Raw genomic sequence first — 56028 nt, 5'->3', positions numbered from 1 at the left:
CGCTTCTGGCGTCGATTGCAAGTCATCATTGGGCAAGACAGTTTCGCTCACGTATCCATCCTTTGCATTGGCCTCGTCGCCAATCAGCTTAGCGCTTCAGAGGGCAGGTGCAGGCAATTGCCGCAGGGCTGCCAACAACGCCGCGGCGCTGGCACCGCGACAGTCCACTACATTCTGTGCCCCGGCTTCCCGGGCTTGCGCGGCAACTCGCGGGCTAGGCACGAACAGCGTCAGCTGCGCCAGCTGTGGCCATTGCTCCCCGGCCAGTTGCCGCAAGTGTTGAAAACCCTGGCCACTGCTGACCACCAGGCCGTTCAGGCGTTCCTCGGCAATTCGCGCGGATAATGCCCCGTCCGGGTAGGCCGGCAGGTAGCGGCGGTAGAGTTGCAGATAATCGACACTAGCACCTTGCTCGGTGAGACGCTCGGCGAGCAATTCACGCCCGCCTTCGCCGCGCATGATCAATACCCGCGGTGCCGGCCCGGCAATCGCCTGGTGCAATGCTGGCAGTTGCAGGAGTGCTTCGCTGTCGTCGCCGGCCGCTGGATAGCTGACCTGGCAGCCATGCTCCTGAAGAATCTGCGCAGACGCAGCCCCCACGGTAAACCAGGCTGAATGAGGCAGCTGCGGCCAATAGCGGGACAGTTCCGCTAGCCCCAGGCGCGCAGCCGGCTTGCTGACCACGATAATCGCAGCGTAGCGATCAAACGAACGCAGCAGGCCGCGCTGGGGCTCTTCCAGGCTCAATGCCTCGATTTCCAGCAACGGCAGGCTACTGCTGGCAACCTCGTGCTCAGTCAGCACCTGTGCCAGTGCGGTGCATTCATCCGCCGGCCGGGTCAGGAGCAGGCGCCAGTTGCTCACGGGTGACCGGCCTCGCCATACACGGCTTTGAGGATGTCTTCGGCGCCTTGCTTGAGCAGGTCTTCGGCAACCTGGACACCCAGAGCCTCAGCAGCGCGGCGCGGCGCACGGGCCTGAGCGGTCAGCAACTTGCCGCCGCTCGGTTCGCCGACCAGACCGCGCAGCCACAGCTGGTCGCCCTCCAGCACGGCGTAACAGGCGATCGGCACCTGGCAACCGCCATTGAGGTGCTTGTTCAGCGCTCGCTCGGCAGTCACGCGGTCAGCAGTGTCCTGATGGTGCAAAGGCGCCAGCAGCGCATGGATTTCGCTGTCGGCACTACGGCATTCGATACCCACCGCGCCCTGGCCACCGGCAGGCAGGCTGTCATCGACACTGATGCCGGAGGTAATGCGCGCTTCGAAACCGAGGCGGATCAGGCCAGCGGCGGCGAGGATGATCGCGTCGTACTCTCCGGCGTCGAGCTTGGCCAGGCGAGTGTTGACGTTACCGCGCAGGAAGCGGATTTCAAGGTCTGGGCGACGGCTCAGCAGCTGAGCCTGACGGCGCAGACTGGAGGTGCCGACAACACTGCCAGCTGGTAGCTCATCGAGGCTCTTGAAGGTGTTGGAAACAAAGGCATCACGCGGGTCTTCGCGCTCACAGATGCAATACAGGCCCAGGCCCTCGGGGAAGTCCATCGGCACGTCTTTCATCGAGTGCACGGCGATATCGGCCTGGTTTTCCAGCAGCGCGGTTTCCAGTTCCTTGACGAACAGGCCCTTGCCACCGATCTTCGACAATGGCGAGTCGAGCAGCTTGTCGCCGCGACTGACCATTGGCACCAAGGTTACCCGCAGATCAGGGTGGGCCTGCTCCAGACGGGCTTTGACGTATTCGGCCTGCCACAGGGCAAGGGCACTTTTGCGCGTGGCGATGCGGATTTCACGAGTGGACATGGATCGATCCGTACAAAGATTGATGTAACGGATGATAACAGTTCATTCCGACCCGCTTGCAGATCTATGTCATTGGATAAATTACCATCCCTGGTAGGAATATTCTCCAATCACGGTCTAAAGGTGCTGCATCATCTTGCGCACGCCCGCCACATGCCGACGGCTGACAATCAGTGCATCACCATTGAGTCCTTTGAGAAACAGCTGGAAATGCCCCAGCGGCGTGCGCTGCAAACGCTCGATGCGGTTGCGGGCCACCAGGGCATTGCGGTGAATACGCACGAAACGATCGCCAAACTCGTCTTCCAGTGCCTTGAGCGGCTCATCCAGGAGCACTTCGCCGGACTCATGGCGCAAGGTCACGTATTTGTGGTCGGCGATAAAGTAAATCACCTGATCCAGGGGAATCAGCTCGATGCCTTTGCGGGTCCGCGCACTGATATGGCTGCGGGGACCACTGCCGCTCTCGGCTGCCGGACGCGTCAGCGCCGCCAGTTGCACCCGGCTGGGGCGCTCGGCCTTGCGCAACGCTTCACGCAGGGCATCGGCCATTACCGGTTTGAGCACATAGCCCAGGGTGCTGTCCTTAAAGGACTGTACGGTGAATTCGTCATCACCGGTACAGAACACCACGGCAGGCGGGGCTTCGCGCTCGCACAGGCGAGCGGCGACCTGGAGACCATCCAGGCCCGGCATGCGGATGTCGAGCAGGACCACCTCGGGTTTGAGGCTGTCAATCAGAGCCAGAGCCTCTTCGCCATTGGTGGCGCTGGGCTCCAGCACTGTATAGCCCCCCAGTTCGCCAAGCAGTCGGCTCAGGCGTTCCCGGGCTTGGGATTCGTCATCAACGATCAGGACATTCATATTGCGCTGGATTCCTGCGTGAGTCTCGCACAAGGGTAGCGTAGACAGGTGAGGTGACGACCGTCACGGCGATCCACGCTCAGACTCGCACGATGGCTAAAGATTCACTGGTTCGGCAGGAAACATGCCGAGCCTCTGTCCAACTGTAGACGGTTGCCGGAACGCTGCCGTTCATTCGCTAAATATCCTGTTGCGCGCGTGCTGTCGCCTGCCTGCGCCGCGACATAATCACGCATTTACCCCGACCGCCGTCCTGCGGCACGCGCCTCAACCCTGCTATCATCGTCGCCACTTTTCCGTTCACGCCTTCAACGAGTGAATCCATGAGCACCGACAAGACCAATCAGTCCTGGGGCGGCCGCTTCAGTGAGCCCGTCGACGCCTTCGTCGCCCGCTTCACCGCCTCCGTCAATTTTGACCAGCGCCTGTACCGCCACGACATCATGGGTTCGATCGCCCACGCCACCATGCTGGCGAAGGTCGGCGTGCTCACCGATGCCGAGCGCGACACCATCATCGATGGCCTGAAAACCATCCAGGCTGAAATCGAGGCCGGTAACTTCGACTGGCGCGTCGACCTGGAAGACGTGCACATGAACATCGAAGCACGCCTGACCGATCGCATCGGCATCACCGGTAAAAAGCTGCACACCGGCCGTAGCCGCAACGACCAGGTCGCCACCGACATCCGCCTGTGGCTGCGTGACGAAATCGACCTGATCCTGGCCGAAATAACCCGCCTGCAGCAGGGCCTGCTGGAGCAGGCCGAGCGCGAAGCCGAGACCATCATGCCCGGTTTCACCCACCTGCAAACCGCCCAGCCTGTGACCTTCGGCCACCACCTGCTGGCCTGGTTCGAGATGCTCAGCCGTGACTACGAGCGTCTGGTCGACTGCCGCAAGCGCACCAACCGCATGCCCCTGGGCAGCGCCGCACTGGCAGGCACCACCTACCCGATCGATCGCGAGCTGACCTGCCAGCTGCTGGGCTTCGAAGCCGTAGGCGGCAACTCGCTGGACGGTGTCTCCGACCGCGACTTCGCGATTGAATTCTGCGCCGCTGCCAGCGTGGCGATGATGCACCTGTCGCGCTTCTCCGAAGAACTGGTGCTGTGGACCAGCGCCCAGTTCCAGTTCATCGACCTGCCTGATCGCTTCTGCACTGGCAGCTCGATCATGCCGCAGAAAAAGAACCCGGACGTCCCAGAGCTGGTTCGCGGCAAGACCGGCCGTGTGTTCGGCGCCCTCACCGGCCTGCTGACCCTGATGAAAGGCCAGCCGCTGGCCTACAACAAGGACAACCAGGAAGACAAAGAGCCGCTGTTCGACGCCGCCGATACCCTGCGCGACTCGCTGCGGGCCTTTGCCGACATGATCCCGGCAATCAAGCCGCGTCACGCAATCATGCGCGAAGCCGCCCTGCGTGGTTTCTCCACCGCCACTGACCTGGCCGACTACCTGGTACGTCGCGGCCTGCCATTCCGTGATTGCCACGAGATTGTCGGCCACGCGGTCAAGTACGGTGTCGATACCGGCAAGGATCTGGCCGAGATGACCTTGGAAGAACTGCGCCAGTTCAGCGACCAGATCGAGCAGGACGTGTTCGCCGTGCTGACCCTCGAAGGTTCGGTCAATGCCCGTAACCACATTGGCGGTACTGCGCCGGCTCAAGTTCGGGCAGCCGCTGCACGCGGCCAGGCCCTTCTGGCCAGCCGCTAATCCGTATATGTGCAGGCTCGTCGGCGTCCGGCCGCGAGCCTGCTGCTCTATTCGTTAGCGCTTGCCGCTACGCACCATCTCCAGGAACGCCGGCATCTGCACTTCCTTGTCAGCCGCGATCTTCTGCACATTCGGATTGTTCTTGAAGCGCTCAAGCAGCTCGCGCGCTTGCGGGAAGTCTTCCAGCACATCGATGCCCAATACCTTCTTGCCCACCGCATAAGCCAGGTCGACGCTGAAGCAGAACATCACATCGGCGATGGTCAGGCTGTCGCCAGCTACGTACGGGCTGAATTTGCCGTTGCGCTTGAGGGTTGAAATACCCGCCAGCAGTTCGGCCTTGGCCTTGTCCTTGATGGCCGGGTCGACCTGGGCACCGAAGAAGGCTTCGGGGTAGCAGGCGCGGGCAGGCAACTCGATGTACAGCTCGATTTCCTTGGCCAGTTCATGCACCTTGGCCTGGGCGAAAACCCCTTCAGGCAACAGCGCCTTACCCGCCTGGGTCTGTTCGATGTAATCGAGGATCAGGCTGGTTTCACTGAGAAAGCCGTGCTCGGTCTCCAGCACCGGCACCTTGCCGATCGGGCTGACCCTCAGCGCTTCGGGGCTCTGACCGCCGAAAAACGGCACCTCTTCAAACGGTACACCCTTTTCCAGCAGCGCCAGTTTGACCATGTTGTAGTAGTTACTGACTGAGAATCCATGAAGCTTGAGCATGAAAACAGCCTCCAGGCCGTAAAGGGGTTGGCCGGGCAGTTATAGCCCCATGACAGGTTACTGACCAGCATCATGGAGATTGTCGATAGCAAGGCATTGGCGCCTGGCTCGTGGCAAACTGAGCACCCCTTCAGAGGAGATCGCCCATGAGCGAGCCAACCGATATCGACAACGACGAAGAAGAGTTCGCCGAGTCGACCCTGATCGAAGCGATCGAGAACCAGATCGAAAGCGACAACCCGCCAGCGGCCAAAGCCACGTTCAACAAGCTGACCCTGGTGGGTTACGAGCGCGACGACATCCTCAATCTCATGGCTCATGTGCTGGCCTACGAAATTGACGCGATGCTCGAAGAAGACCGTGCGTTCAATACCCAATGGTACGAAACCGCCTTGCGCGCCCTGCCTGAGCTGCCGCCGGAAAAGGACTGAAGCAAAGCAGGATTTCCCTGACTACACTGCAAAACCAGGCACCGGCGACGGTGCTGCCCTCCTTGTCTGGAAGTCGGAGTCTCTATGTCGTTTACCCCCGAACTGATTGCCGAGCTGGAAGTCCTTGCCCTGTTCAACCTGGATAGCAGCCAGGAAGGTATCAAGGTCCATAACACTGCCTCTAAAGACCTCATCGCTGCAGCCCAACGCCTGTACGACAAACAACTGACCGACCAGCCTGATGGCGGCTACCTGACCAGCCTGGGACATGATGCTGCCGAGCACGCACAGCAGCTGCTGACCATCCTGAACGTCGCCCAGCCGGCCTGATACAAATTTGTGGGAGCGGATGAATCCGCTCCCACTGCGCTGGCAAAATGGCGTCAAAATTCAATTAGCGCTTAAACTCGCCATTGCTTCCCCCAAACGGCCGGTTTTAGCTCGCGATGAACCACCCCCACGAAATCCGCCCCGATCTTGATCAGGGCATTGACCGCAAGGTGCTCAGCCAGCTGCGCCAACGCTTCCTGGTGCTCAATCAGGGGCGCCTGAGGCGGGCCATGGACGGGCTGTCGAGCCGCCAGCAGCAAGCGCTGACCCTGCTGCCACTGCTCATGCACGTCAATCATCCCCTACTGCCTGGCTACGTCTCCGGAACCACACCCGCAGGTGTCGCGAATTTCGAGCCTGATGCCCCGTTGCTGGCTGAAGCCCAGCGCCTGACGCGCTCCTTCTCCTACAAGGCCCGTCGTGGCAACCCGTCTCAGCCGATCCATGGCCTGTTCCTGATGGGAAGCCTGGGTACCCTGGCCCAGGCCGAGCAGAGCGATATGGACGTCTGGGTCTGCCACGCCGCCGACCTCAGTGACAGTGAACTGGCTGAGCTGCGCAAAAAATGCCAGCTCCTGGAAAGCTGGGCCGCCGGCCAGGGTGCCGAAGCCCACCTGTTCCTGATCGAGCCAGAAAGTTTCGTCAAAGGCGAACGCGACGGCCAACTGAGCTCCGATGATTGCGGCACCACCCAGCACTACCTGCTGCTCGACGAGTTCTACCGCACCGCGATCTGGCTCGCTGGACGCACACCGTTATGGTGGCTGGTACCGGTCTATGAAGAGTCGCGCTATCACCACTACATCGAAACCCTGCTGTCCAAGCGCTTCGTGCGCGCCGGAGAGCACCTCGACCTCGGCCATCTGGCACATATCCCGCCCGGCGAGTTCGTCGGCGCCGGACTCTGGCAGCTGTTCAAAAGCATCGAGTCGCCTTACAAGTCGGTACTCAAGCTGCTGCTGAGCGAGGTGTATGCCAGTGAACACCCGCAGGTGCAGTGCCTGAGCCTGCAGTTCAAAAAGGCGGTGTTCGCCAATCGACTCGACCTCGACGAGCTCGACCCCTACATGATGGTCTACCGGCGCATCGAGCAGTACCTGCAAGGGCGCGGTGAACTGCAACGTCTGGAACTGGTGCGCCGCAGCCTGTACCTGAAGGTGAACAAGAAGCTCAGTGGCCTGACCCGTCAGCGTGGCGCAAGCTGGCAACGCGACCTGCTGCAGCGACTGAGCCAGGAATGGGGTTGGGGCGAGCGCCAACTGGCGTTACTTGACAGCCGTAGCCAGTGGAAAGTGCGCCAGGTAGCGGTTGAGCGCCGGGAGCTGGTGGCCGAGCTCAACTACAGCTACCGCTTCCTGTGCCAATTTGCCCGCGGCCAGAACGCCACCCGCCGTATCGAACAGCGAGACCTCAGCGTCCTCGGTCGACGCCTGTACGCGGCCTTCGAGCGCCGCGCCGGCAAGGTCGAATTCATCAACCCGGGAATCGCCCCGGACCTCGCCGAAGACACCCTGACCCTGGTCCAGTCCCCCAACCGCAAAGAGCCCGGGCAAACCCACTGGGGCCTGCACAATGGCAACCTGGGTGTGCACGAGTGGGAGCATTTCGCCCCGATCAAGCGCTGCCGCGAGCTGCTCGAACTACTGGCCTGGGCCCACCGCAACGGCGTGATCGACAGCAGCACGCGCCTGGCCCTGCATCCCGGTAGCAGCGACTTGACTGAGTACGAGCTGTTCAACCTGCTCGGCAGCCTGCAGCAGAGCGTCGCCCTGCCCTTGCCGATGGTCAGTGATCAGTGCCTGCTTCAGCCAAGCGTGGCTGACGAGATTCTCTTGCTGGTCAACGTCGGCGTCGACCCGTTGCGACACCACCGCGACCTGAACATCCTGATGACCACCGAGCGCACCGACTCGCTGAGCTACGCCGGGGTGCGCGAGAACCTGGTGCTGACCCTGGACCAGGTCACCCTCAACAGCTGGAACGAGGTCCAGGTACACCGCTACGACGGCGAGCATGCGTTGTTACGCTGCCTGCGTGATTATCTCGGCAACCTCGCAGCCCAGCACCTGCCCAGACTGCGGGTGCGCTGCTTTTGCCATAACCGGGCCCAGGCCATCGCCCTGCGGGTAGAGGAAGTTTTCACCACCGCCCAGGCACTGCTGGTGCAGAACCTCAACCACCGCTACTTGCTGCAGGTCCAGCAGCACACTCATGTGCTGGAGCTGCAGGCCGGCGCAGTAAACTTGATCACGCTTGATGATCAGGACGCCACCCTGCGATATCTCGGCGAAGAACGTAGCGACTACAGCCCCCTGCACCTGGACGCCAACGTCTTGCAGGAGCTGGACCTGGCTCAGGTCCTGCCCTTGGGGCAGCCGCACTGCATCCAGCTGTTCTATCGGCTGCAGGATGCCTGGGTGGATGTCTACGTACTGGATGAGCACAACGCGCTATGGCAACAACGCCTGCCCTACCACGACGAAAGTAGCCTGCTGCTGCCGTTGCAGCGCTTTTTGCAGTCGATCGTTTTCCGCCGTGAAGCACGCTTGCCACTGGACAGTCTGCACGCCCAGGGTTCATTGGATATTCTTTATTACCAGTTGTTGCCATCAGCCATTGGCAAGGTCCGTCAGGTGGAAGCGCGACAGGTCGCGATCACCGCCATCGACACGCCCTACTACGAAGTGCAGGCGATTCTGCAGGCAGGCGCCAGCGATGACGTGCAAGTCACGCTGTACTGCAATCAGCGGGAATTTTCCGAGCTCGAGCATGGCGACCAGCTGTATGCCGTGGTCGCCCGCGAAATCATCGGGCAGCGCCGCGAGGCCGAGCGCTACCGTTGCTACATCACCGACCTGGACCTGTCCGGCCTGCTCGCCGACGGCCTGGGGTCGAGCATTCTTTACCTGCGCTACAAAAGCGAGCTGGAACGGGCGCTCAACGAGGCCCTGGCGCAGGTATGAGGTTCAGAGGTCGAAGTCGCCAGCGGCTTCCGGCTGGTACTCGACTTCCAGCAGTTTGAGCTTGAGGGTCTTGCCGCCTGGTGCCGGCCAGTCAATCTGCTCGCCCACCGACAGGCCCAGCAGTGCGCTGCCGATCGGCGCGAGGATCGAGATCTTGCCCTCGTCGGCGTTGGCGTCTTTCGGGTAGACCAAGGTCAGATGGTAGTCCTTGCCGCTGGCTTCTTCGCGGCAATGAACCCGGGAGTTCATGGTCACGACACCGGCCGGAACTTCCTCGTGACCGACCTGCTCGGCGCGGTCCAGCTCGTCCTGCAGGGCGAGCACACCCGGAGAATCCTGCGTCTTCTCATCGAGGCTGTCGATCAGACGCTCGAGACGCTGAACGTCCAATCGGGTGACGATAATGGAAGGCTTGGTGCTCATGATCCAGTCAGACTCCTTTTTTTGAACGATATAAAGCAAAACCCCGCCCAAGGGCGGGGTTTGCAGGAATTCGGCACAGCCGAAGCACGATCGACACTACCACAGCCAAGTAAATACACAATAGCTGAAGGGTTTAAGCCGACCCTGCCAATTGCCGACGCGCCTGAGCCTCCTGGCAGATCTGCCGACGACGCTGGTCATCGGCCGAGCGCCACTGGCGAATGTCTTCGACATGGCGAAAACAGCCAATGCAAACCTTGTGCTCATCCAGCCGGCAGGTACTGATGCAAGGCGACGGCACCGCCGGGCTGACATTGCTGAAGAGCGGCTTGGCCGGCTTTGGCGCATCGCTCATTTCAGATCTCTTCGAAATCGAGCTTCTCGCCCACGCGCTCCCAGACGATGCGCTCGAGCATCTCACCGAGCAGCTCCTCGGTCTTTTCGCAGGTCCACTTGCCGCTCGTTTCATCAAAGTCGAAGTGGAAGCCACCGGACTTGTCGGCCAGCCACAGCTGACGCAGCGGCTCCTGGCGGCTGAAAATCAGTTGGCTGCCGTTGTCGAACTTGATGGTCAGGACGCCTGCCGAGTTCTCCATATCCAGATCCAGGTCCGTTTCGTCGAACAGGTCTTCCAGGGCCTGTTGGGTCGCGTCGACCAGGTCGTGAAAACGCGCTTCGGTCAAACTCATTGCAAGAACCTCAAAAATGTCTGCACACACGCAAGCCGGGCAAGATACGAGCGCGGCGCGCCGAATGCAAAGGATAACGCCCGCCGCCTACCCCGACAGCCCCCGCCCGACGGCGGGCCGCCCGCATAGGCAAGGCGGCAGGTGCTCGGTATACTCGGGCGCAATACTGCTTATTACAAAGGATTACGCCATGAAGCGCCTGATCTCCACCCTCGCGGCGCTCGTCGCGGTTGCCTGCCTTGTTTCCGCCTGCGGCCAGAAGGGCCCGCTGTACCTGCCAGACGACAGCAAAGACGGTCAAAAGTCGCAATCGCACAAGCACCAGTAAGGGTACCCCATGGACGCTTTCAACTACCGCGACGGGCAACTGTTCGCGGAAGGCGTGGCCCTGTCGGCCATCGCCGAAAAATTCGGTACACCAACCTACGTCTACTCGCGCGCCCACATCGAGGCCCAGTACCGTAGCTATGCCGACGCTTTGCAGGGTGTTTCGCACCTGGTGTGCTTTGCCGTCAAAGCCAACTCCAACCTCGGTGTGCTGAACCTGCTGGCCCGTCTGGGCGCAGGCTTCGACATCGTTTCCGGCGGTGAGCTGGAGCGTGTCCTGGCCGCCGGTGGCCGCGCCGATCGCGTGGTTTTCTCCGGTGTCGGCAAGACCCGTGAAGACATGCGTCGCGCCCTGGAAGTCGGCGTGCACTGCTTCAATGTCGAGTCCACCGACGAGCTGGAGCGCCTGCAAGTGGTTGCCGCCGAGATGGGCCTGCGCGCGCCGATTTCGCTGCGGGTCAACCCGGACGTCGATGCCGGCACCCACCCGTACATCTCCACGGGCCTGAAAGAAAACAAGTTCGGTATCGCCATCGCCGATGCCGAAGAGGTGTACATTCGCGCCGCCCAGCTGCCTAACCTGGAAGTGGTCGGTGTCGACTGCCACATCGGTTCGCAACTGACCACCCTGGAGCCCTTCCTCGACGCCCTCGACCGCTTGCTGGCGCTGATCGACCGCCTCGGCGACTGCGGTATCCACCTGCGTCACCTGGACCTCGGTGGCGGCGTTGGCGTGCGTTATCGTGACGAAGAGCCACCGCTGGCCGGTGACTACATCAAGGCCATCCGCGAGCGCGTCGGCGAGCGTGACCTGGCCCTGGTGTTCGAACCAGGCCGCTACATCGTGGCCAACGCCGGTGTCCTGCTGACCCGCGTCGAGTACCTCAAGCACACCGAACATAAAGACTTCGCCATCGTCGATGCGGCCATGAACGACCTGATTCGCCCAGCCCTGTACCAGGCCTGGATGGACGTCACCGCCGTGCAGCCGCGCGCCGGTGAAGGCCGGACCTACGACGTGGTCGGGCCGATTTGCGAAACCGGCGATTTCCTGGCCAAGGAGCGTACGCTGAACCTGGCCGAAGGCGATCTGCTGGCGGTTCACTCGGCGGGCGCCTATGGTTTTGTCATGAGCTCGAACTACAACACCCGTGGCCGCTGCGCTGAAGTCCTGGTCGATGGCGACCAGGCGTTCGAAGTGCGCCGCCGGGAAACCGTAGCCGAGTTGTTCGCCGGCGAAAGCCTGCTGCCGGAGTAAACCCATGCTGCTGCGTTTTACCAAAATGCATGGGCTGGGCAACGACTTCATGGTCCTCGACCTGGTCAGCCAGCATGCGCACATCCTGCCCAAGCACGCCAAGCAATGGGGCGATCGTCACACCGGTATCGGCTTCGACCAGTTGCTGATCGTCGAAGCACCGAGCAATCCGGAGGTGGATTTCCGCTATCGGATCTTCAACTCAGACGGCTCCGAGGTCGAGCAGTGCGGCAACGGTGCGCGCTGCTTCGCCCGCTTCGTGCTGGACAAGCGCCTGACCGCGAAAAAGCGTATCCGCGTTGAAACCAAGGGCGGCATCATCGAGCTGGACGTGCGCAACGACGGACAGATCTGCGTCGATATGGGCCCGCCGCGCCTGGTGCCGGCCGAGATTCCCTTCGACGCCCCGGCCCAGGCCTTGAGCTACCCTCTGGACGTGGCCGGGCAGCAGGTCGAACTGGCCGCCGTGTCGATGGGCAACCCCCACGCCGTGTTGCGCGTCAACGACATCAATAGCGCCCCGGTGCATGAACTGGGTCCACAGATCGAGCACCATCCGCGCTTCCCGCAGCGGGTCAACGTCGGCTTCATCCAGGTCATTGACCGCCATCGCGCGCAATTGCGCGTCTGGGAGCGTGGCGCCGGGGAAACCCAGGCCTGCGGTACCGGCGCCTGCGCAGCTGCCGTGGCGGCGATCAGCCAGGGCTGGATGGACTCGCCGCTGCTGATCGATCTCCCCGGTGGACGCCTGTCCATCGAGTGGGCCGGCCCCGGCCAGCCGGTGTTGATGACCGGCCCGGCCGTACGCGTCTTTGAAGGACAGGTTCGTCTATGAGTGAGTGCCAACCATGAACGATCAGCCCCAGGCTCCCGCCGAACAGCCCACCGACCTTAGCGCCGAGGGCTCGACGCCCGCCTTCGGGGCTGAGGCCGTGGTTGCCTTTCTACGTGACAACCCGACGTTCTTCGCCGAACACGACGAGTTGCTCAGCGAGCTGCACATTCCCCATCAGCGCGGCGATAGCGTTTCGCTGGTGGAGCGTCAGCTCAAGCTGCTGCGCGACCGCAACATCGAGATGCGCCACCGTCTCTCGCAGTTGATGGACGTGGCCCGTGACAACGACCGGCTGTTCGACAAGACCCGCCGGCTGATTCTCGACCTGCTCGATGCCGACAGCCTGGAAGCCGTGGTCATGGCCGTCGAAGACAGCCTGCGCCAGGAGTTCAAGGTGCCCTTCGTCAGCCTGATCCTGTTCGGTGAAACCGCCGCGCCAGTCGGGCGCTGGGTCAATAGCGCCGACGCCCAGCAAGCCATCGGTGGCCTGTTGTGCAGCGGCAAGACGGTCAGCGGCAATCTGCGCGACCATGAGCTGGACTTCCTGTTTGGTGAAGACCAGCGCAAAGAGGTCGGCTCGACCGCCGTCGCCACCCTGAACCATCAGGGCCTGCATGGCGTCCTGGCCATCGCCAGCCGTGACCCGCAACACTACAAAAGCACGGTCGGCACCCTGTTCCTCAGCTACATCGCTGAAGTGCTCGGCCGCGTAGTGCCACGCTTTACCCAGACCCTGCGCCCGGTGCGCTGATGGAACGCCAGCTACAGGCCTTCTGCGCGCACCTGCGCAATGAGCGCCAGGTGTCCGAGCACACCCAGCTGGCTTACCGCCGCGACCTCGACAACGTCCTGGCCTTCTGTGCCAAGTCCGGTATCGACAGCTGGAATGCCCTGCAGATCCAGCACCTGCGCCAGTTTATCGCCCGCCAGCATCACCACGGCCAGTCGTCCCGTAGCCTGGCCCGGCTGCTCTCGGCAGTGCGCGGGTTCTACCGCTACCTCAACCGCGAAGGCCTGTGCAGCCATGATCCGGCCAACGGCCTGTCAGCGCCCAAGGGTGAACGGCGCCTGCCGAAAACCCTCGACACCGACCGTGCCTTGCAGTTGCTCGAAGGCGCCGTGGAAGACGACTTTCTCGCCCGCCGCGACCAGGCCATGCTTGAGCTGTTTTATTCCTCTGGCTTGCGCCTGTCGGAGTTGACCAGCCTCAATACCGAGCAGCTCGACCTGCCCGCAGGCCTGGTCCAGGTGCACGGCAAAGGCAGCAAAACGCGGGTGCTGCCGGTCGGTCGCAAGGCACGCGAAGCCCTCGAACAGTGGCTCGCATTACGGGGTATCAGCGCACCACAGGACAACGCAGTGTTCGTCAGTCGCCAGGGCCGTCGCCTCGGCCCGCGGGCAATCCAGTTGCGTGTACAGGCTGCCGGCGAACGCGAGCTGGGCCAGAACCTGCACCCGCACATGTTGCGGCACTCTTTTGCCAGCCACCTGCTCGAGTCATCCCAGGACCTGCGCGCCGTGCAAGAGATGCTCGGCCATGCCGACATCGCCACCACGCAGATCTACACTCACCTTGATTTCCAGCACCTGGCCGCCGTCTATGACAGCGCCCATCCTCGGGCTAAACGCAGTAAGGGCAGCGATTCATGAGTATCAAGCTGATCACTTTTGACCTCGACGACACCCTGTGGGACACCGCCCCCGTGATCGTTAGCGCCGAAGCCATCTTGCGGGACTGGCTGGCCGCCAATGCGCCGGACCTTGGCGCAGTACCCGTGGAGCACCTGTACGCCATCCGTGAGCGCCTGGTGCAGGCTGAGCCCGGGCTCAAGCACCGCATCAGCGCCCTGCGCCGCCGCGTGCTGTTTCACGCCCTTGAGGACGTCGGCTACAGCGAGAACAAAGCCCGAGAGCTAGCCAACGAAGGCTTCGAGGTGTTCCTCCACGCTCGCCACCAGATCGATATCTTCCCCGAGGTCCAGCCGGTGCTGGAGATCCTCCGCCACAGCTACACCCTCGGCGTGGTCACCAACGGCAATGCCGATGTGCGCCGCCTGGGTCTGGCCGACTACTTCAAGTTCGCCCTGTGCGCCGAGGACCTGGGGATTGGCAAGCCTGACCCACAGCCCTTCCTTGAAGCGCTGCGCCAGGGTCAGGTCGAAGCCCATGCGGCGGTGCATATCGGCGACCATCCCGGCGACGACATTGCCGGCGCCCAGCGTGCCGGCCTGCGCGCCATCTGGTTCAACCCGCAGGGCAAGACCTGGGAGGCCGACAACCGCCCCGACGCCGAGATCCGGCGCCTTTCGCAACTGCCCGAGCTGCTCAACAGCTGGCGCTGATCCCTCCCGGTGGGAGCGGGCTTGCCCCGCGATTGCGAGCTGTCAGACACATCGCATCGCGGGGCAAGCCCGCTCCAACAGACAGGCACAAAAAAGCCCGCAGCGACGGCGGGCTTTCTTGCTGACGAAACCACTCAGATAGGGCGGCTACCGTACTTGTTGTCCGGCTTCTTGGGCGGATCGGCGACCACATTGGCCTCCACTTCCTGCACCTTGCCACCACGGGAGAGGAACTCTTCCATAGCCTTGGCCAGGGCATCACGCTCCTTCTGCTTGGCTTCCATGCTCGGCATCTCGTCTACCGAGACAGCTGCCGACTTGGATTTGCCTTTGGCAACAGGTACCGGACTATCGTCGCCGCTGTCGTCAGCCACATCATCGGCTGCCGCTTCGAGGCCTTCATCACCTTCGTCTTCGTCGCCTACTTCGAGGTCGTCATTTTCCAGATCGTCGTCGCTCATGTTCTACCTCATGACTTGCGAAAAGCAGATTAGTTATAGACCAGCAGCGCCGTAAATCGACAGCCACCGGTAAAATTCAAAGGGTTGCGGGTTTGCCGCCACCTCGGGTGCGCGCCAGCAAACCTGGCGACCACCATGCAGGTCCCGCTCTTGGCAGGGCCTGACGAAATTAAAGAGCTGCCGATAGTGAATCGTCGGCCTACCCTGGCGTGATCAGCCTGCTCATTGGCAAGCCTAGCAAAGGGTAGCGAAGTTTGCGGACAGCTTGTCAGCTCCCTTCGGCGCGCATTCTAGCGCGCTCAGAGAAAAAGCAAAGTGCCTAACTATCACTCTGGTCTGTAAGTTTTCTGCCTACATGCGGCCAGCCGAAAAAGTGACGGCAAAAGCGCCCTGCGAAACCGTTTGCGATAGCAGAAACCGACAAACTGCAGGCAAAAAAATGCCCGGCAAGCCGGGCAAGATTTTTCGAGGCCGTTACAGGTTGTAGCCGCGCTCGTTGTGCTGCGCCAGGTCGAGACCGACCGACTCTTCTTCTTCGTTAACCCGCAGGCCCATGACCAGATCCAGCACCTTGAGAATGACGTAGGTGACGATCGCGGTGTAGATCACGGTAAAGCCGACGCCCTTGGCCTGAACCCAGACTTGCGCGCCGATGTCTTCGACGGTACCGAAGCCACCCAGTGCAGGGGCTGCGAACACGCCAGTGAGGATCGCGCCGACGATACCGCCGATACCGTGCACACCGAAGGCGTCCAGGGAGTCGTCGTAGCCGAGCTTGCGCTTGAGGCTGGTGGCGCAGAAGTAGCAGATCACACCGGCGACCAGACCAATTACCAGGGCGCCCATTGGGCCGACAGTACCAGCAGCAGGGGTGATGGCAACCAGACCGGCGACCACACCCGAGGCAATACCCAGAGCGCTTGGTTTACCGTGGGTCAGCCATTCGGCGAACATCCAGCCCAAGGCCGCAGCGGCGGTCGCGATCTGGGTCACCAGCATGGCCATGCCGGCAGTGCCGTTGGCAGCAGCGGCGGAGCCGGCGTTGAAACCGAACCAGCCGATCCACAGCATGGCCGCGCCCATCAGCGTGTAACCGAGATTGTGCGGGGCCATCGGCGTGGTCGGGAAGCCCTTGCGCTTGCCCAATACCAGGCAGGCCACCAGACCTGCGATACCGGCGTTGATGTGCACCACGGTGCCGCCAGCGAAGTCCAGCACGCCCCAGTCCCACATCAGGCCACCGTTGCCGCTCCAGACCATGTGGGCAATCGGCGCGTAGACCAGGGTGAACCAGATGGTCATGAAAATCAGCATCGCCGAGAACTTCATACGCTCGGCAAAGGCACCGACGATCAGCGCCGGGGTGATGATCGCGAAAGTCATCTGGAAGGTGATGAATACCGCCTCGGGGAACAGCGCCGCCGAAGAGGTCAGGCTCGCAGGCGTCACGCCAGCCAGGAAGGCTTTGGACAGGCCACCCACGAAGGAATTGAAGTTGACGACACCTTGCTCCATACCGGTGGTATCGAACGCCAGGCTATAGCCGTAAACCACCCACAGCACACTGATCAGGCCGGTGATCGCAAAGCACTGCATCATCACCGACAGCACGTTCTTGGAACGCACCATACCGCCGTAAAACAGGGCCAGACCCGGGATGGTCATGAACAGCACCAAGGCGGTGGCGGTCAACATCCAGGCGGTGTCGCCGGAGTTGAGCACGGGGGCTGCCTCCTCAGCCTGGGCCAGGCCAGGCATTACGAGGGGCAAAAGGGCTCCTAGCCCTGCGAATTGACGCAGAGTCATATTGTTATCTCCTGGGGCGTTGGGGTTTGGTGAGGCTTTTTTAGATCGCGTCGGTATCGGTTTCGCCGGTACGGATGCGAATCGCCTGCTCCAGATTGACCACGAAAATCTTCCCGTCACCGATCTTGCCGGTGTTGGCGGCCTTGGTGATCGCTTCGATGACCCGGTCCAGATCCTTGTCGTCGATGGCGACGTCGATCTTCACCTTGGGCAGGAAATCAACCACATACTCAGCACCGCGATACAGCTCGGTGTGGCCCTTCTGCCGACCGAAGCCTTTGACTTCAGTGACAGTAATACCCTGCACGCCGATTTCAGACAGCGACTCGCGCACGTCGTCCAACTTGAACGGCTTGATGATGGCAGTGACTAGCTTCATGAAACTCTCTCCCGAATTGGTGGACTTGCCCCAGGAAAACAAACCCGACTCAAGTCTAAGCGCAGCGCCTGGCTTTGTAACGCGTCGTTGACGGTGACTTCATCAGTGCATGGGTCATAAGGGTCTTAGCAGAAACCTTGCCAGATCCACTAAATCGTCCAATTACAGGCACTTGCGCGAGCCTGTGCTGATTGGCCAGTCGCCAGCAGCGTTTCGCTGCACAATTACGGTGCGCGCCGATTCGGGGCCATGCGCAAAAAGCGTGCAGCATAAGGCGAGCAAAGCTGCGTGCTACACTGGCGCCCCATTTGGATACAGCGGATAGCCGGACATGCTCGCGCCCAAAGCTTTTCTCGATGCCCTGAGCGACCAAGCCTCGCGCCTGTTCAGCGGCGACACCTCGCAACCTCGCGCTGAACTCGAAAGCCAGTTCAAAGCCCTGCTACAAAGTGGCTTCAGCAAACTGGAGCTGGTCAGCCGGGAAGAGTTCGACAGCCAGATGGTGGTCCTGGCCCGTACCCGCGCTCGCCTTGAAGCACTGGAGGCCAAGGTCGCCGAGATGGAAACACGCCTGAACCCGCCTGCGGCGGAATAAGCCAGCTAGACACACCCTGTAGGAGCCGGCCTTGCCGGCGATGGGGCGCGTAGCGCCCCTGGCCCTCCTCAGCCTGGCAGGTGCTGTAGCTCTATCCCGTCGATCAACGCATCAATCAACGCCCGCGCAAACTCCACTGAATGCTGGGTCGACCAGACAAAGCTTTTCCTGGACTCTGCGGTGTATCGCACGGCCTCTTCAATATTGACGCTGGCGCACTTGAGATAGAGCGAAGCGTGCACCAGCGCGTCCTCGGCACTGACACCCGCACACACATTGAACAACGGCGGATGCTCGGGACAGCTGGCGACAGGTCGTTCGATGGTGCGCACAAAGGGCAAATCGGGTGGATCAGGAACGGGCTTTTTCATCGGACAACTCCCATGCAGGTGGAGCGACCACCGTTCGCTGCGAAACGAAATGGGTGGCAGCTGTACGCGGGTTCGCAGACCGGGCATAGGAACCGGCGCACCCGAAGGTGCCCCACGCACAGCCGCCATTGACCAGAAATACAGGCGGGGAAAACCTGTATCAGGGAAATGGAGCTCTGCTTATGCCCCGGACTGCGACATCCGGTCGTTGAATTGGCAACGACCCTCACAGGGTAGGCATGCACCTGGACAGGCGCAACAGAGCAGCGGCGCCGGGAGTATGATTCAGAAGCGTCTGACAGAAAACCACTACAACCGGTAGGAGCGGCGGTGCGGCGACCCGACTTGCCCCGCGATACGATGTGCCTGAATGACCGCAATCGCGAAGTATGCCTGCCCCTCCGTCACCCTCCGCACCCAAGTAAGAGTGCCTGCACTCGCAGTCAGCGTTAAAGTCCGCCATGTTCAACGACAAAGTCCGAAAGAACAAACCGACAAACTGAACGTTTAATACCAACACCAGCTACAAGCTGAAGTTGCAGGAAGCTTCTGATTATTCAATCACCCGCCACTGCAACATTGAACAGAACCGCATTTGAATGCATCATCATGCAAACACAAGCGGATTTAACACATGGAGAAAACCAAAATGGATGAAGAATCATGTGACATTCATGATGTAGCCAAATCCGCCAGTGACTTAATATCATTCAGTTGCACACTCGGAGCCATGCACTTTAATGACGGCATGATCCAGCTCCAGTTCAATTCCCTTGTCGCCTCTTACGCAGATGACATTGTCAGGGCAGTTGAAGACGGTGTAATAAGCGCATGGCAAGGAATACAGGAAATAACACAGGAATACTTCGAACTGTCTGAAAAAGCGTCTTTTTATGCCCAGAATGCGGTAGGCACTCTGGGGGAGCCTTGCAAATTGAAGCGGGTGCTGCCATGACCGCGACCGTAGCCGGCGCGCCAATCGGCGGCCTGCTAGTCGCACATGGAGTCAATAATATTTATGAAGGCGTGGGCAATATATATAATGGCCCCGATGCGCCGGGTGTGATTGGCCCAACAAGGTATGCTTATCGACATGTCTTCAGCGACACTTCTGACGGGGATATGGCGTACTACTCAGCAGACTTGTTTTTATCGGTTCTAGGCATGACAAAAAAAGTACGCACACCCGAGTCATTTGAATTACTTTTAAAAGATCCAATTAACTACAAAAGATCTTATCAGCAAGCTGGCAAAGTAACCCTAGCTTTCGAGGCACTGATCGATTACTACTCCATAAAATCAATGACGCAAGTAGAATCGCAAAAATAATATACAACGCAAAATTCCGATCAAATTACGCCGCGCAGCCTTTTTCTATAAAAAATAAACCCCAGCACAACAATTATTATATATGTTACCGCATAAAGAGCTTGTAGCTGCCTACCTTCAAAGTTATACACGGCCCTTATTGGCCATGTAATCAGTCCCGTGTATAAAATAGAAGGGCCGAAAACGACACAAGTTAAAGCAACATAATAGCGGACATTTTCTAAATTCATGAATATAAACCATTAAGCACACGCGCCTGGGCTGCTAAGCAACGACAGACGCAGGGTAGACATGCACCTGAACGGGCGCAACAGAGCAGCGGCGTCGGAAGCATGAATCAGAAACGTCTGACAGAAAACCACTACAACCGGTAGAAGCGGCGGTGCGGCGACCCGACTTGCCCCGCGAAGCGATGTGTCTGAACGACCGTAATCGCGGGGCAAGCCCGCGCCTACCGAGGCAGACGCTGTAGCTCAATCCCGTCGATCAACGAATCGATCAAGGCCCGCGCCAGCTCTACAGAATGCTGGGTCGACCAGACATGGCTTTTACCCGGCTCTGCGGTGTACTGCGCCGCCTCTTCAATATTGACGCTGGCGCACTTGAGATAGAGCGAGGCGTGCACCAGCGCGTCCTCGGCGCTGACACCCGAACGCACATTGAACAACGGCGGATGCTCGGGACAGCTGGCGACAGGTCTTCCGATGGTGTGCACAAAGGGCAGGTCGGGTGGATCAGGAACGGGCTTTTTCATCGGGTAATTCCTATGCAGGTGGAGCGACCGCCGTTCGCTGCTAAACGAATAGGGTGGCAGCTGTACGCGGGTTAGCAGACCGGGCATAGGAACCGGCGCACCCGAAGGTGCCCCACGCACAGCCGCCATTGACCAGAAATACAGGCGGGGGAAAACCTGTATCAGGGAAATGGAGCTCTGCTTATGCCCTGGACTGCTAAATCCGGTCGTTGAATTGGCAACGACCCTCGTAGGGTAGGCATGCACCTGGACAGGCGCAACAGAGCAGCGGCGCCGGGAGTATGAATCAGAAGCGTCTGACAGAAAACAGCTACAACCTGACCAAGCCCCTGCACCTTAAGGAAAGCCCCCTCGCTGCCGATAACCATAGACTTGAGCGCTGCGGCCTCCCCCTCCAGGAAAGCAGGTACCCCCATGAAAGTCTGCATCACCCATCGAGAGATCTTCTATCACGTGCTTAACGCCGTTTTCCAAGCGTGCGATAAGCAGCCTGTAATCGCTGAACTCGGTGTTCTACGGGGAGAAAACGCGCTCAAGCTGTACAACGCGCTGACGCCGGAAAAAATGGTGCTGATCGACAGCTGGAGCCCAGTTGCCAACGACCAATACAGTCCGTTCGATCCGCTGCCGGCATGGCTTGAGCCGGTCGACGCTTATGCTTACTACTACGGCGGCCCGATGCACGATCCGGCGACCTGGGATCGCCTCTACCAGGAATGCCTGAGCAGGTTTGTCGACAAGGATAACGTCACCACGATCCGCGCCGACACCATCGGCGCCATCGAACAGATCAAACCGAAAACCGGCATCGACAAGTTCGACCTGGTTTACATCGATGCCAACCACCAGTACGAATACATCCTGCGTGACATGATGTACTACCAGGATCTGGTGGCCGATGACGGTTTCATCCTGCTCAACGACTGCTGCCACAGCCTGAACGGCACCAAGCAGAACCTTGGCGTACTCGAAGCGCTGAGCAGCTTTCTCAAGCGCAGCGACTTCATTCCGCTCGCCATGACCAACACCGATTGGTCCGATGTGATCCTGGTGCGCAAGAACTCGGTCATGGTACAGCTCGTCGATATGGCACTGACCAACTCTGACATCCCATTCGTGGAGATTCCGTACCAGTTGATTTCCGCCGCGAAAGTAATCAGCGGACAGCAGCGTGCAAACATTAGCTTTGCATAAACCCGCCCTGTGAATCCGAGTCCGAGCAGCGGTTGAAACCAAGCCTGTAAAACTCGGACTCACTCTTCCCCGCCCTCTCCTTCCCCGCCCCACTATCCTTGCAAAGCCGCAGGACGCGGCCCCGCATCGATCATGGAGCGCTCATGTCCCTCGCCCTTGTCCACAGTCGCGCCCAAGTGGGTGTATCGGCCCCGGCGGTCAGTGTTGAAGCTCACCTGGCCAACGGCCTGCCAGCGCTGACCCTGGTCGGCTTGCCCGAAGCGACCGTCAAAGAAAGCAAAGACCGGGTGCGCAGCGCGATCCTCAATTCAGGCCTGGAGTTTCCCGCCCGGCGCATCACCCTCAACCTCGCCCCGGCAGACTTGCCCAAAGATGGCGGACGCTTCGATCTGGCGATTGCCTTGGGGATTCTTGCCGCCAATGGCCAATTCCCGGTCAGCGCACTGGGCGAGCTGGAATGCCTCGGTGAACTGGCGTTATCCGGCGCCATACGCCCGGTGCAAGGCGTGCTGCCAGCCGCCTTGGCGGCCCGCGCTGCCGGGCGGGCGCTGGTAGTGCCGCAAGAGAATGCTGAGGAAGCCTGCCTGGCCTCAGGTCTGGTGGTGTTCGCGGTCGGGCACCTGCTGGAGCTGGTAGCCCACCTCAACGGGCAAACACCGCTCAATCCCTACGCCGCCAACGGCTTGCTGCTGCAGGTTCGCCCGTACCCGGACCTCAATGAAGTCCAGGGCCAGCAAGCCGCCAAGCGCGCACTGCTGATCGCCGCCGCCGGGGCGCACAACCTGCTGTTCAGCGGCCCGCCAGGTACCGGTAAAACCCTGCTCGCCAGCCGTCTGCCCGGCCTCTTGCCGCCACTGGATGAACGCGAGGCCCTGGAGGTAGCGGCGATTCAATCGGTAGCCAGCCATGTGCCGCTCAGTAGCTGGCCACAGCGACCGTTCAGACATCCTCATCACTCAGCGTCCGGGGCCGCGCTGGTGGGTGGCGGCAGCCGTCCGCAGCCCGGCGAGATCACCCTCGCCCACCACGGTGTGCTGTTTCTTGATGAATTGCCGGAATTCGAACGGCGGGTGCTGGAGGTGCTGCGCGAGCCCTTGGAGTCCGGTGAAATCGTCATCGCCCGGGCCAAGGACAAGATTCGCTTTCCGGCACGCTTCCAACTGGTCGCGGCGATGAACCCCTGCCCCTGTGGATATCTCGGCGACCCCAGCGGACGCTGCCGTTGCGGCAGTGAGCAGATTCAGCGTTATCGCAACAAGCTCTCCGGCCCGTTACTCGACCGCATCGACCTGCACCTGACCGTAGCCCGCGAGGCCACGGCCTTGTCCCCGGTTGCAGGCAATGGCGAAAGCAGCGCCACCATCGCGGCGCACGTCGCTAACGCCCGGGAGCTTCAGCAACAGCGCCAGGGTTGCGCCAATGCCTTTCTCGACCTGCCGGGCCTGCGCCAGCATTGCGCGTTATCCACAGCCGACCAGCACTGGCTGGAAAGCGCCTGTGAACGCCTCAGCCTGTCGCTGCGCGCCGCACATCGGCTGTTGAAGGTGGCCCGTACCCTGGCTGATCTTGAACAAGCGAAGCAGATTGACCGACCTCATCTTGCCGAAGCATTGCAGTACCGGCCTACAACTACAGCATGAACAATTATTTCAATGTTGAAATATATACCGCCCGGTATTTTATTAATGCACTCCGACAATAGCAAGCGCCCTTCATCGACTTGCTTCGCTGATAACGCCCCCTATAATAGTGAAGAATTTCACAACGCGCGTAATGCTTGATGATCTACAATTTTCGACTTAAAAACAGCGACCTTGTGGAGTTTAATTCCGAGCACTGCAAGATTATTATCCGCAAACAACACGCTGCACCAGAGGAATTAACACTGGCGCGCGCAGAGTCGCGAATACTCGAACTTCTGCTGATGGAGCCCGGGGCGATCTGTTCGCGTGAGGCGATTCTGGAGTTCGCCTGGGATGACCGCGTCGTCTCGGCAGGCAGCCTCAACCAATCCATTTTCATGCTCAGAAACATCCTCGGCGATGGCAAGGATCACGAGATCGTGATCACCGTGCCGCGACGCGGCTATCGCTTCAACAGCGACCAGGTGGTCGCCCACTCCGAAACCGCAGCGGCGTCTGTAGAGGAACCTCTGCAAGCAAGTATGCCAAGCACCATTGCCCCCACGGCCTCACCTGACAGCAGGCAAGGCATGGGAATGGCGGCGCGCTTCGGATACCTGGCTGCGGCTGTATTGACTGTTTTGTCTATTTGGCGCCTGGTTGCTTGGTATGAGCCGGTCAGTGAGTTGCATGTTGCCGTTATCAAACAAGGTAAACTTTCAATTTCAGCTGTCGGCAAAAGCGAACAAGAAGTCAACAAACTCAAGTCCGATATTTCAGGCTTAGTCCTGCCTGAAGAAAGCATTAAAGGCCAGGTTTTTATCAGCCGCAAGGGATCACGCGTGAATATGTCCTGCATCCGTACAACAGGACGAACTTTTAACTTTGAATTTCAGCTCCAGGATGAGCAACTCGTCAATATGTTAAAAAAATGCGTGAGCGAATAATGAAAAATAATCGAGTTGCATGGCGCCACTGGTTAATTATCGCCGCTATTTTTTTGGCCTGTCTGGTCATGCTATTGGTGACACTGCCGCGCCCCTACATTAATAGCCAACCTTATCGAACAGAGAGCCGGAACTTCATAGAACACGATGTCATGGCGTCCAAAGAAGCGCTGACTATCAGTGAGCCCAGCGCCGTCATTAGTGTACTTGAGCGTCTGGGCGATAAAGAGCGGCATGTCGCCGTCGGTGCATCGTTGGTTGATACTTCGCGTTGGCGAGTAAAAATCAAGGTTGAAGATATACAGGCCAGCAGCCAGACAGAATTGTTCGATGTCAGCCGTCACGCCGACCTGCTGTTTGCCCGTCAGTACTTCAGGCTCGGCTCCATTCTCAGCCTGGTCGTCATCCCTAACGATAGCGACGCGCTGTGTTACTACTTTCTTGAGCTGGACCGGATGCGCTGCATGAACAACTGACAGCGGACCGCGGCGGACGGTATCTGAGCCGCCGCCACAGGCCACAAATAACAATTTTTGATTCCTGTTTTCCTCACTCGCAGCCCTAGAGTGGGGAAACGTCGGTCACCTTAACGTGACGTCAACAGGAATCCCCATGCCTTTTAAAAAGCTTTCGCTGCTGTTGCTCTCGATGAGCCTGTTTGGTTGTTCGATGGCGCCAAGCATCGACACCGCGATAACTTCGGAACAACAAAGAAGCAACGCCCCACTGCACGTTATCGAACACGATGACGGTACGCTTGCCTGGAAGAAATCGGATGCGCTTTTGTCAAAAAACCATGACAAGGCAATCTTCATCAACTTGCCGAAAAGCATTTCATTCGACAGTAGCGATCCGCGCCTTGCCAACTTTAATGGCGATGCTGACAAACTGCGCCTGCACTTCCGGACCCAGTTGGAAAAACAACTGACCGCCGCCGGTTATCGCCTGGTCGATAAACCCACCCAAGGGGCACTGTCACTACACGTATCGATTGCGGATATTGAACGCAAACCGCGTGATCCTAATGTCACCGAATACATTCCCATCGGCATGCTGGTTGGCCTCTCCCTGCACGCCACTGGCGTGCGCGATGAAACCCTTTATCTGTTCTTCCAGAGCGAAGTCAGCGACAGCCTGAGCGGTGAAACCCTTGGCCGCGCCGTGGACCGGGCCAGTGGCCGGAACCTCGGACAAGACAAGGCACCTGTGGTCGAGGACATTTACCCGGCCATGGATACCGCCGCGCAGATGATCCGTGAACGCCTGGACAGAGAGTTCCCGCCCAAGAAACCGGCTTGATAGCCCTTTTTCCCATTCACCAAACTCCATTGGACGAACGATGAACTTCGCAAAACAGCTTGCAGCCGCCCTCCTTGTACTCAGCTCTGTGAACGCCGTGGCAGATGACCGTGGCCTCTATCTGGGCGGCGGCGTGACCAAGGTGGAAACCGACGAGCACCAGCTCAGTGACGATGACAACGCCTACAAGGCCTTTGTCGGCTACCGGCTGAATCCGTACCTGGCAGTGGAAGGCGCCTGGGTAGACCTGGGCAACTTCAGTGGTAAAGACGGCGACTTCGACGGCCACTCGCTGCAGGCCACTGCCCACTTCGGCATACCGGTCGGTCAACGCGTGCGCCTGTTCGCCAGCGCCGGGGTACATGCCTGGGACGCTGACAACGATATCGCCGGCGATAGCAGCGATCTGGACATGACCTACGGCCTCGGTGTCGAAGTTGACGTGTTCCGTAACATCGGTGTGCGCCTGGAACAGGAAGTGCTGGAGGTTGGCGATATCGACCTGGACCAGACCAGCGCCAGCGTCTACGTGATGTTCTGACCCTACGCACCAGTAGTAATTGCCAGCAACCTGCTCTTTACTAGCAACATCCCCGCGTCGTGAGACAGGTATGTTCGCTTTTGCCCAGAGTTACCCGCTGCTGATCGGTATTACCTTGATCGCACTTGATCTCCTGCTCTGGCAGGTGATCCCGGTCAGCCGGCGCCCCTTGCGCATCGGTCTGCGGCTTGGGGTGTTCCTGCTGTTCACCTGGGTGTTGATCAGCGCCGGGGTCAGCCCCCTGCAAGCCGCGCCCTGGGTCGAGGATGTACCACGCAATTTGCTCGCGACAGTGCTGGGGATTGGTTGGTGGCTGTTCGCGGCGCGGACCATCACGGTGGTGATCGGGGTCATTCTGGGCTCCCGCAGCGGCCATACTGGTCGGCTGTTACAGGATGTGCTGGGCGCAGTGATCTTCCTGGTCGCCGTTGTTGCCGCAGCCGCGTATGTACTGCAGCTGCCAGTCAAAGGTCTGCTGGCGACGTCCGGGGTGATGGCAATCGTTATCGGTCTGGCGCTGCAGAGCACACTCAGCGATGTGTTCTCCGGCATTGTCCTCAACACCACCCGCCCCTATCAGGTCGGTGACTCGATCAGCATCGACGGCACCGAAGGCAAGGTGATCGACATCGACTGGCGCGCCACCCGCCTGCTCACCGGCAACGGCAGTATGGCAGTGATCCCCAACTCGGTCGCGGCCAAGGCCAAGCTGCTCAATTTCAGCCAGCCCAGTGATGTACACGGCGTCTCCATCAGTGTCGTGGTTCCTGCCAAGGTGCGCCCGCGGCGAGTACTTGATGCCCTGGAGAAAACCCTGCAGGGCACGCGTACATTGCTGACTGCACCGCCGCCCAAGGCGACGATCAAGAGTTCGACCCTGGAATCGGTGGAGTACGAAGCGAGTGGTTTCGTCAGCTCCATGAGCCAGAAAGTTGAAGTACGCAACCACATGTTCGACCTCGCCCACCGCCACCTGGAAGCGGCGGGTGTGGTCTGGAACAGCGACAGCCTGACGCCTCAAACCTGGAATCGGCAGCGCGCATTGCTTGAGGATGTACGGATCTTCCGCTCACTGAGCAATGAGGAAAAGGACAGCCTCAGCCAGCGTATGACCGCCGTGGAATACCTGGCCGATCAGGTGATCCTCGGCGTTGGCGACAGCTCCGATTACCTGTTGGTGATCGGCACAGGTGTGGTGTCTGCAGGTATCCGCGATGGCGACAAACTGATTGAGGCCGGACGCATGGGACCAAGCGAGGTACTGGGTCTGGAGGGCCTGCTGGAGACGGACGACTCCAGCGCCGAATTTCGCACCCTGACCAGTTGCATCCTCTACCGCATCGAAAAAGCCGAAGTCCGCAGCTGCCTGGAGCAACGCGGTGAGGTCAAGACAGCGCTGATCAAGCTGCAACGCATTCGCCAGCAAACCCGGCAGTCGCTATTGGAGCAGAAACCGACAGCCATCAAGAAAGGCGGCTTTCTCAGCTGGCTGCACAAGTAGCGCTTACAGCACCACGCGCAAGCATTGTCCGGCGTGATACAGCGAGAACCCGGTTTCGTAGAAGCCGGTACGTAGCGCCGGAGCCGATACCGGTTTCATCGGCGAGAACGGAATCGGCAAGGCATCCGGATTGTCGTGCAGCAAGAACTGAGCGAAGGCTTTGCCGACAACAGTGCCGGTGGTGTTGCCACGGCCGTTATAGCCAGTCACCGCAACCAGGCCCGGGGCCGGTTCGAACAGGCGCATCAGGTGATCAGGGGTGAAGTCGATACAACCGGTCCAGTGCATTTGCCACTCGACCTTGCCCAACTGCGGGAAATAGTGATTCTGGATACGGTCGGCCCAGCTGCGAATGAACCAGCTTGGCTTGTTGTCGACCCGTCCCAGGCTGCCGAGCAGCAGGCGGCCTTCATCGTCGCGACGAATGCTGCTCAGCACCGTGCGGGTATCCCAGGAGCCCTGGCCGTGCTTGAGCACGTTGTCGGCGGCTTCGCCTTGCAGTGGCGCTGATGCGACCTGGTAGTAGTAGCCACGGAAGAAGTGCTTCTGCAGGGTGGTCCAATCGCCTTCGGTGTAGGCGCCGGTAGAGATCACTACTTTGTCGGCACTGACCGAGCCTTGGCCGGTCTTTACCCACCAGCCACGGCCTTCACGCTCCAGACCCTCGACAGCCGACTGCTGGAAGATCTGCCCGCCCAGACGAGTGACGGCCGCGGCCAGGCCTTGTGTGTAAGCCATTGGGTTGATGGTGCCGGCGCGGCGATCGAGCAGCGCGGCGGAAATTTTGTCAGTACCGCAATACTCCTCACAGCGTGCGCCGGTGAGCAGTTCGACGTCGGCACCGCGCCGGCTCCACTGCTGATGACGCGCTTCGAGGTCGGCAACGCCGGTGGCGTTATGCGCCATGTGCAGGGTGCCGCTGTTGTGTGCCTGGCAATCGATGCCCAAGCGCTTGATGGTGGCGAAAACTTCAGCCGGCGCTTCGCCCAGCACCTTGTTCAGACGGCTGCCTTGCTGCTGACCGAGGGTCGCTTCGACATCATCGGGACGAATCCAGGTACCGGCGTTGACCAGGCCGACGTTGCGCCCGGAACCGCCGTGGCCGATTTTCCAGGCCTCCAGCAGGACGACCGATTTGCCCGCCTCCAGCAGGTGGAGCGCAGCATTAAGACCGGTGATACCGCCGCCAATGACGCAGACGTCGGCCTTGAGTTCGGTGGCCAGTTTATCGACCGGCGTAGCGAGCTTGGTTACGTGTTCCCACAGACATTGTTGACGCAGCTCTGGCATGGCCGGCTTCCTTCTTTGTTCTTTGTTCTTTGTTCTTTGTTCTTTGTTCTTGTTCGGTGGTGAGGCCATCGCGGGGCAAGCCCGCTCCCACAGGGTTGGATGATCTCTGTGGGAGCGGGCTTGCCCCGCGATTACTCTGCTCAGTCGAACACAATCCCCTGAGCCAACGGCAGCTCACGCGAATAGTTCACCGTGTTGGTCTGCCGACGCATGTAGGCTTTCCACGAATCGGAGCCCGACTCACGGCCGCCGCCAGTTTCTTTCTCGCCACCGAATGCACCGCCAATTTCCGCACCGCTGGTACCGATGTTGACGTTGGCGATACCACAGTCACTGCCCGCAGCACTCTGGAAGCGCTCTGCTTCACGCAGGTCAGTGGTGAAGATGCACGAAGACAAGCCTTGTGGCACTTCGTTGTTCAGGCGCAGGGCCTCCTCGAAGTCGTCATAGGCCAGCACGTACAGGATCGGCGCGAAGGTTTCGTGACGCACTACGGCGCTTTGAGCCGGCATCTCTGCAATGGCTGGCGACACGTAGTAAGCGTTCGGGTACTGCTCCGAAAGCTGGCGCTCACCACCGAACACCTGGCCGCCTTCATCGCGGGCACGGGCCAGGGCATCTTGCATAGCGCTGAACGACAGCTTGTCGATCAGCGGACCGACCAGGTTGTCTTTGCGTGGATCACCGATACGCACCTTTGCGTAAGCGGCTTTGACCCGCGCCACCACTTCGTCTTTGATCGAACGGTGGACGATCAGACGGCGCAGGGTGGTGCAACGCTGGCCGGCGGTACCGACGGCGCTGAACAGGATGCCGCGCACGGCCAGGTCCAGATCGGCGCTCGGCGCCAGGATCATGGCATTGTTGCCACCCAGTTCGAGGATGCTGCGGCCAAAACGTGCGGCAACCCGAGGTCCGACTTCACGGCCCATGCGGGTGCTGCCGGTGGCGCTGACCAGTGGCACGCGCGGGTCATCGACCAGGGCTTCACCGGCTTCACGATCACCGATGATCAGCTGGCTCAGGCCTTCTGGTGCGTCACCAAAGGCTTTCAGGGCTTTCTCGAACAGCGCCTGGCAGGCCAGGGCGGTGAGCGGCGTCTTCTCCGACGGCTTCCAGACCACGGCGTTACCGCAAACCAACGCCAGCGAGGTGTTCCAGGCCCAGACCGCAACCGGGAAGTTGAAGGCGCTGATGACCCCGACCACACCCAGCGGGTGCCAGGTTTCACGCATGTGGTGGCCAGGACGCTCGGAGGCGATGGTCAAGCCATAAAGCTGGCGCGACAGACCAACGGCGAAGTCGCAGATGTCGATCATTTCCTGCACTTCACCCAGGCCTTCCTGGGTGATCTTGCCAGCCTCGACGGAAACCAGTTCGCCAAGCGCCGCCTTGTTTTCCCGCAGTACTTCGCCAAACAGGCGAATCAGCTCACCGCGACGCGGCGCCGGCACATTGCGCCAGGCCTGGAAGGCTTGCTCGGCCTTGTCGATTTTGGCCACGACCTGGGCTTTGCTTTCCAGGTGCACCGAGGCAATCGCGCTGCCATCGATCGGGGTGTGAACGGGATGGTTGCCGTGTGTGTAGGCACTGGCCGGGACACCGAGGCGGTCAAGCAGTCCATCAACCATTTTCTTCTCCTGCATGCGATGAGTGGTTGAATAAGTGATCGGGATCAGTATTAATCCGATCACTCTGGCGCAACAAACGACCTTTATTCTGCATATCATTCCGCCAGGTAATGATCTACCCGCTTAGAGAACCGCTATGTCGAAACGTCTGGTGCCATCGATGGCCGCTCTGCAGTGTTTCGAGGCTGCCGCCCGGCACCTGAGCTTCACCCGCGCCGCCGAAGAGCTGCACCTGACCCAGAGTGCGGTGAGTAAACAAGTCGCGCAATTGGAGGAAATGCTCCGCCATCACCTGTTCCTGCGCATCCGTCGACGCCTGCAACTGACTCCAGCAGGCGCGTTGTACCTGGCCGAGGTCAACAAGATCCTTACCCAGGTCGATATGTCCAGCCGCTACATCCTCTCGTACGGCGAGCAAACTGAAGTATTGAAGGTAGCCACTCAACCGAGCTTTGGCGTGCGCTGGTTGATTCCGCACCTTAAAGGCTTCGGCAAGCGTCATCCGAACATCCACCTGGATATCCGCAATGAGATGGAGCCCTTCGCCTTGCTGCAGGGCAAGGCCGATGTGGTGTTCTTCTTCGGCCAGGGCACCTGGCCTGGCGCGAGCTGCGTCAGACTGTTCGGTGAAGAAGTGGTGCCGGTTTGCGCGCCAGAGCTGTTGCAAGGCCGCACCCTGCACGACGCCAGCGAGCTGTCCGAGCTGGTCCTGCTGCAAAGCACCTCGCGCCCAGAGGCCTGGCATGAGTGGTTCCTCGAACAAGGTTTGCATTCTGCCCACAGCTACCACGGGCCGCGCTTCGACACCTTCTATATGAGCCTGAGTGCCGCTCAGTCCGGTTGCGGCGTGGCCCTGGTGCCGCGTTACCTGGTGGCTCAGGAGCTGGCCGAAGGCAAATTGGTCGTGCCTTGGCAGCACAGCATGCGCAGCAATGGTTCGCATTTTCTGGCGTTTGCCGAGCACGCGGCGGAAGTCCCCAAGGTGCGCGCTCTGGTCGACTGGATTGCTGCTGAGGTTGAAGCAGAAGGTCAAGAATAAACGGAATGACTGATCGACTTTTTTTCGCTTGTGGGAGAAGTGCATTCCTCGCTTTCATGTAGGGGTGCCCACTTCACCAGGAAGCTTTCGATGCCCGCTCAAGATTTCGTCAGCCCGGACAGCATTCGCGCGCAGTTCTCCGCCGCCATGTCGCTCATGTACAAACAGGAAGTGCCGCTGTACGGCACCCTGCTGTCGCTGGTGAGCGAAATCAACCAGCAGGTCATGACCGAGCAGCCAGAGGTGGCCCAGGCCCTGCGCTGGACCGGCGAAATCGAGCGCTTGGACCAGGAGCGTCACGGCGCCATCCGCGTCGGCACTGCCGAAGAGCTGGCGACCATCGCCCGCCTGTTTGCGGTCATGGGCATGCAACCGGTGGGTTATTACGACCTCAGTTCGGCCGGTGTGCCGGTGCATTCCACCGCCTTTCGCGCCGTGCACGAACAATCGCTGCATATCAGCCCGTTCCGGGTCTTTACCTCGCTGTTGCGCCTGGAGCTGATCGACAGCCCGGCCTTGCGTGAACTGTCCCGGCAGATCCTCGCCAAGCGGCAGATCTTCACCCCGCGCGCCCTGGATCTGATCCAGCAATACGAACGTGATGGCGGCCTGAACGCCGACGATGCCCGTACTTTTGTTGACGAGGCCCTGCACACCTTCCGCTGGCACCGCGATGCCACTGTGACAGCCGAGCAGTATCAACAACTGCATGATCAACACCGCCTGATCGCTGATGTGGTGGCCTTCAAAGGCCCGCATATCAACCATCTGACTCCACGTACCCTGGACATCGACGCGATCCAGCTGGGCATGCCAGCCAAGGGCATCCCACCCAAGGCGGTGATCGAAGGCCCACCGCCGCGGCGCTGTCCGATCCTGTTGCGCCAAACCAGCTTCAAGGCCCTGCAGGAACGGGTCGCGTTCAGTGATCAACAAGGGGCTGCGGGCGGCAGTCACACCGCACGCTTTGGCGAAATCGAACAGCGTGGTGCGGCGCTGACTCCCAAAGGGCGCCAGCTGTATGACCAACTGCTCGACGCTGCCCGCGATTCATTGGGCGGCGTACCGGCAGAAGCCAACGCCGAGCGCTACATGCAATTGCTCAAAGACAGCTTCCAGGCGTTCCCGGATGACCTTGCACAGATGCGTGAGCAGGGCCTGGCATACTTCCGCTATTTCCCCACCGAACGCGGCCTGGCAGCACGCAGTGATACTGGGCGTCCGACCTCGCTGGAGGACCTGATCGACGCCGGCCATGTGCATTTCGAAACGCTGGTGTATGAAGACTTTCTGCCGGTCAGCGCGGCAGGGATCTTTCAGTCCAACCTGGGTGATGATGCGCAGAGTGAATACGGCAGCAATGCCAACCGCGATGCCTTTGAACAGGCGCTGGGCAAGCCGGTGCAGGATGAGCTTGAGCTGTATGCGCAGAGCCAGCAGCGGTCGTTGCAGGCCTGTGCCAGGGCGCTGGATCTGCCGGGGCTGTAAGGGCCTCTTCGCGGGGCAAGCCCGCCCACCGGGGTTATCTCAGCCTCTGTGGGAGCGGGCTTGCCCCGCGATTGCTATCTGAGGACCTGCACCTTCGGCAAGTCCATCGCATCAGCCTCGCCCTGCAGAAAATCACTCAACCGGCGCAGCCGCTCTCCACCCGGGCGGGTTTTCGGCCACACCAGGTAATAATCCAGACCACTGGCCACTGCAGTCGGCCAAGGCAGGCTCAAGCGCCCTTGGGCCACGTCTTCAGCGACCATCAACAAATCGCCCATGGACACCCCGTAACCCCGCGCGGCAGCGATCATCCCCAACTCCAGGGTATCGAACACCTGACCGCCCTTGAGCGAGACCTTGTCGCTCAGCCCCATGCGCGCCAGCCAACTGCGCCAGTCACGCTTGTCCGGTGTCGGATGCAGCAGCTCGATAGCGGCCAGGCGCTTGGCGTCCCAAGGCCCTTCAGTCAGCAGCTCGGGCGCCCCCACAGGGATCAGCAGTTCGGAAAACAGCCGGGCCACTTCCCAGTCCGGTGGAAAGTGCCCATCCCCAAGCAGTACCGCACAGTCAAACGGCTCATGGTTGAAATCAACATGATCAACATCCATCCAGGCACTGGTCAGTTGCACTTCGTTGCCCGGTTGCAGATGACGAAAGCGACTGAGCCGCGCCAGCAACCAGCGCATGGTCAGCGTCGAGGGCGCCTTCATGCGCAGGATGTCGTCCTCGCTGCGCAGCGTATTGCAGGCACGCTCCAGCGCAGCGAAGCCTTCACGCACGCCCGGCAATAACAGCCGAGCCGCCTCGCTCAGTTGCAGGTTGCGGCCATTGCGCACGAATAAGCGGCAGGCGAAATGTTCTTCCAGCGTACGGATATGACGGCTGACAGCGCTTTGGGTAATCGATAACTCATCCCCGGCGCGGGTGAAGGAGCTGTGCCGGGCAGCCGCCTCAAAGGCACGCAAGGCATACAAAGGCGGTAAACGACGGGACATGGACGAGTCCTCCGCAGGGGCCCAGGGCAATGCACACCATCATACATACATGAGTTTTAATCATGCCACGGATCGTTTTTATCCTTTTGCGAATAACCGCATAAAAGATGAGAATTTCACGCCTTCCCACGTGTGTTCGAAAAGGACGATCCAATGCAGGCCGCACCCACTCATGAACTCAAGGCCCTGTTGCGTCTGGCCGGTCCCCTGATCGCCTCGCAACTGGCCCACATGCTGATGGTGCTGACCGACACCCTGATGATGGCCCGCATCAGCCCGCAGGCTCTGGCAGGCGGTGGCCTGGGCGCGGCGAGCTATTCGTTCGTGTCGATTTTCTGTCTGGGCGTGATCGCGGCCGTAGGCACCTTGGTGGCCATTCGCAAGGGCGCCGGTGACACCGTCGGCGCCACCCGCCTGACCCAGGCCGGGCTGTGGCTGGCCTGGGTCATGGCCCTGGTGGCGGCGCTGGCGCTGTGGAACCTGGAGCCGGTGCTGTTGCTGCTCGGCCAGAGCCCTGACAATGTCGAAGCAGCCGCCCAGTTTCTGCTGTTGCTGCCCTTCGCCCTGCCTGGCTACCTGAGCTTCATGGCCCTGCGCGGCTTCACCAGCGCCATTGGCCGCTCCACACCGGTAATGGTCATCAGCCTGATCGGCACCGTGGCCAACTTCCTGCTCAACTATGCGCTGATCGAGGGTATGTTCGGCCTGCCCAAGCTGGGGCTGGTGGGTATCGGCCTGGTTACCGCCATCGTGGCCAACTGCATGGCCGTGGCCATGGCCTTGTACATTCGCTGGCACCCGGCTTATGCGCCCTACCCGATTGCCCAGGGCCTGAGCCGTCCGTCCTGGCCCGCCTTGCGCGAATTGTGGCGCCTGGGCCTGCCGATTGGCGGCACCTACACCGTAGAAGTCGGCCTGTTCGCTTTTGCCGCGCTGTGTATGGGTGTGCTCGGCAGCACCGAACTGGCGGCTCACCAGATCGCCCTGCAGATCGTCTCCACTGCGTTCATGATTCCGGCCGGCTTGTCGTATGCCGTGACCATGCGTGTAGGGCTCTATTACGGTGCCGACAACCTGCTTGGTGCACGGCACGCCGGCCGCGTCGGGATCGGTTTTGGCGCGGCGATGATGCTGATGTTTGCCATCCTCTTCTGGCTGCTGCCAGACCCGCTGGTGGGGCTGTTCCTCGACCACGATGACCCGGCCTTTGCCGACATCATCCAGCTGGCCGTGAGCCTGTTGATGGTCGCGGCGTGGTTCGAGCTGTTTGACGGCGTGCAGACCATCGCCATGGGTTCGATTCGCGGGCTCAAGGATGCCAAGACCACCTTCCTGGTCGGACTGTTCTGCTACTGGGTGATCGGCGCCCCGGCGGCCTGGTTGCTGGCCTTCACCTTGGGCATGGGCGCAGTTGGCGTCTGGTGGGGCCTGGCACTGGGCCTGGCCTGTGCGGCGGTGACCCTGACGCTGGCGTTCGAGTGGCGGATGAAGCGCTTGCTGGTGGGCTCGGGTGGTGTGAGCAAGGCCGCTGCTACGGTGATGTGAGGGCCTTATCGCGGGGCTTGCCCCGCGATGCTTTTCTACAAAGCCACCGACTGCTGCGCCGACCCGCTCAACAAAAAAACTATCAACTCATCAATCGGCAACGGCCGGCTGATCAGGAAACCCTGCACCTGATCACAGTTGAAGCTGCGCAGCAGGTCCATCTGCTCCGGGGTTTCCACCCCTTCAGCCACCACCTCGAGGTTGAGGTTGTGTGCCAGGTTGATCATGGCGTGGACCAGTTTGCGGTTCTCTTCACGCTTTTCCATACCGCCGACAAAGCTGCGATCGACCTTGAGCAAGGTGATCGGCAGGCTGTTAAGGTGGACGAAAGAGGAAAAACCGGTACCGAAGTCATCGAGAGAAAAACGCACACCCAGGCGCCCAAGAGCATCCATGGTCTGCGCGACCAGGTCGCTACGGCGCATCACCGCAGTTTCGGTGAGCTCGAACTCCAGCCAACGCGCATCGACGCCATGCTCAATGATCAACCGGCTCAAAGTGGCCAGCAGCTGGCTGTCCTGAAACTGGCGAAACGACAGGTTTACGGCCATGTGCAGTGGCGCCAGGCCCTGTTCACGCAGCGCCTGCATGTCGCGTAAGGCGCGGGAAATCACCCAATAGCCCAAGGGCACGATCAGCCCGCTCTGCTCGGCCAGCGGGACGAACTCGCTGGGCGGCAACAATCCACGCTCGGCATGGCGCCAGCGCACCAACGCCTCCAGACCAACAATGCGTCCGTCGGCCATGTCCAGGCGTGGCTGGTAGTGCAGCTCCAGTTCGTCGCGACGCAAAGCGCGGCGTAGCTCGCTTTCCAGATCGGCGAGGCTGCGTGCGTTGCGGTTGATGCGTTCGTTGAAGATGTGAAAGGTGCAGCCCTGGGTGCCCTTGGCCTGTTGCATGGCAATGTGCGCGTGCCACATCAACGGGTCCGCACCACCTTGGGCGCGAGCATGAGCGACACCCAGGCTGCAGCCTAGCAACAGGCTCTCGCCATCGACCCAGTACGGTTCGGCCAAAGCCTCGGTAATACGTTCAGCCATCCATTCGGCGCGTTGCGGCTCGCGGCGCGTGTCGATCAACAGGGCGAACTCATCGCTCCCCAGGCGGGCCACCTGATCACCGGCTTCAAGCTGGCTTTTCAGACGCCCGACCACCTGCAGGATCAGCCGGTCACCGGCCTGATGGCCAAGCGCATCGTTGGCCCGGCGAAAGTTATCCAGGTCCAGGTGACCGAGGGCCACCCCACGCCCGTCGTTGTCAGCCAGGCGCGCGGCCAGCAGGGTCTGAAAGCCTTGGCGGTTGGCGATGCCGGTCAACGGATCCTGTTCGGCCAGGCGTTGCAGGGTGGCCTCCAGCACGCCACGTTCACGCACATGACGCAGGCTGCGGCGCAGGGTATCGGGGCCGAGCTGGTCAAATACCAGCCAGTCGCTGACACCTGGTGGTGGCACCTGCGGTTCATGCTCAAGCAGCAACACCATCGGCAAGATGCAGCGTCCAGGCGCCGGCTGCAGCTGCGGGGTGGCCAGCACCAGGGCATTGCGATCATTGGCAAACAGGCTGTCGACGGCGTCCCAGTTCGGTGCGGTCAACAGCACCGCACTGCCCGCCAGCGGCGTCAGGCAATCACGCAAAGCGCCGGCCCATCCGGGCTCGTCAGCCAGCAAGAGCAAACGCAAGGGTTCGACAGGCGTAGACAAGCTGGCTCCTTAGGACGTGGACACAGTCAAATGACAATGGGCAGCGAGAGGCTCATCCTAAACCATTAGTGAAAATGATTTTCACTTAACGTCGAGCCACTCCATTGCCGACATCCCGCAGGTTTCGCACGCATCCTGCGGGAAAGTAACAAAAGCGGCAAATTTAGATCGCGTGGTACGTCACACTGTCAGACGGTCGCGGCAGAATCTTTCCACCCCTGCTAAAATGCGCGGCTATTTTTCTAGCGACCCCGGTTTTCGTCATGTCCCGACTCAATCCCCGGCAACAAGAAGCCGTGAACTACGTCGGCGGCCCTCTTTTGGTGCTCGCCGGTGCCGGTTCCGGCAAGACCAGCGTGATCACCCGCAAAATTGCGCACCTGATCCAGAATTGCGGCATCCGTGCGCAGTACATCGTGGCCATGACCTTCACCAACAAGGCCGCACGGGAGATGAAAGAGCGGGTCGGCACCCTGCTGCGCAAAGGCGAGGGGCGCGGCCTGACCGTGTCGACTTTCCACAACCTGGGCCTGAACATCATTCGCAAGGAACATCAGCGACTGGGCTACAAGCCGGGCTTCTCGATCTTTGACGAGACCGATGTCAAGGCGCTGATGACCGACATCATGCAGAAGGAATACTCGGGCGACGATGGCGTCGACGAGATCAAGAACATGATCGGCGCCTGGAAAAACGACCTGATCCTCCCGCCTGAGGCCCTGGAAAAGGCGCGCAACCCCAAGGAACAGACCGCTGCGGTCGTCTACGCCCACTACCAGCGCACGCTCAAGGCATTCAACGCGGTAGACTTCGACGACCTGATCCTGCTGCCGGTAAAGCTGTTCGAGGAACACGCCGACATCCTGGAAAAATGGCAGAACAAGGTGCGCTACCTGCTGGTCGACGAATACCAGGACACCAACGCCAGCCAGTACTTGCTGGTGAAAATGCTGATCGGCACGCGCAACCAGTTCACCGTGGTAGGTGACGACGACCAGTCGATCTACGCCTGGCGTGGCGCACGCCCGGAAAACCTGATGCTGCTCAAAGAGGATTACCCGTCGCTGAAGGTGGTGATGCTCGAGCAGAACTACCGCTCCACCAGCCGCATCCTGCGTTGCGCCAACGTGCTGATCTCGAACAACCCGCATGCGTTCGAGAAGCAGCTGTGGAGTGAAATGGGCCACGGTGACGAGATCCGTGTGATCCGCTGCAAGAACGAGGAAGCCGAGGCCGAACGGGTGGCCATGGAAATCCTCAGCCTGCACCTGCGCACCGACCGGCCTTACAGTGACTTCGCCATTCTCTATCGCGGCAACTACCAGGCCAAACTGATCGAATTGAAGCTGCAGCACCATCAGGTGCCGTACCGCCTGTCCGGCGGCAACAGCTTCTTCGGACGCCAGGAAGTCAAAGACCTGATGGCCTACTTCCGCTTGCTGGTCAATCCGGACGACGACAACGCCTACCTGCGGGTGATCAACGTACCGCGCCGGGAAATCGGCTCGACCACCCTGGAAAAGCTCGGCAACTACGCCACCGAACGCAAGATCTCGATGTACGCCGCCAGCGAGGAGCTGGGCCTTGGCGAGCATCTGGACAGCCGTTTTACCGACCGTTTGCAGCGTTTCAAACGCTGGATGGACAAGGTCCGCGAACAGGTTGCCCTGGAAGACCCGATCGCGGCCCTGCGCAGCATGGTCATGGACATCGACTACGAAAACTGGATTCGTACCAACAGCTCCAGCGATAAAGCCGCGGACTTCCGTATGGGCAACGTCTGGTTCCTGATCGAGGCGTTGAAAAACACCCTGGAGAAGGACGAAGACGGTGAGATGACCATTGAAGAAGCCATCGGCAAGCTGGTCCTGCGTGACATGCTCGAACGTCAGCAGGAGGAAGAAGACGGTGCCGAGGGCGTGCAGATGATGACCCTGCATGCCTCCAAGGGCCTGGAATTCCCCTATGTGTTCATCATGGGCATGGAGGAAGAGATCCTTCCCCATCGTTCCAGCATCGAAGCCGACACCATCGAAGAAGAGCGGCGTCTTGCCTACGTGGGTATTACCCGTGCACGCCAGACCCTGGCCTTCACCTTTGCAGCCAAGCGCAAGCAGTACGGCGAGATCATCGATTGCGCGCCGAGCCGCTTCCTTGACGAGCTGCCCGACGATGACCTGGCTTGGGAAGGCCTGGACGATGCCCCCACCGAAGTGAAGGCGGCGCGCGGCAATAATGCACTGGCCGATATCCGCGCCATGCTCAAACGTTAGATAATCAACCTTTGCTGCGGCGCACTGCCGTAGCCACTCTTGCTACATCGAGGAAATACCACAGTGGAAGCACTGCACCAGAAGATTCGCGAAGAAGGCATCGTGCTTTCCGATCAGGTTCTCAAAGTCGATGCGTTTCTCAACCATCAGATCGACCCTGCGCTGATGCAACTGATTGGCGACGAGTTCGCCCGGCTGTATGCCGATTCCGGCGTCACCAAAATCGTTACCATCGAAGCCTCGGGCATTGCCCCGGCGGTGATGACCGGCCTGAAGCTCGGCGTCCCGGTGATTTTCGCACGCAAGCACCAGTCGCTGACCCTGACCGAGAACCTGCTGACCGCCTCGGTGTATTCCTTCACCAAGCAGACCGAAAACACCGTGGCGATCTCCCCGCGCCATCTGAACAGCAGCGACCGCGTGCTGGTGATCGACGACTTCCTGGCCAACGGCAAAGCCTCCCAGGCGCTGATCTCGATCATCAAGCAAGCCGGCGCCACGGTTGCCGGCCTGGGTATCGTCATCGAGAAGTCGTTCCAGGGTGGCCGTGCCGAGCTGGACAGCCAGGGCTACCGCGTTGAATCGCTGGCTCGGGTCAAGTCGCTGAAGGATGGCGTGGTTACTTTCATCGAGTAATTCACCTCGATCCCATCGCGACGACTCGAATTGCCCCGCGATGCTGTTGAAACAACAAAGCCCGCACATGGCGGGCTTTGTTGGAGAAGCGCAGGTTTACAGGCCGGACATTTTCTTGATGGCACCCATCAGGTCGTCATCCGAGCAATCTGCACAGGTGCCTTTGGGCGGCATGGCATTGATACCGGTGATGGCCTTGGCGAGGATACCGTCCAGACCACCCTGGTGGTCGGCACGCTGTTTCCAGGCTGCAGTGTCGCCGATTTTCGGTGCACCGAGCAGTCCACTGCCGTGGCAAGCATTGCAGTGCTTGGTGATGATTTCATCCGGGGTCTTGGCACCGCCGCCGCCAGCAGAGACAGCCACTTCCATTCCCTTGCATTCCTGACCTTGAACACACACCTGGCCGACCGGTTCCAGTCGCTTGGCGATGTCGTCGTTGGTCGCAGCTTGTGCGCTGACTGCCCAAAGGGCCAATACGGCAGCTGGTACGGCCAGCATTTTCTTGATTAGATTCACACGTACACCCTCATGGTGGCTAGTCACGCCCGCGGCCACGGTTTCGCAGGCGGCGCAAGTATAACGGGAACCCTGCCATACCGAAACAACCCTAGTGTCCAAAGGGTCTTAGCCGCGACAATCCGCCGCGCTGTATGCCTTAGAAGTTGGCCGGGGTTGCCGCACTGATCAACCGGGCAGGCTGATCGTACGGATTGCGGAAACGGTGCGGCTTGGTACTTTCAAAATAGTAGCTGTCGCCCGCTTCGAGGATAAAAGTTTCCAGCCCGACCACCAGCTCCAGGCGACCTTCGAGGAGAATGCCGGTTTCTTCACCATCATGGGTGAGCATCTCTTCACCGGTATCGGCACCTGGCGGGTAGACCTCGTTGAGAAAAGCAATCGCCCGGCTCGGGTGCGCCTTGCCAACCAGCTTCATGGTCACCGCGCCGTCGGAGATATCGATCAGCTCGTGGGCCTTATAGACAATCTGCGTGGGGTTTTCCGGCTGCAGTTCTTCGGAGAAAAACTCGACCATGGACATAGGAATACCGCCCAGCACCTTACGCAACGAGCTGATGGAAGGGCTGACGCTGTTCTTCTCGATCATCGAGATCGTGCTGTTGGTGACGCCCGCACGTTTGGCGAGTTCACGCTGGGACAGGCCCTTGAGCTTGCGAATGGCTTGCAGTCGTTCACCGACGTCCAATGCTGGAGCCCTCCTAAACGAACGAGTGGGGTCGAAATTGAACGTTATCATCGCAACAGCGTTCAGTATTTACAACACTTCGACCCGCAGCCTGTCCGCTTTAGCGTGTTAATCGCCGCTGTAGTCCAGCGGTACGCGCTTGAGGTTGCAGAAAATCTGGTAAGGGATGTTGCCGGCATGCATGGCCACTTCGCTGGCCAGCACGTTTTTGCCCCACAGCTCCACCGGACTGCCCAGGCCGGCTTCCGGCACATCGGTGAGGTCGATGCAGAGCATGTCCATCGACACCCGGCCGATCAGCTGGGTACGCTTGCCGGCCACCAGTACCGGGGTACCGTTTGGTGCCTGGCGTGGATAACCATCGGCATATCCCATGGCCACTACACCGACCCGGGTCGGCCGCGGGCTGATGAACTTGGCGCCATAACCCACTGGCTCACCGGCTGGTAGCTCACGCACGCTGATTACCCGCGATTGCACGGTCATCACCGGTTGCAACCGTGCAGCCTCTGCCTGTGGCACTTCGAACGGCGTTGCCCCATATAGCATCAGGCCCGGGCGCACCCAATCACTGGGCATGTTCGGCCAACCGAGCACGGCGGGCGAATTGCGCAGGCTGATCTCTGCGCTCAGGCCCTGGCGCGCACTCTGGAACACCGCAAGCTGTTCGTTGCTGGCTGCGCTGTCGAGCTCATCGGCGCGGGCGAAGTGGCTCATCAGCACGATGCGCGCGACTTTGCCGCTGGCCAGCAGACGCTGGTATGCAGCCTGATAGTCCTTGGCGTGCAAGCCAACCCGGTGCATGCCCGAATCGAGCTTGAGCCACACCGTGATCGGTTTGTTCAGCTGCGCCTGCTCGATGGCTTCGAGCTGCCACAGCGAGTGCACCACGCACCACAGGTCATGCTGGACGATCAGTTGCAGTTCGCTGGCTTCGAAGAAACCTTCGAGCAGCAACACCGGCGCCTTGATTCCAGCCACGCGCAACTCCAGCGCCTCTTCGATGCAAGCCACGGCAAAACCATCGGCTTGCTGCTCCAGGGCCAGGGCGCAACGCACGGCGCCATGACCATAGGCATCGGCCTTGATCACAGCCAGGGCTTTGGCGCCGGTCAGTTCGCGGGCAAGTTGATAGTTGTGACGCAGGGCTTGTAGATCGATCAGGGCACGGGCAGGACGCATGACGGCAGCCTTCTGGGCAGTCTGGTTAGAAGTAAAAAGCCCGGTGCTCGATCGCTGCTGATGCGCCGCCAACGGCACCGGGTGAGGGATTGCAGTTACGCCAGTGCAGCCACCACCGACAGCTCTACGAGGATTTCCGGCTCGCACAGCTTGGCTTCAACGGTGGCGCGGGCAGGCGCGAGGCCTTTCGGCAGCCAGCTGTCCCAGACACTGTTCATGCCCTGGAAGTGCGCATCGATGTCCTTCAGATAGATGGTCACCGAGAGCAAGCGGCTCTTGTCGGTGCCCGCCAGATCCAGCAGACGCTCGATGTTGGCCAGGGCTTCACGGGTCTGCTGCTCAATCCCCGCATTCATGTCGTCGCCCACCTGGCCCGCCAGGTAGACGGTGCCGTTGTGGGTAACGATCTGACTCATGCGCTCATTGGTGAGCTGGCGCTGGACTGACATGTTTTGCGGACTCCTGATGTTTTCCGTAACGAGAGATATCGAGACCTTCGGCACTGATCTGTGGCTTTTTACGCGCGATCAGATCGGCCAGCAAGCGACCGGAACCGCAAGCCATGGTCCAGCCCAGTGTACCGTGACCGGTGTTGAGGAACAGGTTACGGAACGGCGTGGCACCGACGATCGGCGTGCCATCGGGCGTGGTCGGACGCAGGCCGGTCCAGAAACTGGCTTGGCTGAGGTCGCCGCCGCGAGGATAAAGATCGTTGACGATCATCTCCAGGGTTTCGCGCCGACGCGGGTTCAGCGACAGGTCAAAACCGGCGATTTCAGCCATGCCGCCAACGCGGATGCGATTGTCGAAACGGGTGATCGCGACCTTGTAGGTCTCGTCGAGAATGGTCGAAGTCGGGGCCATGGCCGGGTCGGTGATCGGCACGGTCAGCGAGTAGCCCTTGAGCGGATAGACCGGAGCCTTGATGCCCAACGGTTTAAGCAGCTGTGGCGAGTAGCTGCCCAGTGCCAGCACGTAGCGGTCGGCGGTTTCCAGCTTGCCGTCGATCCACACACCATTGATGCGGTCGCCGGCGTAGTCCAGGCGCTGAATGTCCTGGCCGAAGCGGAATTCGACACCGAGCTTGATCGCCATTTCCGCTAGGCGGGTGGTGAACAGCTGGCAGTCGCCGGTCTGGTCGTTAGGCAGACGCAGGGCGCCGGCGAGAATGTCGGTGACGCTGGCCAGGGCCGGCTCGACGCGGGCGATGCCTTCGCGGTCAAGCACTTCATAGGGCACACCGGACTGCTCGAGGACGGCGATGTCCTTGGCGGCGTTGTCCAGTTGCGCCTGAGTGCGGAACAGCTGGGTGGTGCCCAGGGTGCGGCCTTCGTAGGCGATGCCGGTCTCGGCGCGCAGCTCGTCGAGGCAGTCACGGCTGTACTCGGACAGGCGGACCATGCGCTCTTTGTTCACGGCATAGCGGTTGGCGGTGCAGTTGCGCAGCATCTGCGCCATCCACAGGTACTGGTCGATATCAGCGGTGGCCTTGATCGCCAGGGGCGCGTGGCGCTCCAGCAACCATTTGATGGCCTTGAGCGGCACGCCCGGCGCAGCCCAGGGCGAGGCGTAGCCTGGCGAGACCTGGCCGGCGTTGGCAAAGCTGGTTTCCATGGCAACTGCCGGTTGGCGGTCGACCACGACGACTTCAAAACCCTGCCGTGCCAGATAGTAGGCACTGGCGGTTCCGATCACACCGCTACCAAGTACCAGAACTCGCATGTTGATTACCCTCGACGCAGCGTACCGCTGACATTTGTTGTTAATGGCATAGATGCGCGCAGTATAGGAAGGTATGACCAGTGCATTTCACTATATAAAAGCCTATATTTGGCGAGAATTCTCGGCAAAGTACGCTTTTACGGAGGGGCATCCACTATGAGAACCCAGCACCAAAGCAAACGTGAACTGGATAAGATCGACCGCAATATCCTGCGGATCCTGCAGGCAGATGGGCGGATCTCGTTTACTGAACTGGGCGAAAAGGTCGGCCTGTCGACCACACCCTGCACCGAACGGGTCCGGCGCCTGGAGCGCGAAGGGATCATCATGGGCTACAACGCCCGGCTCAACCCGCAGCACCTCAAAGGTAGCCTGCTGGTGTTCGTCGAGATCAGCCTGGATTACAAGTCGGGCGACACCTTCGAAGAGTTCCGTCGCGCGGTGCTGAAACTGCCCCACGTACTGGAATGTCACCTGGTCTCGGGCGACTTCGATTATCTGGTCAAGGCGCGGATCTCGGAGATGGCCTCTTACCGCAAACTGCTCGGCGACATCCTGTTGAAGTTGCCGCATGTGCGCGAGTCGAAGAGTTACATTGTCATGGAAGAGGTCAAAGAAAGCCTCAGCCTGCCAATTCCAGACTGAGGCTCAGACCAACACCTGACGGGTGCTGGCGATGTACTGGTGCACGAGCTTCTCGGCCTGGGGATCGATCATTTCGGCCGGGCCGCGGCCATTGGGGCATGGCAAGCGCGGCGTGGTACCGAACAGCCGGCAAATCAGTGGCCGCTCTTCGTACACCGTGCAGCCGTTGGGCCCCAGATGCACACAGTTCAGTTCGGCCAGAGCGGCCTCCTGCTCGGCGGCGCTTTTGCGCGGCAGGCGGGCCATTTCTTCCGAGGACGTAGTCACCGGCCCACAGCAGTCATGGCAACCGGGAACGCACTCGAAAGACGGGATCTGATCGCGCAGGAAACGGATCTTATGGCTATTACAACTCATGGCGGCCTGCGGCGAAGAAAGGGAATGGCGCTATTTTGCCCCATGGTTGCCCGGCGCCGAAAGTGCAGCTTATCCTGCGTCAACTTTTCCAAACACTTAAAGCCAGGACTCATCCATGAGCGCCGCTGTTCAATCACCCGCATCTCACGTCGACTCCTACTACGCCGCCAGCAGCCTGCCACAGCCGGAGTATCCGCTGTTGCAGGGCGAGTTGAACTGCGATGTCTGTGTGGTCGGCGGTGGTTTTTCCGGGCTGAACACAGCAATTGAGCTGGCCGAGCGCGGCCTCAATGTGATCCTCCTCGAAGCACGCAAGATTGGCTGGGGCGCCAGTGGGCGCAATGGCGGCCAGCTGATTCGTGGCGTCGGCCACGGCCTTGAGCAGTTCACCCCGGTGCTGGGCAGCGACGGCGTGCGCGAACTGAAGCTGATGGGCCTGGAGGCGGTGGATATTGTCCGCCAGCGCATCGAGCGTCACGCGATCAGTTGCGACCTGACCTGGGGCTACTGCGACCTGGCCAACAAACCGAAGGACCTGCAAGGCTTCGCTGAGGACGCCGAGGAGCTGCGCAGCCTGGGCTACCGCCATGAGCTGCGCCTGGTGCAACCAGAGCAGATGCGCACGGTGGTCGGCTCCGACCGTTATGTCGGCGGCCTGATCGACATGGGCTCGGGGCATCTGCACCCGCTGAACCTGGCCTTGGGTGAGGCCACGGTGGCCAGCAAGCTTGGCGTGCGCCTGTTCGAACAATCGGCGGTTACCCGCATCGACTATGGCTCACAAGTCCGGGTGCATACCGCACAGGGCTCAGTGCAAGCCAGCACCTTGGTACTGGGCTGCAACGCTTACCTCAACGACCTGAATGCCGAACTGGGTGGCAAGGTTCTGCCCGCCGGCAGCTACATCATCGCCACCGAACCCTTGAGCGAAGCGCAGGCGCGAGAACTGCTGCCGCAGAACATGGCGGTTTGCGACCAGCGTGTAGCCCTGGATTACTACCGCCTTTCTGCTGACCGTCGTCTGCTGTTCGGCGGTGCCTGCCATTACTCCGGACGTGATCCGCAGGATATCGCTGCGTACATGCGGCCGAAGATGCTCAAAGTATTCCCGCAACTGGCTGACGTTCGCATCGACTACCAATGGGGAGGCATGATCGGCATCGGCGCCAATCGCCTGCCGCAGATCGGGCGCCTGCCGGACCAGCCGAATGTGTACTTTGCCCAGGCCTACTCCGGCCACGGCCTCAACGCCACTCACCTGGCCGGCAAGTTGCTCGCTGAGGCTATCAGCGGCCAGCACAGCGGGCGCTTCGACCTGTTCGCCAAGGTGCCGCACATCACCTTCCCCGGCGGCAAGCACCTACGCTCACCATTATTGGCCCTGGGCATGCTCTGGCACCGGTTCAAAGAGCTGGTTTGAGATAGAAACCCTCGGGGGACAACGCCTCCGGTGGGAGCGGGCTTGCCCCGCGATGCGATGTGCCTGATAGCTCGCAATCGCGGGGCAAGCCCACCAGGTTAAGGCCGCTCCCTTTCAGCCACGCCAGAACGGCTTGAGCCCTTCCTCGCGCGCCTGCGCCGGGGTCAGGCCGATATCACGCAGTTGCTCGGGCGTCAGCTCCAGCAAGGCGCGACGACTGTGCCAACGGTGCGCCATCAGCCCCCAGCGCCCGAGCCCGGCCGGTACATCAAACAGCTGCAGACGCTGTTCACGGCTCAGTTCTTCCGCGTGCAATTTAAGGCGCACATCGCTCATACCGCTCATTGCCTGACTCCTCCGGGTTTGGATAACCGTAGGAGAAGCTTGCGCGCCTGCGGATAAGCATTACAGATTCAAAATAAAATTATTATTCCCATACAGAATTGGCAGATTTCCTACTGAATGCTGTATTTTTCCGTCATCTGTATTGGTGGTTAGCAAAAGTCTTCTACGGGAGTATGCCGTGACCCTCTATGTCAACCTTGCCGAGCTGCTCAGCGCCCGCATCGAACAAGGCCTGTACCGCCCCGGCGACCGCCTGCCTTCGGTACGCGCCCTGAGCGTGGAGCATGGCGTCAGCCTGAGCACCGTGCAGCAGGCCTATCGCTTGCTGGAAGACAATGGCCTGGCCGCGCCGCGCCCCAAGTCCGGCTACTTCGTACCCACAGACCGCAGCCTGCCAGCCCTGCCCGCTGTAAGCCGACCGGCACAACGACCGGTGGAAATTTCCCAGTGGGAACAGGTTATCGAGCTGGTTCGCAGCGTACCGAGCAAGGATGTGGTGCAGTTGGGCCGCGGTATGCCCGACATCGACAGCCCGACACTCAAACCCCTGCTGCGCAGCCTGGCCCAGCTCAGCCGCCGCCAGGACATGCCCGGACTGTATTACGACACCATTTCCGGCACCCTGGCCCTGCGCGAACAGATCGCCCGGCTGATGCTCGATTCCGGCTGCAGCCTCGACCCGGCCGACCTGGTAGTCACCACCGGTTGTCACGAAGCGCTGTCGACCAGCATTCGCGCGGTGTGTCAGCCCGGCGATATCGTCGCGGTGGACTCACCGAGCTTTCACGGCGCCATGCAGACCCTCAAGGGCCTGGGCATGAAAGCCCTGGAGATCCCCACCGATCCGCTCACCGGGATCAGCCTCGAAGCCCTGGAGCTGGCCCTGGAACAATGGCCGATCAAGCTCATCCAGATCACCCCGAGCTGCAACAACCCGTTGGGCTACATCATGCCCGAGGCCCGCAAAAAGGCCTTGTTGACCCTGGCCCAGCGTTTCGACGTAGCGATCCTGGAGGACGACGTGTATGGCGATCTGGCCTACACCTACCCGCGCCCGCGGACGATCAAATCGTTCGACGAAGACGGCCGGGTCCTGCTCTGCAGTTCATTTTCCAAGACCCTCGCGCCGGGCCTGCGCATCGGCTGGGTCGCCCCCGGCCGCTACCTGGAGCGGGTGCTGCACATGAAGTACATCAGCACCGGCTGCACCGCGACGCAACCGCAACTGGCCATCGCCGACTTTATCGAAGCCGGGCACTACCAGCCGCACCTGCGGCGCATGCGCAGTCAGTACCAGCGCGGGCGCGAGCAGATGAGTGACTGGGTCACCCGCTACTTTCCGCCAGAAACCCGCGCAAGCCGGCCACAGGGTGGTTTCATGCTGTGGGTAGAACTGCCAGAAAGTTTCGACACCCTGCGTCTGAACCGGGCTTTACTTGAGCAAGGCGTACAGATTGCCGTGGGTAGTATTTTTTCCGCCTCGGGCAAATACCGTAACTGCCTGCGAATGAATTTCGCCGCGCGTCCTACTGCCGAGATCGAGGCAGCCGTACGCAAGGTTGGCGAGACCGCCATTCGTCTACTGGCCGAAGCAGGTGGCGAAGGGTAACGTTCCGCCGCCGCTCGCGGTCGATACCCCTAAGCCCCTGTCGTGAAGGACCACTGCCTTGAGAAACCTGCGCGCGCTACCCCTGCTGCTGTCGCTGACGGTCGGCCTGAGTGGTTGCGCCAGTGTCAGCCAGCCACGGCAAGTCAGCCAGGCGCTACCGGCCAGCGACTCAGCCTTCGGCCGCTCCGTGCAACGCCAGGCCTCCGCCTACCAAGGACGTTCCGGTTTTCGCCTGCTGCCCAACAGCAACGAAGCATTCCGCGCGCGGGCCGAGCTGATCCGCAACGCCCTGTCGAGCATCGACCTGCAGTACTACATCGTTCATGACGGCCTCAGCACCCGCGCCCTGGTCCACGAGCTGTTACTGGCCGCCGACCGTGGCGTGCGGGTCCGGATTCTGCTCGACGACACCACCAGCGACGACCTTGAAGGCCATATGGGCACCCTCAACGCCCACCCCAATATTCACATCCGCGTCTTCAACCCGCTGCAACTGGGGCGCAGCACCGGGATCACCCGGGCCATGGGCCGACTGTTCAACCTGAACCTGCAACACCGACGCATGCACAACAAGCTGTGGCTGGCAGACAACAGCATGGCCATCGTCGGTGGGCGCAATCTGGGTGATGAGTACTTCGATGCCAAGCCCAATCTGAACTTCACCGATATCGACCTGCTCGGGGTCGGCCCAGTCGCCGAACAACTGGGGCATAGCTTCGACCAGTACTGGAACAGCGCCCTGAGCCAGCCCATCGATGACTTCCTCTGGCGCTCACACGACGCCGACGACCTGAGTGCTAGCCGCCAGCGCCTGGAAGCCTCACTGGCCAAGGCGCAGCTCAAGCGCAAGGACCTCTATGATCAGCTGATGGCCTACAAAACTCAGCCGCGCCTGGACAGCTGGCGCAATGAGTTGATCTGGGCACATAGCCAGGCGCTCTGGGATGCCCCCAGCAAGGTCCTGGCCCGCGATGTGCCGGACCCGCAATTGCTGTTGACTCAGCAATTGGCACCAGACCTGAATAACGTGCAGCACGAGTTGATTCTGATTTCGGCCTACTTCGTACCGGGCGAGACCGGCTTGCTCTATCTGACCAGTCGCGCCGATGCCGGTGTATCGGTCAAACTGCTAACCAATTCCCTGGAGGCCACTGATGTGCCCGCCGTGCATGGCGGCTACGCCCCCTACCGCAAAGCGCTGCTGGAACATGGCGTGCATCTGTATGAGTTGCGTCGCCAGCCCGGCGCCCCCAGCTCCAGGCACGCCTTGCACATCTACGGCAGCTCCGATTCGAGCCTGCACAGCAAGGCGATGATTTTCGACCGGCGCAAAACCTTCATCGGCTCGTTCAATTTTGACCCACGCTCGGTGCTTTGGAACACCGAGGTCGGCATTCTGGTCGACAGCCCGGAGCTGGCCGAATACACCCGCGAACTGGCGGCCCAGGGTATGGCCCCGGCACTGAGTTACCAGCCGCAGCTGGTCAACGACGAACTGGTCTGGGTGACCGAAGACAACCACCAGCTGCACACCCTCAGCGCCGAACCCGGAGGCCTCTGGCGCCGCTTCAACGCCTGGATCAGCAAAGCCGTAGGCCTGGAGCGGTTGCTCTAGACCGGCGCCGGCTCAAAAGCATTTGGTCGCCGCGCAAGCAGCACCAGGCCGGCAGCACCCGCAGCCATCAGCAGCGGCAAGGCATGACCACTGACCCACTGGCTACCGGCACCGGCAACCAGCGGCCCGATCAGGCACCCGATGCCCCAAAGCTGCGCAACATGAGCGTTGGCCCGCACCAGCGCATCATCGCGGTAACGCTCGCCGATCAGCACCAGCGACAAGGTGAACAAGCCGCCGGCACTGGCACCGAACAGCACCCACAGCGGCCAGATCAGCCAGGTTTGCAACATCAGCGGGATGGCCAGGCTCGATATCAGCAGCGCCAATGCACAACCACTGAACAGGCTGCGCCGTGACATGCGATCGGCCAGCGCGCCAATAGGCAGTTGCAGCAGCGCATCACCGACCACCACCGTACTGACCATGAACAGGGCAATCTCGGTGCTGAACCCTTGCTGCAGGCAATACACCGGCAACAGGGTGAGGATCATCGCCTCGAACGCGGCGAACAGGGCAATCGCCCAGGCAATGACCGGCAAGCGCCGACAGAAACCGATCAGGTCCAGCAGGGTCACGCTGCACGCCTCTGCGCTTGGCGCCCCACCACGTCCCAGCAGCACCAGCGGCGCCAACAGCAGCAAGCCGGCACCGATCCAGAAGCCGAAATCATCTTCAGAACCCAGCACACCGAGGAGCAGCGGCCCGGCCAACTGGCTCAGGGCATAACTACTGCCATACAAGGCCACCAGTCGACCGCGCCACTGCTCGACCACCAACTGGTTGATCCAGCTTTCGCCAAGGATGAACACGATGGTCAGGATCATGCCGATCAGCAGACGCAGCACCAGCCACAGCGAATAACTGGGCAACAGCGCCAGCAGGCCGATCGACAATGCCCCAGCCCACAGGCACAGACGCATCAGCCCCGGCGTGCCGAAACGGGCGGCAAGCCGGCTGGACAGGCTGGCCCCGAGCAATACGCCGATCGCCGGCATCGCCGCCATCACGCCGATGGCAAAGCTGCCATAGCCCCAGCCTTCCAGACGCAAGGACACCAGCGGCATGCTCACACCCAGCGCCAGACCGACACTGAGCACCGCCGTCAGCACGGCGAAATAGGTTCCCCAACGCATTGCAGCCTCCCAGGCTGTCGTGGTTGTGCAGAAACAACACAGCCGGACCTGCGTCGAGCAAGGTCCGGCTGTGAACGGGATCGCGCGGCTGCGGTTACAGCTTGATCCAGGTCGCCTTCAGCTCGGTGTACTTGTCCAGCGCGTGCAAGGACTTGTCACGGCCATTGCCCGACTGTTTGAAGCCACCGAACGGCGCGGTCATGTCGCCACCGTCGTACTGGTTGACCCAGACGCTACCGGCGCGCAGGGCCTTGGCGGTCAGGTGAGCCTTGGAGATGTCGGCGGTCCACACACCGGCGGCAAGGCCGTACGGGGTGTCGTTGGCGATGTTGATCGCTTCTTCGACGGTGTCGAAGGTGATCACTGACAGCACTGGGCCGAAGATTTCTTCCTGGGCGATGCGCATAGCGTTGCTGACGCCGTCGAAAATAGTCGGTTCGACATAGGTACCACCGGTTTCTTCGAGGATACGCTTGCCACCGACCAGCAGTTTGGCGCCATCACTGTGGCCTGCTTCGATGTACGACAGCACGGTGTTCATCTGCTGGGTATCGACCAGCGCGCCGACCGTGGTAGCTGGGTCCAGCGGATTACCGGGTTTCCAGGCCTTGAGGGCCTCGAGTACCAGCGGCAGGAACTTGTCCTTGATCGAGCGCTCGACCAACAAACGGGAACCTGCGGTGCAGACTTCGCCCTGGTTGAAGGCGATGGCGCTGGCAGCCGCTTCGGCAGCGGCGTTCAGGTCAGGGGCGTCGGCGAAGACGATGTTCGGGCTCTTGCCACCGGCTTCCAGCCAGACACGCTTCATGTTCGATTCGCCAGCGTAGATCATCAGTTGCTTGGCGATCTTGGTCGAACCGGTGAACACCAGGGTGTCGACGTCCATGTGCAGGGCCAGGGCCTTGCCGACAGTGTGACCGTAACCTGGCAACACGTTGAGCACGCCAGCCGGAATACCGGCTTCGATTGCCAGCTGGGCGATACGGATGGCGGTCAGTGGCGATTTTTCCGAAGGTTTGAGCACCACCGAGTTACCGGTGGCCAGCGCCGGGCCGAGTTTCCAGCAAGCCATCAGCAGTGGGAAGTTCCACGGCACGATAGCGGCAACCACACCCACCGGCTCGCGGGTCACCAGGCCCAGCTGATCGTGCGGGGTAGCCGCGACTTCGTCGTAGACCTTGTCGATCGCTTCACCGTTCCAGCTCAAGGCCTGGGCGGCACCTGGCACGTCGATGGTCAGCGAGTCGTTGATCGGCTTGCCCATGTCCAGGGTTTCCAGCAGCGCCAGCTCCTCGACATTGTCCTTGAGCAGGGCAGCGAAGCGGATCATGGTGGCCTTGCGCTTGGCCGGGGCCAGACGCGACCAGACGCCGGAAGCGAAGGTAGCGCGGGCGTTTTCCACGGCACGCTGGGCATCGGCGAGGTCACAGCTGGCGACCTGTGCCAGCAGACGGCCGTCGACCGGGCTGAGGCATTCGAACGTCGCGCCGGAAACAGCGGCGGTGTATTCACCATTGATGAAAGCGCGGCCTTCGATCTTCAGTTGTTGGGCACGCTGTTCCCAATCCGCACGAGTCAGGGTGGTCATACGAAACTCCTCCTCTTGTTAAGGTGCAGTGCCGCACGAGGGCTCACGGGCACTGTCAAAAATTCTGGCTTGGGCGAGCTACGCGCACAGGCACCTGCCACCCTAAACCACAGACGACCAAATTATCAATATATTTGACATAATCGCACCAAACGCCTACTGATGTTCATTTTATTAAACAAACAAGAGAGCTAACCATGCGCATTAAGCAGATCATCGACTTCGCCCAGGTGCTCACCGAGGCTGAACGCTACCGCCCAGCCGCCGAAAAAGTCCTCAAGGGCGATCCTGAGCAGGCGGTCTACAACCACTATTCCAGCCCCTGCGGTCAGTTTGCTGCGGGCGTCTGGGAAGGCGAAGTGGGTCAATGGACCGTCAATTACACTGAACACGAATACTGTGAGATCGTGCAGGGCGTTTCGGTACTGCGTGATGACGAGGGTGGCGCCAAAACCCTGCGTGCTGGTGATCGCTTCGTGATCCCGGCGGGCTTCAAGGGTACCTGGGAAGTGCTGGAGCCATGCCGCAAGATTTACGTGATGTTCGAGCAGAAATGACACGCCCATAAAAAAAGGGCCCGTATCCAGAGATACGGGCCCTTTTTTCGTCAGCCGGATCAATTACTTGATCTTGGCTTCCTTGTAGATCACGTGCTTGCGAACAACCGGATCGAATTTTTTGATTTCGATTTTGTCCGGAGTGGTGCGCTTGTTCTTGTCGGTGGTGTAGAAGTGGCCGGTATTAGCGGTCGACACCAGACGGATCAATTCACGCATGATTCTCTCCCTTAGACCTTAGCGCCGTTACGGCGAATGTCGACCAGAACGGCATCAATGCCGCGCTTGTCGATGATGCGCATGCCTTTGGCAGATACGCGCAGACGCACGAAACGCTTCTCGGACTCGACCCAGAAGCGATGATGCTGCAGGTTCGGCAGGAAACGACGACGGGTTTTGTTGTTTGCGTGGGAAATGTTATTCCCGGTTACCGGACCCTTACCGGTAACTTGACAGACTCTCGACATGCCTCAGCCCTCTAAAACCACATGCCCAACCCGGCATGGGTTGGCCGCTTAATCTCTCAGTCTTTGGCGCCAGGCGCCGTGTTTCTTCAGGGTCTTATCGACTCAATCAACAGATGCGACAAGCCGAGCCCCTAGAAAAGAGCGCTGCTTTATACCAGAAAGACCAAAGCACAACAACAGAAGATGTGTTTTGCCTTGCTGGGCGACACGCCGGAGCAGCATAACGACTGGCCCGGCAAGGTGTCGACCACTCGTCGCACGATTGGCAAAAAAGGTTATGGCCATTTCTGGCCCGGCACACTAGGGTAAGACTTTTCCAGACTGCACTGGCAGATGGGCCATCGATCAGCCAAGGATTCCTCATGCGTGCTGCCGCTCTACCCCTGTTGTTCGCCACCCTGCTCGGCCCGGCACTCGCCCAGGCGGCCGCGTTGAGTGTGTGTACCGAAGCCAGCCCAGAAGGCTTCGACGTGGTTCAGTACAACTCGCTGACCACCACCAATGCCACGGCCGATGTACTGATGAACCGCCTGGTCGAGTTCGATGCCGCCAAAGGCCAGGTGGTGCCAAGCCTGGCCGAGAGCTGGACGGTTTCACCCGATGGCCTGATCTACGAGTTCAAGCTGCGCCCCGAGGTGAAGTTCCACAGCACCGGCTACTTCAAGCCCAGCCGCACCCTGGATGCCGACGACGTCCTGTTCAGCTTCCAGCGCATGCTCTACCCCGCGCACTCCTGGCACAAAATTGCTCAGAGCGGCTACCCGCACGCCCAATCGCTGCAGCTACCGAGCCTGATCAAGCAGATCGACGCTGTGGACCCGCTGACCGTGCGCTTCACCCTTGATCACGCGGATGCGACCTTCCTGGCCACCCTGAGCATGGGCTTTGCCTCGATCTATTCCGCCGAATATGCCGATCAGTTGCTCAAGGCCGGTACGCCGGAAAAGCTCAACAGCCAACCGATCGGCACCGGCCCGTTCGTGTTCAACCGCTTCCAGAAGGACGCGGTGATCCGCTACCGGGCCAACCCGGACTACTTTGCCGGCAAGCCTGCAGTTGATCCGCTGATCTTCGCCATCACCCCGGACGCCAACGTGCGCCTGCAGAAGCTCAAGCGCAACGAGTGCCAGATCGCCTTGTCGCCCAAACCGCTGGATATCGCCGCCGCCAGCGAAGATCCGGCACTGAAGGTAGAAAAGACCGAAGCCTTCATGACGGCCTTTGTTGCCATCAATAGTCAGCATGCACCGCTGGACAAGCCCGAGGTACGGCAGGCCATCAATCTGGCGTTCGACAAGGCCAGCTACCTCAAAGCGGTGTTCGAAGACACGGCTGTTGCCGCCAATGGTCCCTATCCGCCCAATACCTGGAGCTACGCCAAGGACCTGCCGGGTTACTCCACCGACCTGGACAAAGCCAAAGCACTGCTGGCCAAGGCTGGCCTTAAAGACGGTTTCAGCACCACCCTCTGGACCCGCCCGCAAGGCAGCCTGCTCAACCCTAACCCGAGCCTCGGCGCGCAGTTGCTCCAGGCAGACCTGGCCAAGATCGGCATCAAGGCCGAGATCCGCGTGATCGAGTGGGGCGAGCTGATTCGCCGTGCCAAGGCCGGCGAGCATGACCTGTTGTTCATGGGCTGGGCCGGTGACAACGGCGATCCGGATAACTTCCTCAGCCCGCAGTTCGCCTGCGCGGCGGTGAAGTCCGGCACCAACTTCGCCCGCTATTGCGACCAGCGCCTCGACCAACTGATCAGCGCTGGCAAGACCACCACTGACCAGAGCGTACGCAGCCGCCTGTACCAGCAGGCCCAGACGCAGATCCAGCAGCAGGCGCTGTGGCTGCCGCTGGCGCACCCTACGGCTGCGGTGCTGGCGCGCAAGGGTGTTGAGGGGTATCTGGTGAGCCCGTTTGGGCGCCAGGATTTTGCCAAGGTGAATGTTTCGCGCTGACATCGATCGCGGGGCAAGCCCGCTTGTGTCTATGGCCGGAAGTAAACTCTAGGGTGAGAGAGGTGGATGGCAAGCTGTGAGTCCGCGGTGCTTAAAGCACGAGTGGGAGCAAAGCTGCCATCCACCTTTCC

Annotated in this window: 59 protein-coding genes and 1 pseudogene (1 of these 60 only partly in view); 31 read left to right on the top strand and 29 right to left on the bottom strand. The window is 60.7% G+C overall.

Features of this window, described 5'->3' with window-relative positions; translation table 11 throughout:
• The 5 genes and pseudogenes from C6382_RS20350 to C6382_RS20330 all read right to left on the bottom strand — a co-directional run.
• Positions 1 to 51 carry the 5' end (the start) of a uroporphyrinogen-III C-methyltransferase gene (locus C6382_RS20350; protein WP_107026136.1) on the bottom strand. It extends 1044 nt beyond the left edge of the window, so the window shows 51 of its 1095 coding nt (coding positions 1–51); the start codon lies at positions 49 to 51; its stop codon lies beyond the left edge, outside the window.
• A gap of 45 nt (positions 52 to 96) precedes the next feature.
• Positions 97 to 864, bottom strand: coding sequence for a uroporphyrinogen-III synthase (locus tag C6382_RS20345; RefSeq protein ID WP_107026135.1), 768 nt, complete (start codon positions 862 to 864; stop codon positions 97 to 99).
• The gene (gene hemC / locus C6382_RS20340) at positions 861 to 1802 is read right to left on the bottom strand and encodes a hydroxymethylbilane synthase (RefSeq protein WP_107026134.1); all 942 of its coding nucleotides are present in this window, start codon (positions 1800 to 1802) and stop codon (positions 861 to 863) included. Before hemC ends, C6382_RS20345 begins: the two co-directional genes overlap by 4 nt.
• Before the next feature lie 117 nt (positions 1803 to 1919).
• On the bottom strand, positions 1920 to 2666 hold the full coding sequence (locus C6382_RS20335) for a LytTR family DNA-binding domain-containing protein (RefSeq protein ID WP_107026133.1): 747 nt from the start codon (positions 2664 to 2666) through the stop codon (positions 1920 to 1922).
• Positions 2663 to 2770, bottom strand: a pseudogene (locus C6382_RS20330) (sensor histidine kinase); the annotation flags it as partial. The gene C6382_RS20335 and the pseudogene C6382_RS20330, both read right to left, overlap by 4 nt.
• A gap of 219 nt (positions 2771 to 2989) precedes the next feature.
• On the opposite strand from C6382_RS20330, the gene argH reads away from it, so the two are divergent.
• A complete protein-coding gene (gene argH / locus C6382_RS20325; protein ID WP_107026132.1) occupies positions 2990 to 4384 on the top strand; it encodes an argininosuccinate lyase in 1395 nt (464 codons plus the stop codon).
• A gap of 54 nt (positions 4385 to 4438) precedes the next feature.
• Here the strand turns inward: argH and C6382_RS20320 are convergent, their stop codons facing one another.
• Positions 4439 to 5101 carry a glutathione S-transferase gene (locus C6382_RS20320; protein ID WP_107026131.1) on the bottom strand — a complete coding sequence of 221 codons (663 nt, stop codon included), beginning with the start codon at positions 5099 to 5101 and terminating at the stop codon, positions 4439 to 4441.
• A gap of 146 nt (positions 5102 to 5247) precedes the next feature.
• Between C6382_RS20320 and C6382_RS20315 the strand changes: the two genes are divergently transcribed.
• The 3 genes from C6382_RS20315 to C6382_RS20305 all read left to right on the top strand — a co-directional run bounded on the left by C6382_RS20315 (position 5248) and on the right by C6382_RS20305 (position 8825).
• Entirely contained in the window at positions 5248 to 5532 is a 285-nt protein-coding gene (locus C6382_RS20315; RefSeq protein WP_107026130.1) for a hypothetical protein, read from the top strand.
• A gap of 84 nt (positions 5533 to 5616) precedes the next feature.
• A complete protein-coding gene (locus tag C6382_RS20310; protein ID WP_107026129.1) occupies positions 5617 to 5862 on the top strand; it encodes a TIGR02647 family protein in 246 nt (81 codons plus the stop codon).
• Positions 5863 to 5978: 116 nt separating this feature from the next.
• The gene (locus C6382_RS20305; protein WP_107026128.1) at positions 5979 to 8825 is read left to right on the top strand and encodes a class I adenylate cyclase; all 2847 of its coding nucleotides are present in this window, start codon (positions 5979 to 5981) and stop codon (positions 8823 to 8825) included.
• A 3-nt stretch (positions 8826 to 8828) separates the two neighbouring features.
• On the opposite strand, the gene rnk is transcribed toward C6382_RS20305, so the two are convergent.
• From rnk to cyaY, 3 genes are all read right to left on the bottom strand, one after another.
• Positions 8829 to 9248 carry a nucleoside diphosphate kinase regulator gene (gene rnk / locus C6382_RS20300; RefSeq protein ID WP_107026127.1) on the bottom strand — a complete coding sequence of 140 codons (420 nt, stop codon included), beginning with the start codon at positions 9246 to 9248 and terminating at the stop codon, positions 8829 to 8831.
• A gap of 133 nt (positions 9249 to 9381) precedes the next feature.
• The gene (locus C6382_RS20295; RefSeq protein WP_107026126.1) at positions 9382 to 9603 is read right to left on the bottom strand and encodes a DUF1289 domain-containing protein; all 222 of its coding nucleotides are present in this window, start codon (positions 9601 to 9603) and stop codon (positions 9382 to 9384) included.
• Between the two features lies 1 nt (position 9604).
• Complete coding sequence (gene cyaY, locus C6382_RS20290) at positions 9605 to 9937, bottom strand: iron donor protein CyaY (RefSeq protein ID WP_107026125.1); 333 nt, start codon at positions 9935 to 9937, stop codon at positions 9605 to 9607.
• Between the two features lie 190 nt (positions 9938 to 10127).
• Between cyaY and C6382_RS20285 the strand changes: the two genes are divergently transcribed.
• Genes C6382_RS20285 through C6382_RS20260 form a run of 6 tightly spaced genes read left to right on the top strand, consistent with a single transcriptional unit; the run spans position 10128 to position 14699 of the window.
• Positions 10128 to 10265 carry a lipoprotein gene (locus C6382_RS20285; RefSeq protein ID WP_010221125.1) on the top strand — a complete coding sequence of 46 codons (138 nt, stop codon included), beginning with the start codon at positions 10128 to 10130 and terminating at the stop codon, positions 10263 to 10265.
• A gap of 9 nt (positions 10266 to 10274) precedes the next feature.
• Positions 10275 to 11522 (top strand): diaminopimelate decarboxylase, encoded by a 1248-nt coding sequence (lysA, locus tag C6382_RS20280; protein ID WP_107026124.1) that lies wholly within the window; start codon positions 10275 to 10277, stop codon positions 11520 to 11522.
• 4 nt (positions 11523 to 11526) lie between these two features.
• Positions 11527 to 12357, top strand: coding sequence for a diaminopimelate epimerase (dapF, locus tag C6382_RS20275; protein ID WP_107026123.1), 831 nt, complete (start codon positions 11527 to 11529; stop codon positions 12355 to 12357).
• A gap of 13 nt (positions 12358 to 12370) precedes the next feature.
• The gene (locus tag C6382_RS20270; protein ID WP_107026122.1) at positions 12371 to 13108 is read left to right on the top strand and encodes a DUF484 family protein; all 738 of its coding nucleotides are present in this window, start codon (positions 12371 to 12373) and stop codon (positions 13106 to 13108) included.
• Positions 13108 to 14007 carry a tyrosine recombinase XerC gene (gene xerC / locus C6382_RS20265; protein WP_107026121.1) on the top strand — a complete coding sequence of 300 codons (900 nt, stop codon included), beginning with the start codon at positions 13108 to 13110 and terminating at the stop codon, positions 14005 to 14007. The genes C6382_RS20270 and xerC overlap by 1 nt, the downstream gene beginning before the upstream one ends.
• Positions 14004 to 14699 carry an HAD family hydrolase gene (locus C6382_RS20260; RefSeq protein ID WP_107026120.1) on the top strand — a complete coding sequence of 232 codons (696 nt, stop codon included), beginning with the start codon at positions 14004 to 14006 and terminating at the stop codon, positions 14697 to 14699. The genes xerC and C6382_RS20260 overlap by 4 nt, the downstream gene beginning before the upstream one ends.
• A 134-nt stretch (positions 14700 to 14833) precedes the next feature.
• Here the strand turns inward: C6382_RS20260 and sutA are convergent, their stop codons facing one another.
• The 3 genes from sutA to glnK form a co-directional block, all read right to left on the bottom strand.
• Positions 14834 to 15160 (bottom strand): transcriptional regulator SutA, encoded by a 327-nt coding sequence (sutA, locus tag C6382_RS20255; RefSeq protein WP_038615813.1) that lies wholly within the window; start codon positions 15158 to 15160, stop codon positions 14834 to 14836.
• Between the two features lie 474 nt (positions 15161 to 15634).
• Positions 15635 to 16966: an ammonium transporter gene (locus tag C6382_RS20250; protein ID WP_107026119.1), complete on the bottom strand. Its 1332-nt coding sequence runs from the start codon at positions 16964 to 16966 to the stop codon at positions 15635 to 15637.
• Positions 16967 to 17006: 40 nt separating this feature from the next.
• Positions 17007 to 17345, bottom strand: a complete 339-nt coding sequence (gene glnK / locus C6382_RS20245; RefSeq protein ID WP_002555808.1) for a P-II family nitrogen regulator — start codon at positions 17343 to 17345, stop codon at positions 17007 to 17009.
• Between the two features lie 331 nt (positions 17346 to 17676).
• Here glnK and C6382_RS20240 point away from each other — a divergent pair, with 331 nt between their 5' ends.
• Entirely contained in the window at positions 17677 to 17940 is a 264-nt protein-coding gene (locus C6382_RS20240; RefSeq protein WP_107026118.1) for an accessory factor UbiK family protein, read from the top strand.
• Between the two features lie 68 nt (positions 17941 to 18008).
• On the opposite strand, the gene C6382_RS20235 is transcribed toward C6382_RS20240, so the two are convergent.
• Positions 18009 to 18311 (bottom strand): DUF3077 domain-containing protein, encoded by a 303-nt coding sequence (locus C6382_RS20235; RefSeq protein ID WP_107026117.1) that lies wholly within the window; start codon positions 18309 to 18311, stop codon positions 18009 to 18011.
• Positions 18312 to 18945: 634 nt separating this feature from the next.
• On the opposite strand from C6382_RS20235, the gene C6382_RS24435 reads away from it, so the two are divergent.
• Both C6382_RS24435 and C6382_RS24430 read left to right on the top strand, forming a co-directional pair.
• A complete protein-coding gene (locus C6382_RS24435; RefSeq protein WP_256589158.1) occupies positions 18946 to 19266 on the top strand; it encodes a hypothetical protein in 321 nt (106 codons plus the stop codon).
• Positions 19263 to 19640, top strand: coding sequence for a DUF4225 domain-containing protein (locus C6382_RS24430; RefSeq protein WP_256589157.1), 378 nt, complete (start codon positions 19263 to 19265; stop codon positions 19638 to 19640). Before C6382_RS24435 ends, C6382_RS24430 begins: the two co-directional genes overlap by 4 nt.
• Before the next feature lie 451 nt (positions 19641 to 20091).
• Here C6382_RS24430 and C6382_RS20225 read toward each other — a convergent pair whose 3' ends face one another.
• Positions 20092 to 20394, bottom strand: a complete 303-nt coding sequence (locus C6382_RS20225) for a DUF3077 domain-containing protein (protein WP_107026116.1) — start codon at positions 20392 to 20394, stop codon at positions 20092 to 20094.
• Positions 20395 to 20808: 414 nt separating this feature from the next.
• On the opposite strand from C6382_RS20225, the gene C6382_RS20215 reads away from it, so the two are divergent.
• From C6382_RS20215 to C6382_RS20185, 7 genes are all read left to right on the top strand, one after another.
• On the top strand, positions 20809 to 21588 hold the full coding sequence (locus C6382_RS20215; protein WP_107026114.1) for a class I SAM-dependent methyltransferase: 780 nt from the start codon (positions 20809 to 20811) through the stop codon (positions 21586 to 21588).
• 143 nt (positions 21589 to 21731) lie between these two features.
• A complete protein-coding gene (locus C6382_RS20210) occupies positions 21732 to 23228 on the top strand; it encodes a YifB family Mg chelatase-like AAA ATPase (protein WP_107026113.1) in 1497 nt (498 codons plus the stop codon).
• A gap of 140 nt (positions 23229 to 23368) precedes the next feature.
• Entirely contained in the window at positions 23369 to 24157 is a 789-nt protein-coding gene (locus C6382_RS20205; RefSeq protein ID WP_107026112.1) for a winged helix-turn-helix domain-containing protein, read from the top strand.
• Complete coding sequence (locus C6382_RS20200) at positions 24157 to 24633, top strand: hypothetical protein (protein ID WP_256589156.1); 477 nt, start codon at positions 24157 to 24159, stop codon at positions 24631 to 24633. The genes C6382_RS20205 and C6382_RS20200 overlap by 1 nt, the downstream gene beginning before the upstream one ends.
• 136 nt (positions 24634 to 24769) lie before the next feature.
• Positions 24770 to 25456: a DUF3313 domain-containing protein gene (locus tag C6382_RS20195; protein ID WP_107026111.1), complete on the top strand. Its 687-nt coding sequence runs from the start codon at positions 24770 to 24772 to the stop codon at positions 25454 to 25456.
• Between the two features lie 40 nt (positions 25457 to 25496).
• Positions 25497 to 25997: a porin family protein gene (locus C6382_RS20190; protein WP_107026110.1), complete on the top strand. Its 501-nt coding sequence runs from the start codon at positions 25497 to 25499 to the stop codon at positions 25995 to 25997.
• 70 nt (positions 25998 to 26067) lie between these two features.
• Positions 26068 to 27498: a mechanosensitive ion channel family protein gene (locus tag C6382_RS20185; RefSeq protein WP_107026109.1), complete on the top strand. Its 1431-nt coding sequence runs from the start codon at positions 26068 to 26070 to the stop codon at positions 27496 to 27498.
• A 3-nt stretch (positions 27499 to 27501) separates the two neighbouring features.
• On the opposite strand, the gene C6382_RS20180 is transcribed toward C6382_RS20185, so the two are convergent.
• Positions 27502 to 28788, bottom strand: coding sequence for an FAD-binding oxidoreductase (locus C6382_RS20180; protein ID WP_107026108.1), 1287 nt, complete (start codon positions 28786 to 28788; stop codon positions 27502 to 27504).
• Between the two features lie 140 nt (positions 28789 to 28928).
• Positions 28929 to 30419, bottom strand: coding sequence for an aldehyde dehydrogenase family protein (locus C6382_RS20175; RefSeq protein WP_107026107.1), 1491 nt, complete (start codon positions 30417 to 30419; stop codon positions 28929 to 28931).
• 136 nt (positions 30420 to 30555) lie between these two features.
• On the opposite strand from C6382_RS20175, the gene C6382_RS20170 reads away from it, so the two are divergent.
• On the top strand, positions 30556 to 31458 hold the full coding sequence (locus tag C6382_RS20170; protein WP_107026106.1) for a LysR family transcriptional regulator: 903 nt from the start codon (positions 30556 to 30558) through the stop codon (positions 31456 to 31458).
• Positions 31459 to 31548: 90 nt separating this feature from the next.
• Positions 31549 to 32946, top strand: a complete 1398-nt coding sequence (locus tag C6382_RS20165; protein WP_107026105.1) for a VOC family protein — start codon at positions 31549 to 31551, stop codon at positions 32944 to 32946.
• 74 nt (positions 32947 to 33020) lie between these two features.
• Here C6382_RS20165 and C6382_RS20160 read toward each other — a convergent pair whose 3' ends face one another.
• Positions 33021 to 33941 (bottom strand): LysR substrate-binding domain-containing protein, encoded by a 921-nt coding sequence (locus C6382_RS20160; protein ID WP_107026104.1) that lies wholly within the window; start codon positions 33939 to 33941, stop codon positions 33021 to 33023.
• A gap of 153 nt (positions 33942 to 34094) precedes the next feature.
• Between C6382_RS20160 and C6382_RS20155 the strand changes: the two genes are divergently transcribed.
• Positions 34095 to 35486, top strand: a complete 1392-nt coding sequence (locus tag C6382_RS20155) for a NorM family multidrug efflux MATE transporter (RefSeq protein ID WP_107026103.1) — start codon at positions 34095 to 34097, stop codon at positions 35484 to 35486.
• Positions 35487 to 35521: 35 nt separating this feature from the next.
• Here C6382_RS20155 and C6382_RS20150 read toward each other — a convergent pair whose 3' ends face one another.
• Positions 35522 to 37186, bottom strand: a complete 1665-nt coding sequence (locus tag C6382_RS20150; RefSeq protein WP_107026102.1) for a bifunctional diguanylate cyclase/phosphodiesterase — start codon at positions 37184 to 37186, stop codon at positions 35522 to 35524.
• Between the two features lie 263 nt (positions 37187 to 37449).
• Here C6382_RS20150 and rep point away from each other — a divergent pair, with 263 nt between their 5' ends.
• Both rep and C6382_RS20140 read left to right on the top strand, forming a co-directional pair.
• Positions 37450 to 39459: a DNA helicase Rep gene (gene rep, locus C6382_RS20145; protein WP_107026101.1), complete on the top strand. Its 2010-nt coding sequence runs from the start codon at positions 37450 to 37452 to the stop codon at positions 39457 to 39459.
• Between the two features lie 63 nt (positions 39460 to 39522).
• Positions 39523 to 40095: a xanthine phosphoribosyltransferase gene (locus tag C6382_RS20140; protein ID WP_038615864.1), complete on the top strand. Its 573-nt coding sequence runs from the start codon at positions 39523 to 39525 to the stop codon at positions 40093 to 40095.
• Between the two features lie 96 nt (positions 40096 to 40191).
• On the opposite strand, the gene C6382_RS20135 is transcribed toward C6382_RS20140, so the two are convergent.
• The 5 genes from C6382_RS20135 to dadA form a co-directional block, all read right to left on the bottom strand.
• Positions 40192 to 40614 (bottom strand): cytochrome c5 family protein, encoded by a 423-nt coding sequence (locus C6382_RS20135; RefSeq protein WP_178082809.1) that lies wholly within the window; start codon positions 40612 to 40614, stop codon positions 40192 to 40194.
• Positions 40615 to 40753: 139 nt separating this feature from the next.
• Complete coding sequence (locus tag C6382_RS20130; RefSeq protein ID WP_107026099.1) at positions 40754 to 41302, bottom strand: cupin domain-containing protein; 549 nt, start codon at positions 41300 to 41302, stop codon at positions 40754 to 40756.
• A gap of 108 nt (positions 41303 to 41410) precedes the next feature.
• Positions 41411 to 42484, bottom strand: coding sequence for an alanine racemase (gene alr / locus C6382_RS20125; RefSeq protein WP_107026098.1), 1074 nt, complete (start codon positions 42482 to 42484; stop codon positions 41411 to 41413).
• 95 nt (positions 42485 to 42579) lie between these two features.
• Complete coding sequence (locus C6382_RS20120) at positions 42580 to 42933, bottom strand: RidA family protein (RefSeq protein ID WP_107026097.1); 354 nt, start codon at positions 42931 to 42933, stop codon at positions 42580 to 42582.
• Positions 42905 to 44206 carry a D-amino acid dehydrogenase gene (gene dadA, locus C6382_RS20115; RefSeq protein WP_107026096.1) on the bottom strand — a complete coding sequence of 434 codons (1302 nt, stop codon included), beginning with the start codon at positions 44204 to 44206 and terminating at the stop codon, positions 42905 to 42907. The genes C6382_RS20120 and dadA overlap by 29 nt, the downstream gene beginning before the upstream one ends.
• Before the next feature lie 156 nt (positions 44207 to 44362).
• On the opposite strand from dadA, the gene dadR reads away from it, so the two are divergent.
• Positions 44363 to 44851 carry a transcriptional regulator DadR gene (gene dadR, locus C6382_RS20110; protein ID WP_027980766.1) on the top strand — a complete coding sequence of 163 codons (489 nt, stop codon included), beginning with the start codon at positions 44363 to 44365 and terminating at the stop codon, positions 44849 to 44851.
• A gap of 3 nt (positions 44852 to 44854) precedes the next feature.
• Here dadR and C6382_RS20105 read toward each other — a convergent pair whose 3' ends face one another.
• Positions 44855 to 45208, bottom strand: coding sequence for a YkgJ family cysteine cluster protein (locus C6382_RS20105; RefSeq protein WP_038615877.1), 354 nt, complete (start codon positions 45206 to 45208; stop codon positions 44855 to 44857).
• 115 nt (positions 45209 to 45323) lie between these two features.
• Here C6382_RS20105 and C6382_RS20100 point away from each other — a divergent pair, with 115 nt between their 5' ends.
• Positions 45324 to 46628, top strand: coding sequence for an FAD-binding oxidoreductase (locus tag C6382_RS20100; protein WP_107026095.1), 1305 nt, complete (start codon positions 45324 to 45326; stop codon positions 46626 to 46628).
• Positions 46629 to 46742: 114 nt separating this feature from the next.
• Here C6382_RS20100 and C6382_RS20095 read toward each other — a convergent pair whose 3' ends face one another.
• Entirely contained in the window at positions 46743 to 46973 is a 231-nt protein-coding gene (locus C6382_RS20095; RefSeq protein WP_107026094.1) for a DUF1127 domain-containing protein, read from the bottom strand.
• Between the two features lie 178 nt (positions 46974 to 47151).
• Between C6382_RS20095 and C6382_RS20090 the strand changes: the two genes are divergently transcribed.
• Entirely contained in the window at positions 47152 to 48582 is a 1431-nt protein-coding gene (locus tag C6382_RS20090; protein WP_178082808.1) for a PLP-dependent aminotransferase family protein, read from the top strand.
• A 58-nt stretch (positions 48583 to 48640) separates the two neighbouring features.
• Entirely contained in the window at positions 48641 to 50197 is a 1557-nt protein-coding gene (locus C6382_RS20085) for a phospholipase D family protein (RefSeq protein WP_107026092.1), read from the top strand.
• Here C6382_RS20085 and C6382_RS20080 read toward each other — a convergent pair.
• Entirely contained in the window at positions 50194 to 51333 is a 1140-nt protein-coding gene (locus C6382_RS20080) for an MFS transporter (RefSeq protein ID WP_107026091.1), read from the bottom strand. The two genes, C6382_RS20085 and C6382_RS20080, sit on opposite strands and share 4 nt — an antisense overlap.
• 94 nt (positions 51334 to 51427) lie before the next feature.
• On the bottom strand, positions 51428 to 52921 hold the full coding sequence (locus C6382_RS20075; RefSeq protein WP_107026090.1) for an aldehyde dehydrogenase: 1494 nt from the start codon (positions 52919 to 52921) through the stop codon (positions 51428 to 51430).
• 197 nt (positions 52922 to 53118) lie between these two features.
• On the opposite strand from C6382_RS20075, the gene C6382_RS20070 reads away from it, so the two are divergent.
• Positions 53119 to 53478: a cupin domain-containing protein gene (locus C6382_RS20070; RefSeq protein WP_107026089.1), complete on the top strand. Its 360-nt coding sequence runs from the start codon at positions 53119 to 53121 to the stop codon at positions 53476 to 53478.
• Positions 53479 to 53541: 63 nt separating this feature from the next.
• On the opposite strand, the gene rpmG is transcribed toward C6382_RS20070, so the two are convergent.
• Together rpmG and rpmB are read right to left on the bottom strand one after the other, a co-directional pair.
• A complete protein-coding gene (gene rpmG, locus C6382_RS20065) occupies positions 53542 to 53697 on the bottom strand; it encodes a 50S ribosomal protein L33 (RefSeq protein ID WP_010225867.1) in 156 nt (51 codons plus the stop codon).
• 11 nt (positions 53698 to 53708) lie between these two features.
• Positions 53709 to 53945, bottom strand: coding sequence for a 50S ribosomal protein L28 (rpmB, locus tag C6382_RS20060; protein WP_010225868.1), 237 nt, complete (start codon positions 53943 to 53945; stop codon positions 53709 to 53711).
• A gap of 362 nt (positions 53946 to 54307) precedes the next feature.
• On the opposite strand from rpmB, the gene C6382_RS20055 reads away from it, so the two are divergent.
• On the top strand, positions 54308 to 55897 hold the full coding sequence (locus C6382_RS20055) for an ABC transporter substrate-binding protein (RefSeq protein WP_107026088.1): 1590 nt from the start codon (positions 54308 to 54310) through the stop codon (positions 55895 to 55897).
• Positions 55898 to 56028 lie beyond the last annotated feature (131 nt).

The organism is Pseudomonas sp. BBP2017, assembly GCF_003024385.1.
Classification (GTDB): Bacteria; Pseudomonadota; Gammaproteobacteria; order Pseudomonadales; family Pseudomonadaceae; genus Aquipseudomonas.
The sequence above is the reverse complement of the archived record's forward strand: the minus strand, read 5'-3'. Positions and strand labels throughout refer to the sequence as shown.

Coding starts and splice junctions, on each gene's coding strand:
- C6382_RS20180 (WP_107026108.1), bottom strand. CDS start 28,788: ATGCCAGAGCTGCGTCAACAATGTCTGTGGGAACACGTAACCAAGCTC.
- C6382_RS20120 (WP_107026097.1), bottom strand. CDS start 42,933: ATGTCAGTCCAGCGCCAGCTCACCAATGAGCGCATGAGTCAGATCGTT.
- C6382_RS20200 (WP_256589156.1), top strand. CDS start 24,157: ATGAAAAATAATCGAGTTGCATGGCGCCACTGGTTAATTATCGCCGCT.
- glnK (WP_002555808.1), bottom strand. CDS start 17,345: ATGAAGCTAGTCACTGCCATCATCAAGCCGTTCAAGTTGGACGACGTG.
- C6382_RS20215 (WP_107026114.1), top strand. CDS start 20,809: ATGAAAGTCTGCATCACCCATCGAGAGATCTTCTATCACGTGCTTAAC.
- C6382_RS20270 (WP_107026122.1), top strand. CDS start 12,371: ATGAACGATCAGCCCCAGGCTCCCGCCGAACAGCCCACCGACCTTAGC.
- C6382_RS20205 (WP_107026112.1), top strand. CDS start 23,369: ATGATCTACAATTTTCGACTTAAAAACAGCGACCTTGTGGAGTTTAAT.
- C6382_RS20105 (WP_038615877.1), bottom strand. CDS start 45,208: ATGAGTTGTAATAGCCATAAGATCCGTTTCCTGCGCGATCAGATCCCG.
- lysA (WP_107026124.1), top strand. CDS start 10,275: ATGGACGCTTTCAACTACCGCGACGGGCAACTGTTCGCGGAAGGCGTG.
- C6382_RS20235 (WP_107026117.1), bottom strand. CDS start 18,311: ATGAAAAAGCCCGTTCCTGATCCACCCGATTTGCCCTTTGTGCGCACC.
- C6382_RS20175 (WP_107026107.1), bottom strand. CDS start 30,419: ATGGTTGATGGACTGCTTGACCGCCTCGGTGTCCCGGCCAGTGCCTAC.
- C6382_RS20165 (WP_107026105.1), top strand. CDS start 31,549: ATGCCCGCTCAAGATTTCGTCAGCCCGGACAGCATTCGCGCGCAGTTC.
- C6382_RS20315 (WP_107026130.1), top strand. CDS start 5,248: ATGAGCGAGCCAACCGATATCGACAACGACGAAGAAGAGTTCGCCGAG.
- dadR (WP_027980766.1), top strand. CDS start 44,363: ATGAGAACCCAGCACCAAAGCAAACGTGAACTGGATAAGATCGACCGC.
- C6382_RS20160 (WP_107026104.1), bottom strand. CDS start 33,941: ATGTCCCGTCGTTTACCGCCTTTGTATGCCTTGCGTGCCTTTGAGGCG.
- C6382_RS20210 (WP_107026113.1), top strand. CDS start 21,732: ATGTCCCTCGCCCTTGTCCACAGTCGCGCCCAAGTGGGTGTATCGGCC.
- argH (WP_107026132.1), top strand. CDS start 2,990: ATGAGCACCGACAAGACCAATCAGTCCTGGGGCGGCCGCTTCAGTGAG.
- C6382_RS20225 (WP_107026116.1), bottom strand. CDS start 20,394: ATGAAAAAGCCCGTTCCTGATCCACCCGACCTGCCCTTTGTGCACACC.
- C6382_RS20170 (WP_107026106.1), top strand. CDS start 30,556: ATGTCGAAACGTCTGGTGCCATCGATGGCCGCTCTGCAGTGTTTCGAG.
- C6382_RS20190 (WP_107026110.1), top strand. CDS start 25,497: ATGAACTTCGCAAAACAGCTTGCAGCCGCCCTCCTTGTACTCAGCTCT.
- C6382_RS20310 (WP_107026129.1), top strand. CDS start 5,617: ATGTCGTTTACCCCCGAACTGATTGCCGAGCTGGAAGTCCTTGCCCTG.
- C6382_RS24435 (WP_256589158.1), top strand. CDS start 18,946: ATGGAGAAAACCAAAATGGATGAAGAATCATGTGACATTCATGATGTA.
- C6382_RS24430 (WP_256589157.1), top strand. CDS start 19,263: ATGACCGCGACCGTAGCCGGCGCGCCAATCGGCGGCCTGCTAGTCGCA.
- rnk (WP_107026127.1), bottom strand. CDS start 9,248: ATGAGCACCAAGCCTTCCATTATCGTCACCCGATTGGACGTTCAGCGT.
- alr (WP_107026098.1), bottom strand. CDS start 42,484: ATGCGTCCTGCCCGTGCCCTGATCGATCTACAAGCCCTGCGTCACAAC.
- rep (WP_107026101.1), top strand. CDS start 37,450: ATGTCCCGACTCAATCCCCGGCAACAAGAAGCCGTGAACTACGTCGGC.
- C6382_RS20070 (WP_107026089.1), top strand. CDS start 53,119: ATGCGCATTAAGCAGATCATCGACTTCGCCCAGGTGCTCACCGAGGCT.
- C6382_RS20295 (WP_107026126.1), bottom strand. CDS start 9,603: ATGAGCGATGCGCCAAAGCCGGCCAAGCCGCTCTTCAGCAATGTCAGC.
- dapF (WP_107026123.1), top strand. CDS start 11,527: ATGCTGCTGCGTTTTACCAAAATGCATGGGCTGGGCAACGACTTCATG.
- C6382_RS20320 (WP_107026131.1), bottom strand. CDS start 5,101: ATGCTCAAGCTTCATGGATTCTCAGTCAGTAACTACTACAACATGGTC.
- C6382_RS20080 (WP_107026091.1), bottom strand. CDS start 51,333: ATGCGTTGGGGAACCTATTTCGCCGTGCTGACGGCGGTGCTCAGTGTC.
- C6382_RS20095 (WP_107026094.1), bottom strand. CDS start 46,973: ATGAGCGGTATGAGCGATGTGCGCCTTAAATTGCACGCGGAAGAACTG.
- C6382_RS20250 (WP_107026119.1), bottom strand. CDS start 16,966: ATGACTCTGCGTCAATTCGCAGGGCTAGGAGCCCTTTTGCCCCTCGTA.
- C6382_RS20100 (WP_107026095.1), top strand. CDS start 45,324: ATGAGCGCCGCTGTTCAATCACCCGCATCTCACGTCGACTCCTACTAC.
- C6382_RS20240 (WP_107026118.1), top strand. CDS start 17,677: ATGCTCGCGCCCAAAGCTTTTCTCGATGCCCTGAGCGACCAAGCCTCG.
- dadA (WP_107026096.1), bottom strand. CDS start 44,206: ATGCGAGTTCTGGTACTTGGTAGCGGTGTGATCGGAACCGCCAGTGCC.
- C6382_RS20195 (WP_107026111.1), top strand. CDS start 24,770: ATGCCTTTTAAAAAGCTTTCGCTGCTGTTGCTCTCGATGAGCCTGTTT.
- C6382_RS20055 (WP_107026088.1), top strand. CDS start 54,308: ATGCGTGCTGCCGCTCTACCCCTGTTGTTCGCCACCCTGCTCGGCCCG.
- C6382_RS20285 (WP_010221125.1), top strand. CDS start 10,128: ATGAAGCGCCTGATCTCCACCCTCGCGGCGCTCGTCGCGGTTGCCTGC.
- C6382_RS20155 (WP_107026103.1), top strand. CDS start 34,095: ATGCAGGCCGCACCCACTCATGAACTCAAGGCCCTGTTGCGTCTGGCC.
- C6382_RS20260 (WP_107026120.1), top strand. CDS start 14,004: ATGAGTATCAAGCTGATCACTTTTGACCTCGACGACACCCTGTGGGAC.
- sutA (WP_038615813.1), bottom strand. CDS start 15,160: ATGAGCGACGACGATCTGGAAAATGACGACCTCGAAGTAGGCGACGAA.
- rpmG (WP_010225867.1), bottom strand. CDS start 53,697: ATGCGTGAATTGATCCGTCTGGTGTCGACCGCTAATACCGGCCACTTC.
- cyaY (WP_107026125.1), bottom strand. CDS start 9,937: ATGAGTTTGACCGAAGCGCGTTTTCACGACCTGGTCGACGCGACCCAA.
- C6382_RS20305 (WP_107026128.1), top strand. CDS start 5,979: ATGAACCACCCCCACGAAATCCGCCCCGATCTTGATCAGGGCATTGAC.
- C6382_RS20075 (WP_107026090.1), bottom strand. CDS start 52,921: ATGACCACCCTGACTCGTGCGGATTGGGAACAGCGTGCCCAACAACTG.
- xerC (WP_107026121.1), top strand. CDS start 13,108: ATGGAACGCCAGCTACAGGCCTTCTGCGCGCACCTGCGCAATGAGCGC.
- C6382_RS20185 (WP_107026109.1), top strand. CDS start 26,068: ATGTTCGCTTTTGCCCAGAGTTACCCGCTGCTGATCGGTATTACCTTG.
- rpmB (WP_010225868.1), bottom strand. CDS start 53,945: ATGTCGAGAGTCTGTCAAGTTACCGGTAAGGGTCCGGTAACCGGGAAT.
- C6382_RS20335 (WP_107026133.1), bottom strand. CDS start 2,666: ATGAATGTCCTGATCGTTGATGACGAATCCCAAGCCCGGGAACGCCTG.
- hemC (WP_107026134.1), bottom strand. CDS start 1,802: ATGTCCACTCGTGAAATCCGCATCGCCACGCGCAAAAGTGCCCTTGCC.